The organism is Kluyvera intermedia, assembly GCF_021440345.1.
Taxonomy (GTDB): domain Bacteria; phylum Pseudomonadota; class Gammaproteobacteria; order Enterobacterales; family Enterobacteriaceae; genus Kluyvera; species Kluyvera intermedia_A.
The window spans coordinates 1-42,356 of record NZ_JAKCNS010000072.1 but is presented as its reverse complement, the minus strand read 5'-3'; the positions used below and the strand labels follow the sequence as shown (position 1 = coordinate 42,356).

Here is a 42,356-nt window from a genome sequence, read left to right as displayed (position 1 = left end):
GTTGGCAGCATCACCCATTTATAGAATAAATAATTCAATCTAAATAAATATAAAATAATTATCTCAAACATGTTTTTTATTTATTTGAAATCCTTTTTCTTTTTGGTTGTCTATCACAGAAAGTTTTTGTTGGTTTGCATAACGTTATGTGCGGAAGAATAGGCTGGCATACCAATAACTCATATCTGATAAATATAATTGATAGGTGAACCATGAAAAAAATAAATGTTATTTCAGGGATTATTTCGCTTTCTCTATTAATGGCATCATCAATGTCGATGGCGAAAACGGTTTTTATTGCTTCCGATGTGCATCCGGCTGATTACCCGACAACGGCAGCGGTTATCCATATGGGGGAAAAGCTCAGTACCCAAACCGATGGCCGCCTTTCAATCAAGATGTTTCCAAATGGACAAATGGGCGATGAGGGTGCCACGCTTGAAAAAACGCGTGCCGGCGCGATTGATATTCTTCGTGTTTCCATGGCTCCCGTAGGTGGTATTCTTCCGGAAGTCAGCGTCTTCAACATGCCGTTTGTGTTTCGTGATACTGACCACCTGCACCACGTTCTCGACGGCGATGTGGGTACGCAGTTGGGGCAGAAAATTACCGCCAGCAACCTTGGGCTGGTGTTTCTTGGCTGGATGGATGCCGGATCGCGCAGTCTGATTACCAAAAAACCGGTGAAAACGCTGGCTGATCTAAAAGGGGTGAAAATTCGTCTGCAGAATAATCCGATTGGTCTCGATTCCTTCAAAGCCATGGGTGCTAACCCTGTCGTGCTGGCGGTAGGCGATGTTTTTGCCAGTCTGCAAACGGGGGTTATAGATGCCGCTGAAAATAATGAACCGACGTTTGACACAGAAAACTATGTCGTATCAGGGACCAAATATTTCGACAGAACCGAACATTTTATGATTCCAGAAGTTTTTGTGTTCTCGAAAAAGAAATGGGCAAAGTTGTCGTCTGATGATCAGGCATTAATTGTCAAACTGGCGAAAGAGGCTCAGGCGGAAGAACGCGTGCTGTGGGCACAATATGTGGATAAATCTACCAAAAAACTTCAGGAACAGGGCGTTCAGTTTATTGAGGTTGATAAACAGCCGTTTATTGATGCAACGGCTCCCGTCCGCGAAAAATATAGCCAGCAGTTCAGCTCACTGATGCAAGAAATTCAAAACACCAAGTGATTATTTAGCAGGCTCTTTTTATTGACCTGCCCTTTTTGCGGAGAACATATGAAGAATTTATACATTCTACTTATGGATGGGGTTTACCGCGTCTGTATCTGGCTATCGGGAATCAGCCTGCTATTTATGACGTTTATTTATCTGGTGGGTATTTATGCCCGCTTTCGCCCAGACTTTCCCGGCTGGCTCGATTTTTTACCGCATGCTTCAACCAGTTGGCCGGAACCGTTGTCGCAAATATGTATGATCACTTTCTCCTTCGTTGGTGCAGCGGCTGCCTATCGTGCGGGCGGACATATTGCGATCACCATGCTGGTGGATAATATTCCAGCAAGTGCCAAAAAAGGGTTACGGATTGTTGTCGATTTAGCGATGTTAGTGACCTGCTTATATATTATCCGATGGGGAATTTTAGGCTGCATGGATGCCTGGGAAGATATCGTGCCATCGCTGCCGTTACTGACCTCCGGTATTACTCATTTACCGATTCCGCTAGGGTCGTTCTTTACGCTGTTGTTCGTCATTGAAAAATTATTCTGTGGGCCGCAAACGCACCGAAAACTGGTGCAGTACGGCTCGCCGACGGTTGGCCATTAAGGAGCGATCATTATGGATATGACGTTGCTGGTTTTTGTCGTGACCTTTGTCGTGCTCATGGCGATAGGAATGCCGGTGGCTTATGCCGTTGGCCTTACCGCAGCGATAGTGACAGTGTATGCGGACTTCTCCCTTGATGGCCTGATTATTACCATTTTCCACAGCACGGATAACGTGAACCTGTTGACGGTCCCGTTCTTTGTTTTCGCTGGGGCAATTATGGCTGAAGGGGGGATGGCGCGAAGGCTGGTGGATTTTGCCGGGCTGTTCGTTGGTTGGATTCGAGGTGGCCTGGCACTGGTAAACATTCTGGCCTCCACGCTGTTTGGCGCGATCTCGGGGTCATCGGTCGCGGATACCGCATCGATTGGCTCGGTGCTGATCCCGGAAATGGAGCGCAAAGGCTACCCGCGAACGTTTGGTGCGGTGCTAACGGCGAGTGCCTCGGTACAGGCCATTCTGGTACCGCCGAGCCATAATTCGGTGTTGTTTGCCATCGTCGCGAATACCGCCGCCGTGACCATTCCCGCGATGTTCCTTGCCGGGATAATTCCCACGTTTGTGCTCTGCGGGACATTGATTGTGCTGTGCCTATTCTCAGCGCGTAAGAATAACTACCCGAAAGAGGCCAAAATTGAATTCCGTCGCAAGGTTAAAATTGCCCTGGATGCGATTTGGGGGCTTATCACCATTGTTATTATTTCCGGAGGGATTCTTTCGGGGTTCTTCACGCCGACGGAGTCAGGCGCTATTGCCTGTATTTGGGCAATGTTCGTCACCTTCTTTGTCTATCGTGAATATAAGTTCAGAGATTTTCCTAAGCTGATTCATCGCACCATCAAAACGGTCACCATGGTGATGGTCTTGATTGCCTTTGCTGCTGCCTTTGGTTCGGTGATGATGCTGGTTGATCTGCCGCAGCAGATATCAGCGGCACTGCTGACGTTGTCCGATAACAAATACGTCATCCTGCTGATTATCAATATTTTGCTGCTGCTGCTGGGCTGCCTGATGGATATGGCACCGCTGATTCTTATTTTGACGCCTATTTTACTGCCCGTCGCGGTACAGTTGGGAATTAACCCGGTGCACTTTGGCATTATTATGATGACTAATCTGGGCATTGGTCTGATTACGCCGCCCGTTGGCTCGGTATTGTTTGTTGCCAGCGCCGTCAGTGGCGTCAAAATTGAACAAGTCGTGAAATCAATGCTGCCGTTCTATCTGGCATTGTTTGCCGTGCTTGTCGTCATTACCTACGTGCCGATTATTTCGTTATGGTTACCGTCAGTTTTTCACTAACTTATTGACGCCAAGGTGATTTTTACGGTACTGCAAGGGGGTCTCACCGATCCCCTTTTTAAATGAACTGATAAAGTAGGTCACTTCGGAAAACCCCACCTGCCCGGCAATTTCGTTCACCGGCAGCGCGCTATGCCGCAGCAGTTCGCAAGCGCGGCGTAGGCGAAGAGTATTGAGATAATTGTGAATATGCTCGCCGGTTTCCGCATGGAAACGGCGCGACAGGTAGCTGCGTGATTTCCCCAATTCTGCCGCTAGTGCGTCGAGGCTGAATTTCTGCCGGTAATTCTCTTCAATCCAGAACATCACCGGGGTGGCAATACCCTGCGCCGACTCGGTCATTTTTTCCTGCACCGGCGGCAGCATACTGAAGAGCGTCATCAGCATATTGGCTATTTGCTCGGTGCTGAGCCCGGAGGTTGTTGCCGCGCTGGCGTAGAGGCTAAACAGATGGTCGATATGTGAATGGGCATCAGCTAAATCGGCAACAAATGCCGGACGACCGCGTGCGGAAAGTGCCTGCAAACGGCGGTGATTGTCGGGGAAATGCTGGAGAAGTTTGGCAATAGCGTGCTGATCGACATGAATAATGGTTCGGCGATAGCTATCTTCGGCTTTCTCATCGACCATAATTTTATGCAGCGTAAACGGTGGGAAGAAAAACAGCCTGCCGGGTCGCATGGTGTACTGGCGATTATCGACGATGACCACGCCGAAGCCCTCTTCAACGTAGAGAATTTCCAGACATTGATGCCAGTGGTGGTAGCGTACGCTATTGGCGAAAAGCCGGCTGAATGACGCCACGGTGTCATTGAGAGTGATCAGCTCCAGATGCTCGGCATTCAAGGATGAAGTCATGTGCAATAGATTTAAATTTTCCCGACATTAATCTTACTACTAAACCACTGTTTTAAATTTTATCAAGCAGCGGTTCAAGCATTGCCATCAGTTGTGACCTGGTTAACATTTCTCCAACCCCCGGACTCTCTATGCTTTAGCCACTTTCGAGGATGGTTAAATAAAGGGGCAGCACAGTGGCGAAAATATCAAAAATATTGTCATCACGAGAAGATGTGACGCAAACGCTGATGACGATGCTGAACGCTCTCGATAAACAATTCCCCGCAGGCGTAGCGCAGTTCTCGCTGGGTAAAACCTGTACGCACTACAGCACGGACATTGCGGAGATGGAGGGCTTATCGAGAGCGCTCTGGGGCCTGTTCCCGCTGTTGGCGGGTGGGGCAGAGGTGCCGTTGAGTGATAAATACATCACCGCGATTAAGCTTGGCACTGACCCGCAAAGCCCATCTTACTGGGGTGAAACCGGGCCGTATGACCAGCGATTGGTTGAGATGGCGGCCTACGGTCTGGGTCTGGCGCTGATGCAGGACACCTTAACCAACCATTTCAGTGAAACGGAGCTGAAGAACCTGCACCGTTGGCTGAATCAAATCACCGACGCGCAGATGCCTGACAGCAACTGGAACTATTTTGCCATCATCGTGCAGCTCGGTTTTAAACGCGCTGGAATGCCATACGACCAGGCGGCTATCGACCGTCGTTTCAATATGATGGAAGCGTATTACCTCGGCGACGGCTGGTACTCTGACGGCCCCGGTCGGCCAAAAGATTACTACATCTCGATGGCATTCCATTTCTACGGTCTGATTTACGCCACCCTGAGTGCGAATGACGATCCCGCTCGTGCGGCGACGCTGCGCGAACGGGCCAGCCTGTTCGCAAAAGACTTTATCTATCTCTCTGCCGCCGATGGTGCATCGGTACCGTTTGGCCGCAGCCTGACTTACCGTTTTGCGATGGTCGCATTCTGGAGCGGCGTGGCTTTTGCTGGGCTGGATGTTTTCTCGCCTGGCGTAGTGAAGGGCATTATCCTGCGCCACTTGCGCTGGTGGCTGGAACAGCCGATTTTCGACCGCGACGGAATCTTAACCCTGGGCTTTGCTTATCCGAATCTGGCGATGTGCGAAGACTATAACGCGCCGGGGTCGCCGTACTGGGCGCTGAAGGTGTTCCTGATTCTGGCACTGCCGGCGGATAGCGATTTTTGGCAGGCACAAGAGTTGCCGCTACCGGAACTGGCTGCGGTGCATCCGATTGTCCCGGCCCAGCAGATTTTGCAGCACCACGAAAACTCGCAGCACGTGGTGATGCTGACCTCCGGCCAGCTGGAGCTGAACAACTACGTTAACACCGAGGCGAAATATACCAAGTTTGCCTACTCCACCCGTTTCGGTTTCACCATTGAGCGGGGGCGCTACGGCATCAAACATGCGGCCTGTGACTCAATGCTGCTGCTATCGGACAACGACAACTACTGGCGCGGCCGCCGTGAGTGCGACAGCGTTGAGATGCTGGATGGCGCCATCTATTCCCGTTGGCTGCCGTGGCACGACGTTCAGATTGATACCTGGCTTATTCCGTGCGGTGAGTGGCATGTGCGCGTACACCGCGTGAATACCGCAAGACGACTACAGACGGTGGAAGGCGGTTTTGCGGTGATGAAAGCAGACGTCGAATCCCGTGCGCAGTTAAGTCGGGTGCGTGCCGACAACGGCGTCAGCGTGATTGCGGATATTACGCCGCAGGCTGGCGTCCGTCAGGGCGATAGCGTGGTGACGCCACCTAACAGCAGCGTGATGTTTGCTGAGTGTGCGGTTATCCCGACCTTAACCGGCGAAATTGAACCCGGTAAACATTGGCTGTGCTGCGCGGTGGCCGCCAGCGGCGATCGCACTGCGCCACAACCGGTATTGCCAACGTTGCTCATTGATAATAATACGCTGCGCGTGACGGATAACACCTGCGGGAAAACTCTTTCTCTGCATATTTAAAAGTAGTCATTAATAAAAAAACCTCTGGCGCGCTCTGAAATAAATATTTAGAGCGTGCACCCTACAACGTTTTGTCGAGGACTGTATGGAAAAGATATCGTCTCAAAACAGGCTGGAATATTACAAAATAAGTTCTTTTATCTTTTTATACTTTTTTACCTGGTCTGCCAGTATTGGTTTATTTGCCATTTGGTTAGGGCAGAAAGCCGAATTGAGCGGGGCGGTGATTGGTACCGTATTTGCCGTTAACGGGATATTCTCGGTGATCCTCAAGCCAATATATGGCTATATCCTCGATAAAATCGGTATGAGTAAATATTTGCTCTATTTTGTGGTGGTGATGTCGGCCCTGATGGCACCGTTCTTTATTTATGTCTACCAGCCGCTGCTGCTGTCCCACACCATGGTGGGGATTGTGGTCGGGGCGATTTATCTGAGCTTTGCCTGGTACGCGGGCGTTGCCGCCTGTGAATCCTATGCCGACCGTTATAGCCGCCTTAATAGCATGGAGTTTGGTCAGATTCGTATGTGGGGCTCACTGGGTTGGGCCGTCGCATCTTCATTCTCCGGCCTGTTATTTAATATCTCACCGGCCTATAACTTCATTATGGGCAGCGTGGCATCGCTGGTGATGCTGGCCGTGCTGATGAGCCTGAAGGTGGATACGCAAAACAGTAATGCCGACGCGGTAATCTCGAAAGATAAAATTGTCCTGAAGGATGTTTTTGACCTGCTGAAAAGCGGCAAGTTCTGGGCCTTCTGTCTTTACGTGGCGGGCGTCGCATGGATGATGTTTGTCGCCGAGCAGCAGTTCTCGCGCTACTTCGTAACCTTCTTTAACGATGTGCATGAAGGTAACACGGTATTTGGTCTGCTGGGAACGGTACAGTCCGGTACTGAATTCGTCATGTATATCTTTATGCCGATGTTCGTGAACTATATCGGCGCAAAACGCGGTCTGCTGATTGTTGGTGCTTTAGTCGGCGCACGGTTGATTATTTCCGGAATGTGCGATTCTCACCTGCTTATTTCAGTGATTAAGCCGATGTACGGTCTGGAAATTTGCCTGCTGCTGGTATCGGTCTTTAAATATATTGCCGAGCATTTCGATAAGCGCGTCAACGCCACCATGTATTTACTGGGCTATCAGGCCATGCTGTATATCGGTAACGTGGTCGTTTCCTCGCCAGCTGGATTATTGTACGACCGTATTGGTTTTGAGAAGACCTATATGATTATGGGCGGCATTGCACTGTTCTTCACGCTTGTCTCCGCCTTCACTTTATCCGCTTGTAAACGCCAGAATCATCGCCAGCCAGCGCTGGATGTGGCTGAAAACGGTATTTCTAAATAAGCTCTACTGAATGAAGGAACCGAAAATGTTAAACCATATCACTCTGGAAAAACTGCGCGAATATCCGGGTGCCCCCGTTAATCTCCAGACGTTTAACGATGAGCTCTGCTCGGCACGTAGCCATGTCCTTAAGCTGATTAGCCGCCATTTAACGGATTTCGGTGATAAATTCCCAGCAGAAGCCTGCGTCAATGGCTACTACCCGTTAACGGAAAACGTGGAATGGACCACCAGTTTCTGGACCGGTCAGCTGTGGCTGGCATGGGAGATGACCGGGGATGAAAAATACCGTGCGCTGGCTGAGAAGCATGTCCGCTCGTTTGGTCTGCGCATCGCCGGGCGGCACGATACCAATACTCACGATTTGGGCTTCCTGTATACGCTCTCTTGCGTATCGGCGTGGCGTCTGACCGGCAATCGTGATGCGCGAGGGTTTTCGCTGCAGGCGGCGGAAGCACTGTTAGAACGTTTCCACCGCAAAGCCGAAATTATCCAGGCCTGGGGTGTGCTGAGCGATCCGGAGCAGGCGGGACGTATGATTATCGACTGCACCATGAACCTGCCGCTGCTCTACTGGGCGACCGAGCAAACCGGCGACCCGCGCTTTGCTGATGCGGCGCGGGCGCATGTCCGCCAGTCGGCGAAATACCTGGTGCGCGACGATGCGTCGACCTATCACACCTACTATATGGATGTGCAGACCGGTGCACCGCGCTTTGGCAAAACGCAGCAGGGCTACGCGGATGATTCGTGCTGGTCGCGTGGGCAGGCGTGGGGAATTTATGGCTTTATGCTGAGCTTTATCTACACCGGCGATAAGGAGTTGATTAGCCTGTCGAAAAAGCTGGCAAATTACTTCCTCAACCGTCTGCCGGAAGATGCTATTTGCCATTGGGATCTGGCGCTGGTGGGGACCGACGCGCTGCGCGATTCGTCATCTGCGGCGATTGCGGTCTGCGGCCTGTTGGAGCTGGTGAAATATCTGCCGACAACCGATCCCGATCGCGATCGCTATCAGCAGTGGGCGATGGGCATGATGTCATCGCTGTCTAAACACTATCTGGTGGGCGTGGACGAGCCGAGTACCGGCGTGCTGAAACATTCGGTTTATCATTTCGCCAGCGATAAAGGCGTGGATGAGTGCTGTAGCTGGGGGGATTACTTCTATGTAGAAGCGCTGGTGCGCATGACGCAGAGCTGGAAACTGTACTGGTAACGGCAGTTAATTACCCGGACGAGGTGCGTGAGCGCCGACTCCGGGTATGTCATATCACCGGGTCAACGTAATGCAACCCGGTTAATCACCGTATGAAACGAACGCTTAAACGCCCGGTTCCAGGATACGAATAGTGGTATCCAGCACGTCGCCTTTCACCGCTTCGCCCCAGGCTTTCATGTGCGGGGTTTGCAGGTGTGCTTCAAGGTGGGCAACGCTTTCCCACACTTCTACCATCACGATAGAGTCCGGTGCAGTCGTCTGGAAACTTACGCCAGCGGCGTTATCAACCAGCGGCGCGTAGCCGTGGCAACCGTCTTCTTTGAGAACGGTAGGGATAATTTTCGTAAACTGTTCCAGCACCGCCTGACGGTGGTGTTGGCCTGGACGAGTACGGATTTCAGCAATAACGGTCAACATGATTAACTCCTTCTAATTCCAGCCTACCAGTTAAGCAAAAATCTTCCCAAGATGCTCGCGGTATTCTGCAACATAACGTGGAACGTCCGGCATTTTGATAACGTCATTGGTGATGAAGGTTGGCAGCGCTTCCATTCCCAGGAACTGGTTAGCTTTGTGGAATGGCAGATATACACCGTCAACGCCCACGCCGTGGAAGAACTGTTCTTTATCGGTGAAGGCTTCCATCGGTGCGTTCCAGGTCAGGGACAGCATATAGGTTTTGCCCTGAATCAGACCGCCGGAGCCATATTTTTTGCTGGCGTCGGAACGGGTGCGGCCATCGCTGGCGTACAGAGAACCATGACCTTCGGTGAACACGTCATCGATGTATTTTTTCACGGTCCACGGTGCGCCCATCCACCAGCCTGGCATCTGCCAGATAACGGTATCGGCCCACAGGAAATTCTGCACTTCTGCTTTCACGTCGTAGTCGCCATCGGCACGAACGACTTTAACATCATGCCCGAGGTCGCGCAGATAGGTCTCCGCGACTTCAGTCAGGGTGTCGTTGAGTTGGCCGTTAGAGTGACCGAATTTTTTTGCGCCGTTGACGATCAGGATGTTGCTCATTATTTGTCCTCAGGAAATTGCGTTTGTCAGCAATGATACTCGGCTCCGTTAAGCGGTTAAATGTACAAAATGTGCAAAGTCTTTTGCTGAAATCGCAATAATATGATTACCAGTGAATTTCGACCTGAAAACCGCCGCCCGGTGCATTGCTAAAGTTGACCGACATCTGATGCAGTGCTGCAATGCGCTGCACAATCGATAACCCCAACCCACTGCCCGTTTCATCTTGCCCCGGGGGACGATAGAAGCGTTCGCCGATACGGGCTAACGCCTCTGGGCTAATACCCGGCCCGTTATCGCGGACGCTGAAACCGCTGCGCTCAAGCGTGACGTCGACCACGCTGCCTGCCGGGCTGTAGCGCACGGCGTTATCCAGCAGGTTGCGGACCAGCAGGCTAAGCAGCAGCGGCTGGGCGGTGCGGCTGACCCGCTGGGCGTGCAGATGCAGGCGGATCTCAATCCCGGATTTTTGCGCCGAGTGGTAGATATCCATCACCGAAGATTGCAGTAAATCGTCGAGATTCACCGTCTGCACGTCGGCTAACTGCTCCAGCGAGTCGAGGCGGGAGAGGGTAAGAAGCTGTTCTACCAGGCGGGTGGCGCGATCGATCCCGGCGTGCAGCTGTACGAGCGCTTTGCTTTGGCTTTCCGGGTCGTCCTGCGACATTTGCGCCACTTCCGCCTGTACCCGCAGCGCGGTCAGCGGGCTGCGTAGCTCGTGGGCGGCGTCTGAGGTAAAGCGACGCTCGCGGGTCATCATGTCCTGAGTGCGGCGGAACAGGTGATTCAGAGCATCCAGCAGCGGCCGGACTTCACTTGGCACGCCTTTAGTATCGAGCGGGTCGCTGGCGTCAGGATCGCGCTGACGCAGGGTTCGGGTCAGCTTTTTCAGCGGTGCCAGCTCGCGGCTCAATAATAAAATCAACAGTAAAAACATCACCGGCAGGGCAATCAGCCACGGCGTGAGCTGGCCGGTAATGATGTCGAGCGCCATCTCGCGGCGGTAGTCCCACTCCTGGCCGACCACGATGCGGTATTTTTTATCGGCGGTAGTGAGCCACAGAAAACGCCAGCGATCGTCATCATTGCTCAGCCGGCCGTCATCAAAGCCTTCCCGACGATAATGGTACGGAATATACGGCCCGTTCTCGCCATCATGAAGCACCATTTGACCGTCGACGGTATAGATAGCAAACGCCAGCGCATCGTCATCCAGATGCCCGTGTTTGACCTTCTTGGGCGCACGAATCCACTGGCGGGAGGTCGGCAGGTCGGCAAAGTCCATGGCGCTGATGCGTTTGGCAAACAGCATCTGCTGGGTATCGAACAGCTTGTCGAGTTTATTCGTGGTCTGCTCCCAGGCGATGGCGCTGGCAAAACACCATGCCACGGCGGCGAGGAGCATAAATAGCAGCGTTAGGCGAAAGCGTAAACTCAGGCGGCGGAGCAGATTCATTGTTCACCCAGGGTGTAGCCGATACCGTGGACGGTACGGATAAAATGGCTGCCGAGCTTGCGGCGTAGATGGTGGACGTGGACTTCAATGGCGTTGCTGGTGACTTCTTCATCCCAGCTATAGAGTTTCTCTTCAATCAGCTTACGCGGCAGTACGCGCCCGGCGTTACGCAGCAATAGCTCCAGTAGCGCAAACTCTTTCGGCTTTAGCGCCAGCGGTTCACCGTCGAGGGTGGCAACCAGTTTTCCCGGACTGAGTTCGACGCCGCCGTGGCGCAGCACGCTGCTGGTTTGCCCATGCGCCCGACGAATCAATGCTTCCAGCCGCGCCGCGACTTCAATCAGGGCGAAAGGTTTGCACAGGTAGTCGTCGGCACCAAGACGGAGTCCTTCCACGCGCTGGCTCAGGGCATCGCGTGCGGTCAGGATCAGCACCGGCTCGCGGTGGGATTTTTCGCGCCACTCGCGCAGAATATCCAGCCCGTCGATACCGGGAAGCGTCAGGTCGAGGATCACCGCATCATACGGCGCGCTGTAGAGTGCAATTTTGCCCTCTTCACCACGGGTAAACCAGTCGATGCTAAAGCCCATTTTGCCGAGCCCGGTTTTGATGCCGTCGCCAATCAGCTTGTCATCTTCTACTAATAGAATTCGCATTTGCCACTCCTTGCCTGCTGCCCTATAAGCCAAGTAAACCGCGCCTTTACGGCTGCTGTACAGCAATAAAAAATCTTTTTTTTCCTTAAGAAGTTGTTAAGAATTGGCATGTGTAATAGGCGTCAGAAACCAATAAGGGAGAACATATTATGAAGAAACTTGCTGCTATCGCCGCCATTCTGGCACTGGCCTCTGCACCGGCTTTCGCTGCTAATCAGGGCGGTTTTTCCGGCCCAACCAGCACCACCATTTCACAAGCCGGCGGTTTCGTCGGTCCAAACGGTACCGTCACCACGGCGGCAAATGCCAAATCGATGCGTGACGATACCTGGGTCACTCTGCGCGGGAACATTATCGAGCGCGTCTCCGACGATCTGTATATTTTCAAAGATTCGAGCGGCACTGTGAACGTCGATATCGACCATAAACGCTGGAACGGTCAGACCATCACGCCACAGGATTTGGTTGAAATTCAGGGTGAAGTGGACAAAGACTGGAACTCAGTCGAAATTGATGTGAAGCAGATCCGTAAAGTCAGCAACTAACGCCCGCTGCAGCTCCTTGCTTTCGACTGCATTGCGCAAGATCGGTCAGGATTGTTGCCGACCGGGAAGGCAAAGTAGGTCATCAGGAGGATGCTATGAACGATGCAATCACAACGGCGTACCGCGAGCGCTTCTCAATGGTGTGCGACTATATCGCCCGCCATCTGGATGAAGTGCTAACGCTTGAGAAACTCAGCGCGCTGGCCTGCTGTTCATCTTATCATTTCCATCGCCAGTTTCTGGCCTTCAGCGGCCAGCCGCTGTATCGCTATATTCAGTGGCTGCGCCTGCGCCGGGCTTCCTGGCGGCTGGCGTTTAATCCGCAGGATAAGGTTATCGATATTGCGCTTGATGCCGGGTTTCAGAGCCCTGAATCGTTCAGCCGCGCCTTCAGAACCGCGTTCGGTAAAAGCCCAAGCCAGTTCCGCCAACGGCCGGACTGGCTGGACTGGCACCAGCGCGTCCCGAAAATAGCCTCACAGGAGCCGCAAACGATGGAAGTGAATATTGTCGATTTCCCACACACTCAGGTGGCGATGCTGCAACACCGTGGTAGTCCGGAACTCGTTAACGACAGCGCCGCGACCTTTATCGCGTGGCGTAAAAGCACCGGCTTATCACCCGTGCGTGACAGCAAAACATTGGGTATCGCCTGGGACGATCCGGCCACTACCTCTGCTGAAGCCTTCCGCTTCGATATCTGCGGCAGCGTTTCGGCAGCTATCCCGGAGAATGATTTTGGTGTGATCAACGGTGAAATTGCCGGTGGACGCTATGCCGTTGGGCGGCACAACGGTTCGCTGGACAATATTTCCCAGACGGTGTGGGCGATGTTCCGCAACTGGCTACCGGGCAGCGGCGAGACCCTGCGCGATGCCCCGGTGTTTTTCCACTACCTCAATTTCATTAACGATGTGCCGGAGCACGAGCTAGAAACCGATATTTATTTGCCGCTGCGTTAACCATCCTGCAACCTCTCTCACGGGCTGTGACTCAGAACGTGAGATAGGGTATTATCTGCGGCAATATTGCCGTCCGTACGGTCAGCATGCAGATTGAGGATCCCCAGTTAATGAGCGATATGGCAGAGCGCCTTGCGCTACATGAATTCACGGAAAACGCCTACTTAAACTATTCCATGTACGTCATCATGGACAGGGCGTTGCCGTTTATCGGTGATGGCTTAAAGCCGGTACAGCGTCGCATCGTCTATGCGATGTCGGAGCTGGGGCTTAACGCCAGTGCCAAATTTAAAAAATCCGCCCGTACCGTGGGTGACGTATTGGGTAAGTACCATCCGCACGGCGATAGCGCCTGTTACGAAGCGATGGTGTTGATGGCGCAGCCGTTCTCTTACCGTTATCCGTTGGTTGACGGGCAGGGTAACTGGGGGGCGCCGGACGATCCGAAATCGTTCGCGGCAATGCGTTACACCGAATCCCGTTTGTCTAAGTACGCCGATCTGCTGTTAAGCGAACTGGGTCAAGGCACGGCTGATTGGGCGCCGAACTTCGATGGTACGATGCAGGAGCCGAAGATGCTGCCTGCGCGTCTGCCGAATATTCTGCTGAACGGTACCACCGGTATTGCCGTCGGTATGGCGACGGATATTCCGCCGCACAACCTGCGTGAAGTGGCCAAAGCGGCAATCACCTTAATTGAAAAACCGCAGACGACGCTCGATGAAGTGCTGGATATCGTGCAGGGGCCGGATTACCCGACGGAAGCGGAAATTATTACCCCTCGCTCGGAAATCCGCAAAATCTACCAGAACGGCCGCGGCTCCGTGCGCATGCGTGCGGTGTGGCATAAGGAAGACGGTGCGGTGGTGATTACCGCGCTGCCGCATCAGGTTTCCGGCGCAAAAGTGCTGGAGCAGATTGCAGCCCAGATGCGCAATAAAAAGCTGCCGATGGTTGATGACCTGCGCGATGAGTCTGACCACGAAAACCCGACGCGTCTGGTGATTGTGCCGCGCTCCAACCGCGTGGATATGGAGCCGGTGATGAATCACCTGTTCGTCACCACCGACCTGGAAAAAAGCTACCGTATCAACCTCAATATGATTGGCCTCGATGGGCGTCCGGCGGTGAAAAATCTGCTGGAGATCCTCACCGAATGGCTGGCATTCCGTCGTGATACCGTACGTCGTCGCCTGAATTACCGTCTGGAAAAAGTGCTTAAGCGCCTGCATATCCTCGAAGGTTTGCTGGTGGCGTTCCTCAACATTGATGAAGTGATTGAGATAATCCGTACGGAAGATGAACCGAAGCCTGCGCTGATGTCGCGCTTTGGTATCAGCGAAACCCAGGCGGAAGCCATTCTTGAGCTGAAACTGCGTCATCTCGCCAAGCTGGAAGAGGTGAAAATCCGCGGTGAGCAGGATGATTTGGCGAAAGAGCGCGATCAGCTGCAGGCCATCCTCGCGTCTGAGCGCAAGATGAGCAACCTGCTGAAGAAAGAGCTGCAGGCCGACTCCGACGCCTTTGGCGATGACCGTCGTTCTCCGCTGCGCGAGCGCGAAGAAGCGAAGGCCATGAGCGACCATGACATGCTGCCATCTGAACCGGTCACTATCGTTCTGTCGCAGATGGGCTGGGTGCGTAGCGCCAAAGGCCACGATATTGATGCGCAGGGGCTCAGCTATAAATCCGGCGATAGCTGGAAAGCCTCGGTGAAAGGTAAGAGCAATCAACCGGTGGTGTTTGTCGATACCACCGGGCGTAGCTACGCCATCGATCCGATTACGCTACCGTCCGCGCGCGGGCAGGGCGAACCGTTAACCGGTAAGCTGACGCTGCCGCCGGGTGCCACGGTTGAGCATATGCTGATGGAAAACGACGATCGGAAACTGCTGATGGCTTCCGATGCTGGCTACGGTTTCCTGTGTACCTTCAACGATTTGGTGGCTCGTAACCGTGCAGGTAAGACGCTGATTTCGCTGCCGGAAAATGCGCAAGTTATGCCGCCGCTGGTGGTGGAAGATGAGTCGGATATGCTGCTGGCTATTACCAGCGCAGGTCGTATGCTGATGTTCCCGCTAAGCGATCTGCCGCAGCTGTCGAAAGGGAAAGGCAACAAGATTATCAACATCCCGTCGGCGGAAGCGGCGAGCGGTGTTGATAGCCTGGCGCATCTCTACGTTCTGCCGCCGCAAAGTACGCTGACCTTCCACGTGGGCAAGCGTAAGATCAAACTGCGTCCGGAAGAGCTGCAGAAAGTCACCGGTGAGCGCGGTCGTCGCGGTACGCTGATGCGCGGTCTGCAGAAAATTGACCGCGTAGAGATTGATTCGCCGCAGCGCGCTTCGGCGGGCGACAGCGAAGAGTAATCTTATTCCCCCGTCGTCAGGCGGGGGACATGACGGAATACATAAAATCGTTGTTAATTCAGCCGTTGCGATTAACAATACCCTTTTGCAGGGGTCTGCAAGTAACAAAGCCTTGTCCGATCTATACACATCATCATTCAAGAGGCATCACGCAACGCGTTCGCGTTTTGTGCCGCGCTAGCGCGGGTCCCAAAGGGGCAAGTGGCTTGAAAGATAACGTGTTTATATGCCCCGTGAGTTGTCTGTGGTGCTGGTGCGTATTGCGCACGCCATCATTCAATCTGACGGGTATAATTCTAAGCGGTTCAGGGTTCAGAGGACGCTATGCTATTAATTTTACGTGTCATTATTGTTGTTATTTATTGCATCTTGGTATGCATCTTTGGCTGTATCTACTGCCTGTTCAGCCCGCGCAACCCAAAACATGTTTCCACTTTTGGTCGCATGTTTGGTCGTATGGCGCCAGTTTTTGGCTTAAAGGTCGAGACCCGCAAGCCTGCTGATGCTGAGAGCTATGGCAACGCCATCTATATCGCCAACCACCAGAATAACTACGATATGGTGACGGCCGCGAACATCGTGCAGCCGCCAACCGTAACCGTTGGTAAAAAGAGTCTGGTGTGGATCCCGTTCTTTGGTCAGATTTACTGGCTGACGGGCAACCTGCTCATCGACCGTAATAACCGTGCCGCTGCGCACAGCACTATTGCGGAAGTGGTGAATTCGTTTAATAAACGCAAAATCTCTTTCTGGATGTTCCCGGAAGGGACCCGCAGCCGCGGTCGCGGTCTGTTACCGTTTAAAACCGGCGCGTTTCATGCGGCGCTTGCGGCGGGCGTGCCGATTATTCCGGTCTGCGTTTCAAATACGTCGAACAAGATTAATCTCAACCGCTGGAATAACGGTTTAGTGATCGTGGAAATGCTGCCGCCAATCGATACCAGTGCGTGGAATAAAGACCAGGTGCGTGATTTGGCGAAACATTGTCGTGAAGTGATGAAGGCAAAAATTGACGAGCTGGATCGTGAAGTCGCTCAGCGTGAGTCTGCCGGTAAAGTGTAATATTGCATAGTGATGCGGGTTATCGCCCGCATCCTGTGTCGTTTTGCTGTTGGGAAATTGATTTCCCATTTTTGATTTGTCAGTTTTGATGGAGCTTATATGTCACTCAGTCGGCGTCAGTTTATTCAGGCTTCGGGCGTTGCGCTTTGTGCGGGCGCCGTGCCGCTGAGAGCGCAGGCCGCAGGAAAGCAACTCCCATTGCCGGTTCCACCGCTGTTGGAGTCCCGCCGCGGACACCCCCTTTTCTTAACGATGCAGCGTACGCATTGGTCCTTTGCTGAAGGCACCCGCGCGAACGTCTGGGGCATCAATGGCCGTTATCTTGGGCCGACGATCCGCGTCTGGAAAGGCGATGATGTTAAGCTCATCTACAGCAACCGACTGACTGAAAATGTTGCCATGACCGTTCGTGGCCTGCAGGTTCCTGGCCCGCTGATTGGCGGTGCCGCGCGTATGATGACGCCAAACGCCGACTGGGCTCCAGTGCTGCCGATTCGTCAGAACGCGGCAACCCTGTGGTATCAGGCCAATACGCCGAACCATACGGCGCAGCAGGTTTACAACGGCCTGGCGGGCATGTGGCTGGTGGAAGATGAAGTTAGTAAGTCCTTACCTTTCCCCAACCACTACGGTGTAGATGATTTCCCGGTCATCATCCAGGATAAACGTCTGGATAACTTTGGTACGCCGGTGTACGACGAACCGGGCAGCGGCGGCTTCGTTGGCGATACGCTGCTGGTGAATGGCGTACAGAGTCCTTATGTCGAAGTCTCACGCGGCTGGGTCCGTCTGCGTCTGCTCAACGCCTCCAACTCGCGTCGTTATTTACTGCAGATGAGCGACGGTCGCCCGTTGCACGTGATCTCCAGCGATCAGGGCTTCTTGCCCGCACCGGTTTCAGCCAAGCAGATTTCGCTGGCGCCGGGCGAGCGTCGGGAAATCCTGGTGGATATGACCAACGGCGATGAAGTGTCGATTACCTGCGGCGAGTCAGCCAGCATCATGGAACGTATCCGTGGTTTCTTTGAACCATCGAGCATTCTGATCTCCACGCTGGTACTTACCCTACGTCCTACGGGCCTGTTACCGTTAGTGACCGATAACTTACCGATGCGCATACTGCCGACGGACGTGCTTAGCGGTACCCCGATTCGTAGCCGCGATATTCTCTTGGGTGACGATCCGGGGATTAATGGTCAGCGCTGGGATCCACAACGTATTGATATCACGGCCCAACAAGGGACGTGGGAGCGCTGGACCGTTCGCGCCGATGCACCGCAGTCATTCCATATTGAAGGGGTGACGTTCCAGGTTCGTAACGTCAACGGTGCGACGCCAATGCCGGAAGACCGGGGCTGGAAAGACACCGTGTGGGTTGATGGTCAGGTGGAGCTGCTGGTGTATTACGCGCAGCCGTCATGGCCGCACTTCCCGTTCCAGTATTCCAGCCAGACGCTGGAACTGGCGGACCGTGGCTCAATTGGTCAAATTCTGGTTAACCCCGCGCCATAATTAAATAAAATCCCGGCGGCGGCGTTCATGGCCTGCCGGTAAATCGCCCCATATCGATGCCCCCGGCAGCGCGCCGCAACGCCGGGGTGATAACTTCGTTATTAATCCCACTTCATTCATAGGCCATTCGGGCTTATAATCCCCGGCCTTTGATTATTTTTTTACCATTTTTTTGGAAGCATAATGAGCGCTATCTCCCTGATCCAACCGGATCGCGACCTTTTCTCCTGGCCGCAGTACTGGGCCGCCTGCTTTGGGTCGGCTCCATTTTTGCCGATGTCACGTGAAGAGATGGATCAACTTGGCTGGGATAGCTGCGACATTATTCTGGTAACCGGCGACGCCTACGTAGACCACCCAAGCTTTGGGATGGCAATTTGTGGCCGTATGCTGGAAGCCCAGGGCTTCCGCGTGGGGATCATCGCTCAGCCGGACTGGAACAGCAAAGACGACTTTATGCGTCTGGGCAAACCAAACCTGTTCTTCGGCGTGACCGCTGGCAACATGGACTCGATGATTAACCGCTACACCGCAGACCGCAAGCTGCGCCATGACGATGCCTACACGGCGGGTAACGTCGCCGGGAAACGCCCGGACCGCGCGACGCTGGTGTATACCCAACGCTGTAAAGAAGCGTGGAAAGATGTGCCGGTCATTCTTGGCGGCATTGAAGCAAGCCTGCGCCGCACCGCGCATTACGACTACTGGTCCGATACCGTTCGCCGCTCGGTGCTGGTCGACTCGAAAGCCGATATGCTGATGTTCGGCAACGGCGAGCGCCCGCTGGTGGAAGTTGCGCACCGTCTGGCCGCCGGCGAGCCTATCGCCCAAATTCGCGATGTGCGTAACACTGCTATCATGGTGAAAGAAGCGCTGCCGGGCTGGAGCGGTGTTGACTCCACGCGCCTCGACACGCCGGGCAAAATCGACCCGATTCCGCATCCGTACGGTGAAGACCTGCCGTGCGCGGATAACAAAACCGTGGCACCGCCAAAGCAAGAAGCCAAGCGTGTTACCGTACAGCCGCCGCGACCGAAGCCGTGGGAAAAGACCTACGTTCTGCTGCCGTCCTTCGAGAAGGTAAAAGGCGACAAAGTTCTCTATGCGCACGCTTCGCGTATTCTGCATCATGAAACCAACCCGGGCTGCGCCCGTGCGCTGATGCAAAAACACGGCGAGCGCTATATCTGGGTTAACCCCCCGGCTATCCCGCTGTCGACCGAAGAGATGGACAGCGTATTCGCGCTGCCGTATCAGCGTATTCCGCATCCGTCATACGGCGACGCCCGTATCCCGGCGTACGATATGATTCGTTTCTCGATTAACATCATGCGCGGTTGCTTCGGCGGATGTTCGTTCTGTTCTATCACCGAGCACGAAGGACGTATTATTCAGAGCCGTTCGGAAGATTCGATTGTTAATGAAATCGAAGCGATTCGCGACACGGTTCCCGGTTTTACCGGGATTATCTCCGACCTCGGAGGCCCTACCGCCAACATGTATATGTTGCGCTGCAAGTCACCGCGCGCGGAGCAGACCTGTCGTCGCCTGTCGTGCGTGTATCCAGACATCTGCCCACATATGGATACCAACCACGAGCCGACGATCAATCTCTATCGCCGCGCTCGTGAGCTCAAAGGCATCAAGAAAATCCTCATCGCCTCCGGCGTTCGTTATGATATTGCGGTTGAAGATCCACGCTATATCAAAGAGCTGGCGACCCACCACGTGGGCGGCTACCTGAAGATAGCGCCGGAGCATACCGAAGAAGGGCCGCTGTCGAAGATGATGAAGCCGGGCATGGGCACCTATGACCGCTTTAAAGAGCTGTTTGATACCTACTCAAAACAGGCGGGTAAAGAACAGTATCTGATCCCGTACTTTATCTCCGCGCACCCGGGTACGCGTGATGAAGACATGGTGAATCTGGCGCTGTGGCTGAAGCAGCGTCGTTTCCGCCTCGATCAGGTGCAGAACTTCTATCCATCTCCGCTGGCCAACTCGACCACCATGTATTACACCGGCAAGAACCCGCTGGGCAAGATTGGCTATAAGAGTGAAGACGTGGTGATCCCGAAAGGTGACAAACAACGTCGTCTGCATAAAGCGTTGCTGCGCTATCACGATCCGGCTAACTGGCCGTTGATTCGTCAGGCGCTGGAAACGATGGGTAAAAAGCACCTGATCGGCAGCCGTCGAGACTGTCTGGTACCGGCGCCGACTATTGATGAAATGCGCGAAGCGCGTCGTCAAAACCGCAATACTCGTCCGGCGCTGACCAAGCACACGCCGGTGGCGCATCAACGCCAGACGCCTGCGGATAACAAAGGGAAAAAACGCCCTAAACCGGCATCGCGTTAAGCTGCTACAGGCCCCGGAGTTGGCGTTTGGCCGCTCCGGGGTGAATAAGAAATGCTCCGCCATAAACTGACGGAGCAGGAAGGATTACCCGCCGAACTGATCCGGGTCTGGGCCCAAACGCTTGTTCTGGTCCAGCTTGGTGATTGCACTCAATTCCTCTTTATCCAGACGGAAATCCCAAACGTTGAAGTTCTCGGTGATACGCGATGGCGTCACCGATTTCGGGATCACCACCAGACCGCTGTCCAGGTGCCAGCGAATGACGATCTGCGCCGGGGTTTTGCCGTATTTATCCGCCAACTGATGGATAATTTTCTGATCGAACACGCCTGCGCCGCCCTGAGCCAGCGGGCTCCAGGATTCGGTCTGGATTTTATGCATTGCATTCCAGGTATTGAGCTGGCGCTGCTGTAGCAGGGGATGAAGCTCAATCTGGTTAATCATCGGTGCGATACCGGTCTCATCAATCAGCCGTTGCAGGTGCGGAACCTGGAAGTTACAGACGCCGATGCTCTTCACCAGCCCCTGTTTTTGCAGCTCAATCAGTCCCTTCCAGGCCTCGACGTAATGGTCAATCGCCGGAACCGGCCAGTGGATCAGATACAGATCGAGATAGTCGAGCTGAAGGTGTTCCAGACTTTCCTGTAGCGCTTCTGCGGGCCGCTGATGGGCGTCATTCCAAAGCTTAGAGGTGATGAACAGATCTTCGCGAGGCACACCTGCGCTGCTGATAGCTTTACCGACTCCCGACTCGTTTTTGTACGCGGCGGCGGTATCAATAGACCGGTAGCCGACCTCGATAGCCTTATGGATCGCGGTGACGACCTCTTCGTTGCTAGCCTGCCAAACGCCCAGGCCCAACTGCGGCATTACATTGCCATCGTGCAGTTTAATCACGGTTGGATGTGTCATGCATTTCTCCTTTTTTACAGCTTATCAGGGCATGCCCTGGTAAGGTTTGTAGGATCAAGTCTGGTCTATAAACGCAAAAACGACAGCTAAAGTTGTCGTATTTCAAATTGCAGATGCGTTATCTGCGTTGAGTTTTCCCCGCCACGTTCTTACGTCGGTGGCGGGGAAAAGCGGCGTAGGCGCCGCGATTGATTGGGCGAAAATTAGCGTGCGGCTTCGTAAATACGACGGCTCACGTCCAGGGTAATATCCTGATTTTCTCCCAGTTTGGTCATGCCGTGCTCTTCAAGTTTTTTCAACAGCGCTGGGATGGAGCTACCGTCCAGACCGTAGTCGGAGAAGCGGGTTGGTACGCCCATCTGCTCGAAGAAGCTGCGGGTCGCGGCGATGGCGGCATCGATACGCACATCGTCAGAGCCTTCGGTAATGTTCCACACACGTTCGGCGTACTGCAGCAGTTTGGCGCGTTTGGTGTCGCGTTTTTCATTCCACAGGGATGGCAGAACGATAGCCAGCGTTTGCGCGTGATCCAGACCGTGCATGGCCGTCAGTTCATGACCCAGCATATGGGTCGCCCAGTCCTGCGGAACGCCCGCACCAATCAGACCGTTCAATGCCTGAGTGGCTGCCCACATGATGTTGGCACGCACGGCGTAGTTTTCTGGTTCTTTCAGCGCTTTCGGGCCGTCTTCAATGAGCGTCAGCAGAATACCTTCCGCGAAGCGATCCTGAATTTTACCGTCAACCGGGTAGGTGACGTACTGTTCTACGGTATGCACGAAGGCGTCAACGACGCCGTTAGCGACCTGGCGCGGTGGCAGAGTGTAGGTGTAAACCGGGTCGAGAATGGCGAACACCGGCTGCACGTGCGGCGACATAAAGGCACGTTTATCACCGGTCGTTTTACGTGATACGACGGCACCTTTGTTGGATTCAGAACCGGTTGCCGGCAGCGTCAGCACGGAGCCCATCGGGATCGCGCTGGTGACGTTGCTGCCGTAGGTTTCCAGAATTTCCCAAGGATCGACGTTGATATCGTAGTGGGCTGCTGCCGCGATAAATTTAGTGCCATCCAGCACCGAACCGCCGCCAACCGCCAGCAGGAAAGTCACTTTCTGCTCACGGGCAATTTTCACCGCGTTCATCAGCGTTTCGTAGGATGGGTTTGGCTCGATACCGCCGAATTCCATTACGTCGAGGCCTTTCAGCGCATCCAGAACCTGATCCAGAACGCCGGTTTTTTTCACGCTACCGCCGCCGTAGGTCACCAGAACGCGAGCGTCTGCGGGGATCTGAGCGCGCAGATTTTCAATTGCGCCTTTACCGAACAGAATGCGGGTCGGGGTGTGAAGATCGAAATTAAACATTGCTCGTTCCCTTCTTTATGGGTGGAAAAACAGGGCGGCGAAGGTCGCTGCCGAATGACATCATTGTGGTCTTCACCGACAAAGCGCTCAATGCACATTTCTGCGATTGTCTTGCCCATTTCTCCATAAGGCTGGAGAAATGCATCAATCATGTCCACAATGATTGCGTCGGAAAAGGTACCTGGAGCGTTCGTTGATGAACCGTGAAGAGATCTGTGCGCTGCTGACAGAAAAGACTAAGCAGCTGAAAAGTAAAGAACAAAGCTTAAGGGCCGTACTGCCTGATATTCAACTGATCTACGGCACTCAGCCAAGCGGCCGCACGCCGGTGATGTACCGGCCGGGCATCGTGTTTCTCTTTTCCGGTTATAAAATCGGTTACATCAACGAGCGCACCTTTCGTTACGATGCCAACGAATATCTGTTGCTCACCGTACCTTTACCCTTCGAATGTGAAACTTTTGCGACCGAAGAGGCACCGCTGGCGGGATTTCGCCTCGACGTCGATGTTTTACAGCTGCAGGAGCTGCTGATGGACATTGGCGAGGATGCGCTGTTTCGCCCGGCGATGGCGGAAAGCGGAATTAACTCCGCCACCTTGTCGGATGAAATCCTCTGCGCCGCAGAACGCCTGCTGGACGTGATGGAGCGACCGTTGGATGCGCGTATCCTGGGGAAACAGATTATCCGCGAAATGCTTTACCACGTGCTGTTGGGGCCGCGCGGCGGTGCGCTGATGGCGCTGGTTAGCCGCCAGACTCACTTCAGCCAGATTAGCCGGGTGCTCAAACGTATTGAGAGTCAGTACACCGAAACCCTGAGCGTGGACCAACTGGCGGCGGAGGCGAATATGAGCCTGTCCGCGTTCCATCATAACTTTAAGTCGGTCACCAGCACCTCACCGCTGCAGTACCTGAAAGCCTATCGCCTGCATAAAGCCAGAATGATGATGGTACATGATGGTCTGAAGGCCAGCGCGGCGGCAATGCAGGTGGGATACGAGAGCGCGTCGCAGTTTAGCCGGGAGTTTAAGCGTTATTTCGGCATCACGCCGGGAGAGGATGCGGCGCGTTTGCGCGGAATGTAAAAACAGAAAACCCGGCAAATACCTAACACTGTTCACTTAAGCAAAGCGATTAGGGGAAACGCCGGGATTTGGTTCCCGGAGGGACGCCAAACCCGGCGGTCGCCCCGGGTATCTCAATCTTAAACTAACGATGTTAGGTATTTGCCGGGTTTCAGATAATTCACAAGATGCGCGCGATAAAAGCGCGCAGGTGAATACGCCAATCAGGCGTCGCAGTACTTCTTCTTAATCACCACAATGACCGTACCCAAAAGGCCGGCAACCAGCAGGAATATTGGCAGAATCATCAGGAAGGTCATGACCTGATCTTCATGGCGTTTAACGAAGGGGATCATGCTCAGGGCATAGCCGAGGCTAGTCACCACGCCAACCCAAAGCAGCGCGCTCAGCCAGTTAAACAGCTGGAAGCGGCGATTTGGCAAACCGGAAATACCCGCCATTGTTGGCAGCAGGGTACGCACAAACGCCAGGAAGCGCCCGGCCAGCAGGGCCAGCAGACCGTGGCGGTCAAACATGCAGGTTGCACGTTGATGATATTTATCCGGCAGCTGCGACAGCCAGCCTTTCACCACGCGAGTGTTGCCAAGCCAGCGACCTTGAATGTAGCTCAGCCAACAGCCAAGGCTTGCAGCGGTGGTGAGGATCACAAGAGTCGGGACGTAGCCCATCACGCCCTTAGCAATGAGCGCCCCCGCCAATAGCAGCAGGCTATCACCGGGTAAGAATGAGGCAGGAAGCAGGCCATTTTCCAGAAACAGAGTGGCAAACATGACCAGGTAAACGATCCCCACGACGTGCGGATTCGCCAGAGCAGCAAAATCGTGCTGCCAAAGCGCGGCGACAATCTCTTGAATAACGACCATGAACATTCCTGTGGAACAGCGTTTTCACACATTGTACGCCCGAATGATTAAGAACACCTTGATCGCATACGCAACAAATGAAGCGGCGTTGTTCTGATTTTCTGACAACAACGCGTAATTTGTTTACGCCCGATGTGGGTGTATCGATTCGGGAGACGACTGCTCTCAACATCGTTGAGGCGCCACTCGGAGCGCCCAAAAAATAAGTTAACCTGCCCGACCCCTTACGCCGCCGGGCAGTGGCTATGTTACACGATGCGGGAAAATCCTGCCGCTAAATCCTCAATCAGATCGTCAATGTTTTCTAAACCGATATGGACGCGAATTAACGTGCCGCTGAAATCGATTTTACCGTCAGGGCGAATGCTGGCAAGTTCCTCCGGCTGGTTCGCCAGAATCAACGACTCAAAACCGCCCCACGAGTACGCCATGCTGAATAGCGAGAAGTTATCGAGGTAGGTTGCCAGTTCGTCCGGGGTCAGATGCTTTTTCAGCACGAAGGAGAACAGGCCGCTGCTGCCGGTAAAATCACGCTTCCAGAATTCATGGCCTTTACTACCTGGCAACGCGGGGTGGTTGACGCGCTCGACCTGCGGTTGCTGCGCCAGCCATTCGGCGATTTTCAGGCTACTTTCATGGTGCTGACGTAAACGCACGCCTAACGTACGCAGGCCGCGGCTGGTCATATAGGCGGTATCGGCGTCGAGCATTTGGCCCATCAGATAGGCGTTCTCGCGCAGCTGCGGCCAGCAGCGTTCGTTAGAGACCGCCGTGCCGACCATCGCGTCAGAGTGGCCAATCAGGTATTTGGTGCCCGCCTGAATGGAAATATCGATACCGAAATCCAGCGCTTTAAACAAAATACCGGCGGCCCAGGTGTTATCGATCATGATGATGGCGTCAGGCGCAACGCGACGAACGGCGGCAACAATGGCCGGGACGTCGTGGACTTCCATGGTGATGGAGCCCGGAGATTCAAGGAACACCACTTTGGTATTGGGCTGAATCAGCGTGGCAATCTCTTCGCCAATCAGCGGATCGAACCAGCTGGTGGTGACGCCGAGCTTGGCCAGAATTTTAGTGCAGAAGTCCTGGCTTGGCTCATAGGCGGTGTTGGTCATCAGCACGTGATCGCCCTGTTCGACGAACGCCAGAATGGTATTGGCGACAGCCGCCGCACCGCACGGGAAAAGGGCGCAGCCCGCGCCGCCTTCCAGTTCGCACATTGCTTCCTGCAATGAGAAGTGGGTCAGCGTTCCGCGACGCCCGTAAAACAACTCGCCGTTGGCGCGGTTATGGGTCGCGTGTTTCTTGGCGGCTACCGTTTCAAAGACCAGCGAAGAAGCCCGCTGAATCACGCTATTGACCGAACCCTGGGTATATTTTTTGCTGCGTCCGGCGTTAACCAGCGCGGTATCGAGGTGCTTCTCTGCCATGTCTGTCATACCTGTTTTTATACGTCTGGACGTCTAAACTATCACGATTGTCAGCTGGGTATAGCGTTTCCTGCGCATACAGCAGAAAATTTTGCCTTATCCGCCGGAGAAAACTTTTTTACTGCGTAAGCGCAAGGAAAATAAGTGTGATTTAGGTCAATATGCAAATACTAATGAGAACTACTATCAATTCGACGTTTTTTTGATATTATTGTGCTCAGATTTTGTGATTTATGTCCTGGAGATACACAGTGGGTAATAATTTGATGCAGGCGGATCTCTCCGTTTGGGGTATGTATCATCATGCCGACATCGTGGTTAAAGTGGTCATGATCGGCCTGATTTTGGCATCCGTCGTCACCTGGGCCATCTTCTTCAGCAAGGGTGCAGAGCTTCTCTCCCATAAGCGCCGCCTCAAGCGCGAACAAAAACTGTTAGGGGACGTTCGTTCTCTTAACCAGGCGAGTGAAGTGGCAACGGCATTTGATGCCCGCAGCCTCAGCAGCCAATTAATCAACGAAGCGCAGAACGAGCTGGAGCTCTCTGCGGGTTCGGAAGATAACGAAGGCATTAAAGAGCGTACCGGTTTCCGTCTTGAGCGTCGCGTGGCGGCGGTTGGACGTCACATGGGCCGTGGTAATGGCTTCCTCGCGACCATCGGTGCAATCTCCCCGTTCGTCGGTCTGTTTGGTACCGTATGGGGCATCATGAACAGCTTCATCGGTATTGCCCAGACGCAAACCACCAACCTGGCGGTCGTGGCCCCGGGTATTGCAGAAGCGCTGCTGGCGACCGCGATTGGTCTGTTCGCTGCGATCCCTGCGGTGGTTATCTATAACGTCTTCGCACGTCTTATCGGCGGTTTTAAAGCGAGTCTCAGCGACGTTGCAGCGCAGGTGCTGCTGCTGCAGAGCCGTGACCTGGATCTCAGCGCCAGCGGCGTGCATCCGGTTCGTACCGCCCAGAAATTACGAGTAGGTTAATGCCCCATGGCAATGCGTCTTAATGAAAATCTGGACGATACCGGCGAAATGCATGACATCAACGTAACGCCGTTTATCGACGTTATGTTGGTACTGCTGATTATCTTCATGGTGGCGGCACCGCTGGCAACCGTTGATGTTAAAGTCAACCTGCCGGCTTCTTCAAGCCAGCCACAGCCGCGTCCGGAAAAACCGATTTATCTGTCGGTGAAAGCGGATAAATCCATGTTCCTCGGCAATGACCCCATTACCGAAGACAACATGGTTTCCGCACTGGAAACGCTGACGGAAGGTAAGAAAGATACCACCGTCTTCTTCCGTGCTGATAAGACGGTCGATTACGAAACGATGATGAAGGTGATGGACACCCTACATCAGGCAGGCTATCTGAAGATTGGCCTGGTCGGCGAAGAGACCGTCGCCAAAAAATAATCATCCCGAATGGCGCACTCTGCGCCATTCGTTTTTATGCTCTCCTGCCGCGCTGAATATTTCCCTTAAGTCCTATTTTGAATCTCTAAATACAATCAAAAATTAAGTGTTATTTAGTACGATTTAATTCGCGGAATATAGTATTAACCTTTCTGCGATTAATTCTGAATGCTAACAATAATATAAGCACCCGCATCGGTTCAGGCATTAGCATGCCGGGGAACCGTAGCCGGGTGTTTCAGCATTTAGCCCGGTGTAAAGTCACAAAAATGAAAGCTGTATGATAAATGATCAAGATGTGTGACAGCTTCCGCAGTTGCTATAAAACGTAATACCAGTACGAAAAAAGACAATAGGATTGTTTTTTTCATCCTCCTACATTGAAGCCTCTTCAATTAAAGGGGATTACCTCGTGGCAAACGATTCAAAATTGTCTATTTCAGAAAAGCTGGGATACGGCATGGGCGACGCCGCTTGCGGCATCGTCTACTCTTCGGTAACGATGTTTTTGACCTGGTTTTACACCGATATTTACGGCCTCTCGGCAGCCGCTGTGGGGGTCATGTTCCTGGTGACTCGTGTACTTGATGCGATAACCGACCCGCTCACCGGCATCGTTGCCGACCGGGTAAAAACCCGCTGGGGCCACTTCCGCCCGTGGCTTATCTGGTTTGCCGTTCCTTACGCCGTGCTGGCGGTAATGACCTTCACTACGCCAGCCTTTAGTGAATCCGGTAAGTTGGTATATGCCTACCTGACATACACCTTGCTAATGCTGTGTTACACCTTTATCAATATTCCCTACTGTGCGCTTGGCGGTGTCATTACCCGTGATGAAAAAGACCGCCTGTCGGCGCAATCCTACCGGTTTACTATCTCTTCCGTTGCCGGGCTGATGGTCTCTGTGGCGACCTTGTTCCTCGTCGATTATCTGGGTAAGGACGATAAGCAGTTCGGTTTTCAGGCCACCATGGGGATCATGGGGGTGATAGCCATTGTGATGCTCCTGTTCTGTTTCTTCTCGACCAAAGAGCGTGTTGCGCCAGCGGTGGAACAGCAAAGTAGTATTCGGGAGGATCTGCGTTCGCTGTTGGCAAACGATCAGTGGCGGATCGTGGCGATCATCACCTTTTTCTCCAGTATGGCGGGAGTCATGCGCGGTGCGGCGACCTTGTACTACGCCACCTACCTGATGATGGGCGGCGTCGAGTCCGCAGCCGGGACGGCGATGAAGTCGGCGTTTATTTCAACCAGCGTGGTGGGCACTATTATCGGCAGTATCGCCGCAGGCTGGCTGGCAAAGCGCTATCGCGCAGTGTCGCTGTTTAAAAACATTAACCTGCTGTTGGTTGTGGTCGGCGTGGTGATGTTCTTCGTGCCGCCGACCTGGCTGCCGGTAGTGTTCCCGCTGTATTTCCTCGTTGGCTTCTTCCACCAGATGTATCAACCGTTTAAATGGAACATGATGGCTAATGCCGCTGACTACGGCGAGTGGAAATTTGGTCGTCGCATTACCGGGCTGTCTTACTCTGGCAATCTGTTTGCGCTGAAAATGGGGATGGCGGTTGCCGGTGCGGTCGTGGGCTTCTCGCTGGGATTGTTTGGTTATCAGGCGGGCGTATCGGTACAAACGCCGATGGCGACAATGGGGATTGTTGGGCTGCTGACCCTGGGGCCATCGCTCTCCTATCTGGTGCTGTGGTGGTTGTCGCGCTTTTATAAACTTGATGATCAGGCGATGGCAACGATTCAACGTGATTTGTCGGCCCGCCAGCAGGCAAATTTAGCGCTAAACGATGCCAAACCAGAAGCCGTGACAGGCTTACTGCACAAGGCCTAAGGAGGGCGAGATGACATCAAATGACTATCAGAATCCGATCCTCTGCGCTGACTATTCAGACCCGGATATCGTGCGGGTGGGCGATGATTTCTTTATGGTTTCCTCCAGCTTTAACCATATGCCAGCATTGCCGATTCTACATTCGACTGACCTGGTGAACTGGAAAATCATCAATCATGTTTTTAACGCTTTACCGCTGGCAGGGTTTGATGAATACCAGCCGGGCAAAGGCGTCTGGGCGCCGTCGATTCGCTGGCATGATAATAAGCTGTGGGTGTTTTTCAGTACCCCGGATGAAGGGATTTTCATGTGTCACACTGACTCCCCATGGGGGGAGTGGAGCCCACCGCACTGTGTGCAAGCGGCTAAAGGATGGATCGACCCATGTCCGTTTTGGGATGACAACGGTGAAACATGGCTGGTACACGCGTTCGCCCACAGCCGCAGTGGGATTAAACACCAACTGCAGCTATTCGCTATGTCACCTGACGGTAAACAGCTTTTGGGGGAAGGGCGCATTATCTATGACGGTAGCTGCGATCAGCCCACGCTAGAAGGGCCAAAAGTCTATAAACGCGGCGAGTGGTATTACATCTTTGCCCCAGCGGGCAGTGTGGAAACCGGGTGGGAAACGGTGCTACGTGCCAAAAAGATGACGGGCCCGTGGGTAGCGAAAAACGTTCTGTTCCAGGGGAATACGCCGGTCAATGGTCCGCACCAGGGCGGGTGGGTTGAGTTGGACGATGGCGAATGTTGGTTTGTCCATTTCCAGGATGCGCATTTGTACGGGCGCATTGTGCACCTACAGCCGATGCGCTGGGAGGCCGACGACTGGCCACGCATTGGGGAACCGCTGGGTGAGGATGGTGAAGGGCAACCTATAATGCGTGGGCCGCGCCCGGCAAGCCTGCCGCTATCCCCACGTGTGTTACCGCAAACGAGCGATGATTTTTCTGATGGTAAGCCCGGCCTGCAATGGCAGTGGCAGGCCAACCCCAATCCCGCGTGGCTGCTAGCGGGAAAGCATCAGTTGAACCTTCGCTGTTGCGCGCTACCGCAGATAGAAAATAAGCATAATTTCTACTGGCTACCTAATCTGCTGTTGCAAAAATTTCCGGCCTGGCAATTCTCCGCTCAGACTTCGTTGGCGCTAAATGCGGCGACGTCCGGTGACGCCGGTGGGCTGATTGTCTACGGTGAACGTTATGCTGCACTGCTGCTGGAAAACGTCGGTGATAGGCAGCGGCTGCTGTGGGTGACGGGCTGGATGAGCGATGCGGGAGTCGTACGTGAAACTCGCGAGGCGATAGCGCATGTGGATGCCGCAACCTGCGAGATGAAGGTAGACGTTTCCTTAGGGGGCATCTGCCGCTTTGCCTGGCGTCAGGAGGGCGGTGATTGGCGGTCTATCCCGCAATCCTTTGCCGCAGGGAAAGGGAAATGGGTTGGGGCAAAAGTAGGGCTGCTGGCGCTATCACTGGAATCAACGATAGCGGGCGGCTCCTGCGCGTTCGATCATTTTGCTCTGGATATTATCGGCTGATCCGGTTTTTTTTCGTCATCCTTTTCTATTTTCAGGATGACATTAGACGTCCGATAATCCCCGTCGGCCAGGCCGCGACTGATCTCGAGAGTCGCGGTCTCCCGGCTGAGGACGTGCTGATAGCAGGCTTCCGTATGCGCCAGGATTTTGTCCCGCAGGTGGGGATAACGCGCCATCACTTCACAGAGCGCGGAGCCAAAGATTTCCTCTTTGACCTGATAAGCATAGATTTCACGGCGGTTTTGCCACTTCATTTTGACTAACGCCGCGGGAATGGGCGCAGAAGGGCTAGAGATGCGACGACCTTCGGCGTTTTTTTCATCGCGTAACGCCTGAAGATTTCTCTGGAGAAGAGTTTCATCACTTATCTGCGGGCTTAACGTTATATTAGCCTCAGTAACATCGACAAGTTTCATACTACTTTTCCGTCAGATTATAAAACAGCGGAGCAGCTCTTTCCTGGGTCATTAAATTAAGCCAGATTTTATTACCGTCTTCATTAATGTCCTGGGTTTTTAACTCTATAATTTGACTTAACTCCAGCGCGGAGATCTCCCCCTGTACGACCAGGTTATTTAGCATAAGGGCAAAGGCTTCAATTTTAGCCACCCGATATAATCTATCTTTAATATGACGATCGCGCTCTTCGAGTAATGGGTTACGGGACTGACCGCCGCTTATCAATATCTCATCTTGCCAATCGGCGAGCGAAGCTTTCTCCGGCTCGACGAGCTGAAGCGGCTTCACATCACTGCTCTCAGCGTCTACGGCTGAGATACAAAAGCGAGCTGGGATAAGGGTTTCAGCTATCATATAGGCATCATCATTCGATTGGCAGGAGCGTAGTTTTTATTATAGTGAGGTTCGTTGACATTATCATGGAGCACTTTTAAAATCAAAAAAAGTGGAGAAAACCATGAGCGGTATTATTTATTTTGTGATGGTGTTGCTGTTACTCACCGTCATTATTTTATTTTTCATGTACGGTCAAAATAACGAAACATCTGATACTGATAATGAAAAGGCGGCACCTACAGAAGCTGCACCGCTGAACAAAGATGAAGGTGAAAACCATTTCGCCGGGCTGATGAGTACCATTACCCCGCCATGGTACTGGCGTATTAATCATGAGTATATCGATTTTCTCCAGTCCACGATTAAGCGCATGTCGATTGATGAATTAAAAGAAACGCCCGGCCTTTTTGAAGCGCAGGAGCGCTGTCGTGACCTCAATGGTGCCGTCTATGAGTATTACGACGAGATCAAACGACGCTGCCTCAAGGGCGAACAGGTCACGCTGGGCGATCCGGTGGTGACAAGTCTTCAGCAGTGCTACCGGGAATTTGCTCAGGAAGCCTATCCCGAGCTGGTTGCGTTGGTATGGCCAGACTATCAACGGCCGTTTATTCGCCCCCATGATGTGTGATTTTAGCTGTTGATATTATGTTGCGTAGTTGCGATATACTCTCAGCCGAATTTGACTTATCAACAGGACACTATGGAACGCTTTCTTGAGAATATGATGTATGCATCGCGCTGGATTCTGGCCCCGGTTTATTTTGGTCTTTCGCTGGGGCTGCTGGCTTTAGCCATCAAGTTCTTTCAGGAGATCTTTCATGTTCTGCCCAATATCTTCAGCCTGGCTGAGGCGGATCTGATACTGACCCTGCTGTCGCTGGTGGACATGACGCTGGTCGGCGGACTGCTGGTGATGGTGATGTTTTCCGGCTATGAGAACTTCGTCTCGCAGCTGGATATCAGCGCCCACAAAGAGAAACTGAACTGGCTGGGTAAAATGGATGCCACCTCGCTGAAAAATAAAGTGGCGGCATCAATTGTGGCTATCTCGTCTATTCACCTGCTGCGAGTGTTTATGGATGCTAAAAACGTCCCGGATAACAAGCTGATGTGGTATGTGATTATCCACCTGACCTTTGTTCTCTCTGCATTTGTGATGGGCTACCTCGATAGCGTGACCCGCGCGAAAAAAGGCTGACTTTAGCGTATTCCCCGTGAATATATTGCAGGCCGGATAAGGTGTTATCCGGCCTGCTGATACGCAGACCCTCTATTTATCAGACGACGCCTGCCAGAGATTTAGCTGCCCATCCGCCACGTGTTTATCTATCTGCGCCAGCTCTTCAGGCGAGAAATGCAGATTATCCAACGCTTTCACGTTCTCTTCTATCTGCTCAGGACGGCTTGCGCCAATCAGGACCGACGTCACGCGTTGGTCTTTAAGCAGCCAGCTCAGCGCCATTTGTGCCATCGACTGTCCACGCTGCTGCGCCATCTCATTGAGCAAGCGTAGGCTGCTCAGGTTGCTTTCGCTCAGCATGTTTTCCGTTAGGCCTCGTGCCTTTTTACCTTCTGTTTGCATGCGTGAACCGTCGGGAATACCGTTGAGGTATTTACCGGTCAGCAGCCCTTGCGCCAGTGGGGTAAAGGCAATACAGCCGACGCCGTTGTGTTCAAGGGCATCGAGCAGACCGCTCTTATCGACCCAGCGGTTTAGCAGGTTATAAGACGGCTGGTGGATGAGTAACGGGATTTTCCATTCGCGCAGCAGTTCAACCATTGCCTGGGTGCGCTCGGTCGAATAGGAAGAGATGCCCACATACAGCGCTTTGCCGCTCTGTACCGCCTGCGCCAGCGCGGCGGCGGTCTCTTCCATCGGCGTTTTTTCATCAACCCGGTGAGAGTAGAAGATATCGACATACTCCAGCCCCATACGCTTGAGGCTCTGATCGAGGCTGGCCAGTAGATATTTACGCGAACCGCCGGAACCGTAAGGCCCTGACCACATGTCATAGCCCGCTTTGGTGGAGATGATCAGTTCGTCGCGGTAGCTGGCAAAATCGTCACGTAACAGACGGCCGAAATTCTCTTCAGCGCTGCCCGGTGGTGGACCGTAGTTATTGGCGAGGTCGAAGTGGGTGATACCGCAGTCAAAGGCTTTGCGCAGCAGCGCGCGCTGTTCATCGAGCGCGTGGATGTGGCCAAAGCTGTGCCATAGGCCGAGGGATAGTGCAGGAAGCTGGAGGCCGCTGCGGCCACAGTAGCGATACTGCATACTTTCATAACGGGCTGGGTTTGCTTGCCAGGCCATAACTTCTCCTTTCTTTTTTTTGAAACGCTGTTTCCACAATACGTTGTTTCGATATGAATGCCCGTTGGCTCGATCACATGCGCAGAAAAAGCCAGCGTTGTGCCTCTTTATGGGTAGCGGGTAAATAGCGCTAGCCATCGCTCAAAATATCGCTATATAATTTTATATATAACGATTGGGGAGGGGAACGATGGACAACCATTTTGGTAAGGGGCTGATTGCGGGAATGAAGGCGCCTTATGCCGATAGTGCGCAGAAAGTGGTCGGATTTTGCGCGGACTACAAGCGCGGCTTCGTGCTGGGTTTTTCGCACCGCATGTTTGAGAAAACCGGCGATCGCCAGCTCAGCGCCTGGGAAGCGGGTATTCTGACGCGCCGCTACGGGCTGGATAAAGAGATGGTGATGGATTTCTTTAAAGAGCACGACTCCAGCACCACCGTACGCTACTTTATGGCGGGCTACCGTCTGGAAGGGCAGTAAAACCGGGTGCCAGGCACCCGGCGATATAGGCTTACTTCTGACGTTTATCTTCGGTATTGGTGTCAAAATCGCGGGCGTCATGACGCTCATGCAGCTGCTCATTCAACGGGCCATTGGTGCGGTTGACGATACGACCGCGCTTCACGCCTGGACGGCTGGCAATATCCTGCGCCCAGCGCATCACGTTTTTATAGCTCTGCGCGTCGAGGAACTCGTCCGCGCCATACACATTCCCCAGCACCACGTTGCCGTACCACGGCCAGATAGCCATATCGGCGATGGTGTACTCTTCTCCTGCCACATAGCGGCCGCGTGCCAGCTGCTTGTCCAGCACGTCGAGCTGACGCTTAGCTTCCATGGTGAAGCGGTTGATTGCGTACTCGATTTTGACCGGCGCATAGTTATAAAAGTGGCCGAAACCGCCGCCGAGGAACGGGGCGGAGCCCTGTAGCCAGAACAGCCAGTTCAGGGTTTCGGTACGTCCTGCCGGGTCTTTTGGCAGGAAGTGACCGAATTTTTCCGCCAGATAAAGCAGAATGTTACCGGACTCGAACACGCGGGTTGGCGGCGTGGTGGAGTGGTCGCTCAATGCGGGGATTTTTGAGTTTGGATTCACTTCGACAAAACCGCTGGAGAACTGATCGCCCTCGCCAATGCGGATTAACCACGCATCATACTCTGCCTCCGTGACGCCTACCGCCAGCAGCTCTTCCAGCATGATGGTAACTTTCTGGCCGTTAGGTGTGCCCAGCGAATAGAGCTGGAGCGGGTGATGGCCCACCGGCAGCGCCTGCTCGTGGGTGGCGCCGGAAATTGGGCGGTTGATATTGGCGAATGCGCCGCCGCTGCTTTGCGTCCACTCCCAGACTTTGGGTGGCTGATAGGTGTTCTCTGACATAATCGCTCGCCTTATTTTGATGATGTGTTGAGGGGGAAAGTGTAGCAGCCTCAGGCAAAAAGCCGTGCTGCCCAGACGCTGACGTCATCGCCGCTGCCTAAATCCGGCTGCACCAGACCGTTAACCATAAAGGTTGGCGAGACGTGAACACCGTTCTGCCGGGCATAGCGGGCGTGCCATTTGATCTCTTTTTGCAGCTCGGGCAGGGCAAACGCCTCTGCCAACGGCACGCCGCTGTAGCGTTCCAGGCGCTCAATAATCTCCTGCGGCGTGGCCTGCATATTGGGGCCGCTGCAGTGATCGGTAAATTCAAATTCCTCGCGATGGTCGGCGACCGCTTGCATCACCTTATGCGCGGCGGCTTTGCCGTCCGCCAGGGTTGATGCGGCAAGAATGCAGCGAACAATAACACCGGAAAACAGATGCCACGGCTGCGACTGCAAACGAATTTTTACGCTGATCTTATCTTCACCGGCCAGCGCCAACAGCGCGTCCAGCTTATTGAAAGTCTTTACGGAAAATGGGCAGGTGGGTTCCAGAAACACCTCGAACGTGCGCGCTCCATGGCCCCAAACCAGCGGCTGTGCCTGTAAACTCATGCGGACTCCTGATGTCATTGATGTCGATTTTTCGGAGGATTATTTTTCCCTGCGATAGGTCATCCTCGCATACTCGGGTGTATGATTAATCCACTTTTGTCGGATAAATTTCAACGTTCAGGCGAGTAAATCGCACGGTATGTTTGAGGAAGGTTCATGAATACGGGAAGTACCAATAGTGACGCCCCATTTGGCACGTTGTTGGGGTATGCGCCGGGTGGCGTAGCCATTTACTCTTCGAATTACAGCAGTTTAAAGCCAGGCGACATGCCTGACGACGCATCGTTTCGCAGCTACATCGACAACGAATACATGGGCTACAAGTGGCAATGCGTGGAGTTTGCCCGCCGCTTCCTGTTTATCACCTACGGATTTGTCTTCACCGACGTCGGCATGGCCTACGAGATCTTTTCCCTGCGCTACCTGCGCCAGGTGGTGAATGACGCCATTCTACCTTTACAGGCTTTCGCCAACGGTTCCCGTCGTCCGCCGCTCGTCGGCTCGCTGCTTATCTGGCAGAAGGGCGGTGAGTTTAACGAAACCGGCCACGTTGCGGTGATCACTCAGCTGCTTGGCAACAAGGTGCGCATCGCCGAACAGAACGTGCTGCACTCGCCGCTGCCGGCAGGCCAACAGTGGACCCGCGAACTGACGCTTGAAGTCAAAGACGGCCACTACATTCTGCATGATACCTTTGACGACACCACGATTCTTGGCTGGATGATCCAGACCGACGACGCGCGCTTTAGCCTGCCGCAGCCCGCCATTGCCGGTGAGGCGCTGAAACTGGGCGGAGCACGTCTCGACAATCACGGCCAGTTCGATGGCGATTGGCTCGACGAGCGCGACTCGCTGCAAAAAGCGTACGTCGCCGCAAACGGCCACGTGATTAACCGCGACCCGTATCAGTACTTCACCATGACGGAAAGCGCAGAGCAGGAGCTGATTAAAGCAACCAACGAGATGCACCTGATGTATCTCCACGCCACCGACAAAGTGATGCGTGACGACAATCTGCTGGCGCTGTTCGATATTCCAAAAATCCTCTGGCCGCGTCTGCGTCTGTCATGGCAGCGCCGTCGCCATGACATGATCACCGGGCGGATGGATTTCTGCATGGATGAGCGCGGGCTGAAGGTTTATGAATACAACGCCGACTCCGCGTCCTGCCATACTGAAGGTGGTCTGATCCTCGAACAGTGGCTGAAAACCGGCTATCAGGGCAGCGGCCATAACCCGGCGGAAGAGCTGCTCAGCGAGCTGGTGGGGGCGTGGAAACACAGCCTGGCCAGACCGTTCGTGCACATCATGCAGGACAAAGATCTCGAAGAGAACTATCACTCCCAGTTTATGCAGCGTGCGCTGACCCAGGCGGGCTTTGAGTGCAAAATTCTCTACGGCCTTGACGAGCTGCGCTGGGATGCCGCAGGCCAGTTGATTGATGGCGATGGCCGCCTGGTCAACTGCGTGTGGAAAACCTGGGCGTGGGAAACTGCCATTGAGCAGGTGCGTGAAGTCAGCGAAAGCGAGTACGCGGCGGTGCCTATCCGTACCGGTCATCCGGATAATGAAGTGCGCCTGATTGACGTGCTGCTGCGCCCGGAAGTGATGGTCTTTGAACCGCTGTGGACGGTGATCCCTGGCAACAAAGCGATTCTGCCGGTGCTGTGGTCGCTGTTCCCGAACCACCCGTATCTGCTGGATACCGATTTTGAAGTCAGTGAGCATCTGGCGAAAACCGGCTACGCCGTGAAGCCGATTTCCGGCCGCTGCGGCAGCAACATCGATCTGGTTAGCGGCCATGATCAACTGCTGGATCAAACCAGCGGTAAGTTTGTCGACCGGAAAAATATTTACCAGCAACTTTGGTGCTTGCCAAACGTGGCGGGAAAATATATTCAGGTATGTACTTTTACCGTTGGCGGTAACTATGGCGGCACCTGCCTGCGGGGCGATGACTCTCTGGTGATTAAAAAAGAGAGCGATATCGAACCGCTGATCGTCATAAAAGATAACGAGTAAAGGCGGATGAGTAGCCCGACGTCGCTGCGTTCGACCGGGCTACTTTTAAAAATCCGCTGGCAATAAACACAACAACAAGACAGAAAAGGAAAATACTATGCACGATCGGCGCCTTGCCGTCCGCGCGGGTGAACTCAAACCCTCCGCCGTCCGCGAACTCTTAAAGCACAGTAAATTACCCGGTGTGATTTCTCTTGGCGGCGGTATTCCGGCCCCGGAGCTTTTTGATACCGAAGGGCTTGAGCTGGCGGTGCAGAAGGTGATGAGCGAGCGCTTCAACGACGCGTTCCAGTATGGTTTGACCGAGGGCTATCCGCCGCTGCGTCAGGCGGTCAGCGAGCTGTGCCAGGCGCGCGGCGTGGCCTGCCAGGCAAGTCATGTGTACATCACTTCCGGTTCACAGCAGTCGCTGGATATCGTGGCGCGCACGTTGCTCGATCCGGGCGATGCGATTGTAGTTGAGCGTCCAACCTATCTGGCGGCGCTGCAGGTTTTCCAGCTGGCACAGGCTAATATTCTCAGCGTTGATACCGATGACCACGGCATGCTGGTGGAACAGCTCGCCGAGCTGCTGACTACCACCACCGTCAAAGCGGTCTATCTGGTACCGACTTTCGGTAATCCGGGCGGAAAAACCCTGAGCGACGATCGTCGTCGTCGGCTGGTCGAGCTGGCAAAACAGCATGACTTTGTGATCATCGAAGACGATCCGTACGGCGAAATCAGCTTTACCGATGAAGTACAGCGCCCGCTGTATCAGCACGCTGTTGAATTGGGCTGTGAAGATCAGGTGGTTTACACCTCGACCTTCTCCAAGATCCTCGCGCCGGGGATGCGTATTGGCTGGATCGTCATGCCGGACTGGCTGGCGCAGCAGACGGTGATCGTCAAACAGGCCGCCGATCTGCATACCAATATGTTGTCGCAGGTGATTACTACTGAGTATCTGGGTATGAATCGCCTGGAAAACCAGATTGCGCTTATCCGTGAAGACTATCGTAAGAAGTGTGATGCGCTGGCTAACGCGCTGGAAACCCGTCTGGGCGAGCATCTGGAATTTAGCCGACCGAAAGGCGGGATGTTCCTGTGGGCGCGCTTCCGCTATCCGTTCGATACCATGCAGTGGCTGAATAAGACGCTGGAAAATGGCGTGGTGTACGTGCCGGGCGAAGCGTTCTATAACGATAATCCGGATACCCGCACCCTGCGTTTATCCTACTCGACCGTCTCTGAAGAAGGGCTGGTGACTGCCGTAGAACGTCTGGCGAAGTCGCTGTAATACTCTATGTTCCGCGCCATCCACTGGCGCGGAACCTTATCCGTTTTTATTCCGGATCGGCAATTCTGTCGTCAAGCCAAACCAGCATCAGCGTTGCCAGAATGGCGACAGCCGCAGTACCAATAAATAACCACATAACAAATTCCTCAGCTTATTGTTCTTATTATTCTGCTGTTCACTACCGCGTGCGCTTTACTCATCGTCGACATCGTAGGGCCCAGGTGAAAAATCAGCGATGAAAATAAGAGGTTGTTCGTATCAGATCAACCCCTTTTTTCGTGTGGGAGCGCCTGTGTCTCGCGTGCTTTGGGTGATGAGATATGCCACCTGCAGGGAGCGGTTCTCTAACCCGTACAGCGTAGAGCCCGCGTACTCCGTGAAGAGGAAATCTTTAGCCCAACGAAATTGCTACCGTATTCATCATTGAAATAGCCTACAGAATAAGCGGTAAAAATGAGTCAGGGTGTTCAGGGTGTAAACGGCTATCAAGGGCCGGCAGGTGGATGGGGTGCGGTCAAAGCAGTGACGGCGTCGGTATTTTCACAAAAGGCCGTTGCGCGCGATATTATCGCCATGTTCAGGATGAACCAGGTAAAAGGTTTTGACTGCCCAGGCTGCGCGTGGCCTGACCCTGAGCATCGTTCGTCGATGGAGCTTTGCGAAAACGGTGTTAAGGCGGTCTCCTGGGAGACCACCAGTAAGAAAGCATCGCCAGCGTTTTTCCGCCAGCATTCGGTGGCCGAACTCTGGAATTACAGCGACTATGAGCTGGAAAATATCGGCCGCCTGACGCATCCAATGAAGTATGACCGCGCGACCGACCGCTGGCAGGCGGTGGAGTGGCAGCAGGCGTTTGCGGAAATCGGCGAGCGTCTGCGCAGCTATGATTCCCCGGAACAGGTAGAGTTTTATACCTCCGGACGTACCTCCAACGAAGCGGCATTCCTCTATCAGCTGTTTGCCCGCGAATACGGCAGCAACAACTTTCCCGACTGCTCCAACATGTGTCACGGGCCAACCAGCGCTGGGCTGACTCAGTCCATCGGGATGGGTAAAGGTACCGTTGAACTCGAGGATTTTGAGCACTGCGATCTGGTGATTTGTATCGGCCATAATCCGGGTACCAACCACCCGCGTATGCTCACGACGCTTCGGGAAGTGGCGCAGCGCGGCGCGCGTATTATTTCCATCAATCCGCTGGCGGAGCGTGGGCTTGAGCGCTTTAGCTTCCCGCAAAGCCCCACCGATATGCTCAAAGGGCAGTCCACCGTTCTGAGCAACGATTACTACCAGCTCAAAATGGGCGGCGATAGCTCGCTGCTCAAAGGGGTGATGAAAGCGCTGATTGAGATGGATGAGGCCAGAATTTTGCTGGGAGAGGAGCCGTGCCTCGACCGCGCATTTCTGGCTGAGCACACCCAAGGATATCAAGCGCTGTACGACGATCTGCACCAGTGCCGCTGGCCGGATCTGGAGAATGATTCCGGGCTGACGCGCAGTCAGATGGAAGATTTGGCGTACCGCTACGATAAATCGAAGGCGACGATCGTCTGCTATGGTCTGGGGATCACCCAGCATAAAAACGGCACCGAGAATGTTCAGCAGCTGGTTAACCTGCTGCTGCTGAAAGGCAATATGGGCAAGCGCGGTGCCGGTATTTGTCCGCTGCGCGGCCACTCCAACGTGCAGGGCGATCGCTCGGTGGGGATTAATGAAGCCGCTTCGGAAGAGTTTCTGCTGCGTCTCGAAGCCCGCTTTAATATCAACGTACCGCGCAAACACGGGCGCTCAAGCGTTGAAAGTATTCGCGCTATCGAACGGGAAGAGGCGAAAGCGCTTATCTGTATGGGCGGCAATCTGGCGGTGGCGATGCCGCAGCCGCAGCGTACCTTTGAAGCGATGAAAAAGCTCGATTTACAGGTTCATGTTGCCACCAAGCTTAATCGTTCGCACCTGCTACTGGCGAAGCACAACTATCTACTGCCGGCGCTGGGACGTACCGAACGCGACATGCAGACCAGCGGGATCCAGTCGGTCACCGTTGAGGATTCCATGTCGATGGTGCATGCCTCCTGCGGGGCGTTGAAACCCGCGTCAGCGTGGCTGAAATCAGAACCGGCGATTGTGGCCGAAATGGCTCGCGCCACGTTGCCGAATTCCCCCGTTAACTGGGAGGTGATGAGCGGTAACTACGCTTTGATTCGCGAGGCCATCGCCGATGTGATTCCGGCATTCGCGAACTACAATGCGCGGATTGATAAACCGGGTGGTTTTCGTATGGATATCCCAGCTTCACGCCGCGAGTGGCATACCGCTACCGGTAAAGCCAATTTCGTGGTGAGTCGCCAGCATGCCGTTGAACGCGATAAACAGCCTGCCGATGCGCTGGTGCTGGCTACGCTGCGTAGCCACGATCAGTACAACACCACGATTTACGGGATGAACGATCGCTATCGCGGGATCACCGGTCGTCGCGACGTGGTGTTTTTAAGCCGGGCGGAAACCGATGCACGGGGTCTGGTTGAAGGGGATGTGATTAATCTTCTGGCGCTGGATGATAACGGCCAGCCGGATTCCAGGCGCGCCATGTACGGGCTGACGGTGGTGGTTTACAGCATGGCCGCCGGGTCAATCGGTGCCTACCTGCCGGAGGCTAACGTATTACTGTCGCTGGATGCCGTGGATACGCAAAGCCTGACGCCTGCCTATAAGAGCGTACCGGTTATCATCAGCAAGGCGTAACCGTGCGTTATCACCTGCGAGGCTTGAGTTGTTAACAACTGACTCGCGGGGCCAGACAAATGGGCTTTTCTTTATCACTAGAAGAGGCAGTATCGCAGACATGCATGCTGTCTCTTTTTTCGTTCTGAACTTACCTTCCAACCTATTTTCCTGCCGCCAGGTGCTTCCCATACTCTCTGTAGGGTATCTATCAGAATAGGTTATTACCTATAAATGGCTATGTTATTTATGATAACTCGCATCAGATCAATCTAAGTGTTTTTTCGATATAACTCATTAATTGATTTAAATCAATTA

36 protein-coding genes and 1 pseudogene are annotated in these 42,356 nt (G+C 53.7%); 23 read left to right on the top strand and 14 right to left on the bottom strand.

The window, feature by feature from the left end; all coding sequences use genetic code 11:
- Nucleotides 1–212: 212 nt before the first annotated feature.
- From LZ634_RS18070 to LZ634_RS18060, 3 genes are read left to right on the top strand one after another with little or no spacing between them, the layout of a single operon-like run.
- Nucleotides 213–1,190: a TRAP transporter substrate-binding protein gene (locus LZ634_RS18070; protein ID WP_234507674.1), complete on the top strand. Its 978-nt coding sequence runs from the start codon at nucleotides 213–215 to the stop codon at nucleotides 1,188–1,190.
- A gap of 48 nt (nucleotides 1,191–1,238) precedes the next feature.
- On the top strand, nucleotides 1,239–1,787 hold the full coding sequence (locus LZ634_RS18065) for a TRAP transporter small permease (RefSeq protein ID WP_234507672.1): 549 nt from the start codon (nucleotides 1,239–1,241) through the stop codon (nucleotides 1,785–1,787).
- Between the two features lie 12 nt (nucleotides 1,788–1,799).
- The gene (locus LZ634_RS18060) at nucleotides 1,800–3,089 is read left to right on the top strand and encodes a TRAP transporter large permease (protein WP_234507670.1); all 1,290 of its coding nucleotides are present in this window, start codon (nucleotides 1,800–1,802) and stop codon (nucleotides 3,087–3,089) included.
- Here the strand turns inward: LZ634_RS18060 and LZ634_RS18055 are convergent.
- Nucleotides 3,075–3,947, bottom strand: coding sequence for a helix-turn-helix transcriptional regulator (locus tag LZ634_RS18055; protein ID WP_234507668.1), 873 nt, complete (start codon nucleotides 3,945–3,947; stop codon nucleotides 3,075–3,077). The two genes, LZ634_RS18060 and LZ634_RS18055, sit on opposite strands and share 15 nt — an antisense overlap.
- Before the next feature lie 230 nt (nucleotides 3,948–4,177).
- Between LZ634_RS18055 and LZ634_RS18050 the strand changes: the two genes are divergently transcribed.
- From LZ634_RS18050 to LZ634_RS18040, 3 genes are all read left to right on the top strand, one after another.
- Nucleotides 4,178–5,941 (top strand): DUF2264 domain-containing protein, encoded by a 1,764-nt coding sequence (locus LZ634_RS18050; protein ID WP_234507676.1) that lies wholly within the window; start codon nucleotides 4,178–4,180, stop codon nucleotides 5,939–5,941.
- Between the two features lie 85 nt (nucleotides 5,942–6,026).
- Nucleotides 6,027–7,295, top strand: coding sequence for an oligosaccharide MFS transporter (locus LZ634_RS18045; protein WP_234507666.1), 1,269 nt, complete (start codon nucleotides 6,027–6,029; stop codon nucleotides 7,293–7,295).
- A gap of 25 nt (nucleotides 7,296–7,320) precedes the next feature.
- The gene (locus LZ634_RS18040; protein WP_234507663.1) at nucleotides 7,321–8,511 is read left to right on the top strand and encodes a glycoside hydrolase family 88 protein; all 1,191 of its coding nucleotides are present in this window, start codon (nucleotides 7,321–7,323) and stop codon (nucleotides 8,509–8,511) included.
- Nucleotides 8,512–8,616: 105 nt separating this feature from the next.
- Here LZ634_RS18040 and LZ634_RS18035 read toward each other — a convergent pair whose 3' ends face one another.
- From LZ634_RS18035 to qseB, 4 genes are all read right to left on the bottom strand, one after another.
- The gene (locus tag LZ634_RS18035) at nucleotides 8,617–8,931 is read right to left on the bottom strand and encodes a putative quinol monooxygenase (RefSeq protein WP_234507661.1); all 315 of its coding nucleotides are present in this window, start codon (nucleotides 8,929–8,931) and stop codon (nucleotides 8,617–8,619) included.
- A 30-nt stretch (nucleotides 8,932–8,961) separates the two neighbouring features.
- Nucleotides 8,962–9,543 carry an NAD(P)H-dependent oxidoreductase gene (locus tag LZ634_RS18030; protein ID WP_234507658.1) on the bottom strand — a complete coding sequence of 194 codons (582 nt, stop codon included), beginning with the start codon at nucleotides 9,541–9,543 and terminating at the stop codon, nucleotides 8,962–8,964.
- A 106-nt stretch (nucleotides 9,544–9,649) separates the two neighbouring features.
- The gene (gene qseC / locus LZ634_RS18025) at nucleotides 9,650–10,999 is read right to left on the bottom strand and encodes a quorum sensing histidine kinase QseC (RefSeq protein ID WP_234507656.1); all 1,350 of its coding nucleotides are present in this window, start codon (nucleotides 10,997–10,999) and stop codon (nucleotides 9,650–9,652) included.
- Nucleotides 10,996–11,655, bottom strand: a complete 660-nt coding sequence (qseB, locus tag LZ634_RS18020) for a quorum sensing response regulator transcription factor QseB (protein WP_234507655.1) — start codon at nucleotides 11,653–11,655, stop codon at nucleotides 10,996–10,998. The genes qseC and qseB overlap by 4 nt, the downstream gene beginning before the upstream one ends.
- Before the next feature lie 149 nt (nucleotides 11,656–11,804).
- Here qseB and LZ634_RS18015 point away from each other — a divergent pair, with 149 nt between their 5' ends.
- From LZ634_RS18015 to LZ634_RS17990, 6 genes and pseudogenes are all read left to right on the top strand, one after another.
- Entirely contained in the window at nucleotides 11,805–12,200 is a 396-nt protein-coding gene (locus LZ634_RS18015) for a YgiW/YdeI family stress tolerance OB fold protein (RefSeq protein WP_234507653.1), read from the top strand.
- 95 nt (nucleotides 12,201–12,295) lie between these two features.
- On the top strand, nucleotides 12,296–13,162 hold the full coding sequence (locus tag LZ634_RS18010) for an AraC family transcriptional regulator (RefSeq protein WP_234507651.1): 867 nt from the start codon (nucleotides 12,296–12,298) through the stop codon (nucleotides 13,160–13,162).
- A gap of 110 nt (nucleotides 13,163–13,272) precedes the next feature.
- On the top strand, nucleotides 13,273–15,531 hold the full coding sequence (parC, locus tag LZ634_RS18005; RefSeq protein ID WP_234507649.1) for a DNA topoisomerase IV subunit A: 2,259 nt from the start codon (nucleotides 13,273–13,275) through the stop codon (nucleotides 15,529–15,531).
- Between the two features lie 324 nt (nucleotides 15,532–15,855).
- Nucleotides 15,856–16,593: a 1-acylglycerol-3-phosphate O-acyltransferase gene (gene plsC, locus LZ634_RS18000; RefSeq protein ID WP_234507647.1), complete on the top strand. Its 738-nt coding sequence runs from the start codon at nucleotides 15,856–15,858 to the stop codon at nucleotides 16,591–16,593.
- A gap of 99 nt (nucleotides 16,594–16,692) precedes the next feature.
- On the top strand, nucleotides 16,693–18,105 hold the full coding sequence (gene ftsP / locus LZ634_RS17995; RefSeq protein WP_234507645.1) for a cell division protein FtsP: 1,413 nt from the start codon (nucleotides 16,693–16,695) through the stop codon (nucleotides 18,103–18,105).
- 125 nt (nucleotides 18,106–18,230) lie between these two features.
- Nucleotides 18,231–20,466, top strand: a pseudogene (locus LZ634_RS17990) (YgiQ family radical SAM protein).
- 84 nt (nucleotides 20,467–20,550) lie between these two features.
- Here LZ634_RS17990 and dkgA read toward each other — a convergent pair.
- Nucleotides 20,551–21,378: a 2,5-didehydrogluconate reductase DkgA gene (gene dkgA, locus LZ634_RS17985; RefSeq protein WP_234507643.1), complete on the bottom strand. Its 828-nt coding sequence runs from the start codon at nucleotides 21,376–21,378 to the stop codon at nucleotides 20,551–20,553.
- Between the two features lie 203 nt (nucleotides 21,379–21,581).
- Nucleotides 21,582–22,745, bottom strand: a complete 1,164-nt coding sequence (yqhD, locus tag LZ634_RS17980; RefSeq protein WP_234507641.1) for an alcohol dehydrogenase — start codon at nucleotides 22,743–22,745, stop codon at nucleotides 21,582–21,584.
- A gap of 196 nt (nucleotides 22,746–22,941) precedes the next feature.
- Here yqhD and LZ634_RS17975 point away from each other — a divergent pair, with 196 nt between their 5' ends.
- Nucleotides 22,942–23,832, top strand: a complete 891-nt coding sequence (locus LZ634_RS17975; protein ID WP_234507639.1) for an AraC family transcriptional regulator — start codon at nucleotides 22,942–22,944, stop codon at nucleotides 23,830–23,832.
- A 203-nt stretch (nucleotides 23,833–24,035) separates the two neighbouring features.
- Here the strand turns inward: LZ634_RS17975 and yghB are convergent, their stop codons facing one another.
- Both yghB and metC read right to left on the bottom strand, forming a co-directional pair.
- Nucleotides 24,036–24,695: a DedA family general envelope maintenance protein YghB gene (gene yghB / locus LZ634_RS17970; RefSeq protein WP_052281891.1), complete on the bottom strand. Its 660-nt coding sequence runs from the start codon at nucleotides 24,693–24,695 to the stop codon at nucleotides 24,036–24,038.
- A 248-nt stretch (nucleotides 24,696–24,943) separates the two neighbouring features.
- Nucleotides 24,944–26,131: a cystathionine beta-lyase gene (metC, locus tag LZ634_RS17965; RefSeq protein WP_234507637.1), complete on the bottom strand. Its 1,188-nt coding sequence runs from the start codon at nucleotides 26,129–26,131 to the stop codon at nucleotides 24,944–24,946.
- Between the two features lie 251 nt (nucleotides 26,132–26,382).
- Between metC and exbB the strand changes: the two genes are divergently transcribed.
- The 4 genes from exbB to LZ634_RS17945 all read left to right on the top strand — a co-directional run bounded on the left by exbB (nucleotide 26,383) and on the right by LZ634_RS17945 (nucleotide 30,929).
- Nucleotides 26,383–27,114 (top strand): tol-pal system-associated acyl-CoA thioesterase, encoded by a 732-nt coding sequence (gene exbB, locus LZ634_RS17960; protein ID WP_234507635.1) that lies wholly within the window; start codon nucleotides 26,383–26,385, stop codon nucleotides 27,112–27,114.
- A 6-nt stretch (nucleotides 27,115–27,120) separates the two neighbouring features.
- Nucleotides 27,121–27,546, top strand: a complete 426-nt coding sequence (exbD, locus tag LZ634_RS17955) for a TonB system transport protein ExbD (RefSeq protein WP_234507633.1) — start codon at nucleotides 27,121–27,123, stop codon at nucleotides 27,544–27,546.
- A 412-nt stretch (nucleotides 27,547–27,958) separates the two neighbouring features.
- A complete protein-coding gene (locus LZ634_RS17950) occupies nucleotides 27,959–29,386 on the top strand; it encodes a glycoside-pentoside-hexuronide (GPH):cation symporter (protein WP_234507631.1) in 1,428 nt (475 codons plus the stop codon).
- Between the two features lie 10 nt (nucleotides 29,387–29,396).
- Nucleotides 29,397–30,929, top strand: a complete 1,533-nt coding sequence (locus LZ634_RS17945; RefSeq protein WP_234507629.1) for a glycoside hydrolase 43 family protein — start codon at nucleotides 29,397–29,399, stop codon at nucleotides 30,927–30,929.
- Here LZ634_RS17945 and LZ634_RS17940 read toward each other — a convergent pair.
- Nucleotides 30,902–31,345 (bottom strand): cytoplasmic protein, encoded by a 444-nt coding sequence (locus tag LZ634_RS17940; protein ID WP_234507627.1) that lies wholly within the window; start codon nucleotides 31,343–31,345, stop codon nucleotides 30,902–30,904. The two genes, LZ634_RS17945 and LZ634_RS17940, sit on opposite strands and share 28 nt — an antisense overlap.
- 1 nt (nucleotide 31,346) lies before the next feature.
- On the bottom strand, nucleotides 31,347–31,742 hold the full coding sequence (locus tag LZ634_RS17935; protein ID WP_234507626.1) for a hypothetical protein: 396 nt from the start codon (nucleotides 31,740–31,742) through the stop codon (nucleotides 31,347–31,349).
- Nucleotides 31,743–31,845: 103 nt separating this feature from the next.
- Between LZ634_RS17935 and LZ634_RS17930 the strand changes: the two genes are divergently transcribed.
- Both LZ634_RS17930 and LZ634_RS17925 read left to right on the top strand, forming a co-directional pair.
- Entirely contained in the window at nucleotides 31,846–32,355 is a 510-nt protein-coding gene (locus LZ634_RS17930; protein ID WP_234507624.1) for an ESA_00282 family adhesion-associated protein, read from the top strand.
- 72 nt (nucleotides 32,356–32,427) lie between these two features.
- Nucleotides 32,428–32,925, top strand: a complete 498-nt coding sequence (locus LZ634_RS17925; RefSeq protein WP_234507621.1) for a TIGR00645 family protein — start codon at nucleotides 32,428–32,430, stop codon at nucleotides 32,923–32,925.
- A gap of 72 nt (nucleotides 32,926–32,997) precedes the next feature.
- On the opposite strand, the gene LZ634_RS17920 is transcribed toward LZ634_RS17925, so the two are convergent.
- Nucleotides 32,998–34,038, bottom strand: coding sequence for an aldo/keto reductase (locus tag LZ634_RS17920; protein ID WP_234507619.1), 1,041 nt, complete (start codon nucleotides 34,036–34,038; stop codon nucleotides 32,998–33,000).
- Nucleotides 34,039–34,228: 190 nt separating this feature from the next.
- Here LZ634_RS17920 and LZ634_RS17915 point away from each other — a divergent pair, with 190 nt between their 5' ends.
- Nucleotides 34,229–34,519, top strand: a complete 291-nt coding sequence (locus tag LZ634_RS17915) for a DUF2623 family protein (RefSeq protein WP_061284311.1) — start codon at nucleotides 34,229–34,231, stop codon at nucleotides 34,517–34,519.
- A 31-nt stretch (nucleotides 34,520–34,550) separates the two neighbouring features.
- Here LZ634_RS17915 and yghU read toward each other — a convergent pair whose 3' ends face one another.
- Together yghU and LZ634_RS17905 are read right to left on the bottom strand one after the other, a co-directional pair.
- On the bottom strand, nucleotides 34,551–35,417 hold the full coding sequence (gene yghU / locus LZ634_RS17910) for a glutathione-dependent disulfide-bond oxidoreductase (RefSeq protein WP_234507618.1): 867 nt from the start codon (nucleotides 35,415–35,417) through the stop codon (nucleotides 34,551–34,553).
- A 50-nt stretch (nucleotides 35,418–35,467) separates the two neighbouring features.
- Entirely contained in the window at nucleotides 35,468–36,016 is a 549-nt protein-coding gene (locus tag LZ634_RS17905; protein WP_234507616.1) for a DsbA family protein, read from the bottom strand.
- Between the two features lie 156 nt (nucleotides 36,017–36,172).
- On the opposite strand from LZ634_RS17905, the gene gss reads away from it, so the two are divergent.
- The 3 genes from gss (at nucleotide 36,173) to LZ634_RS17890 (ending at nucleotide 42,059) form a co-directional block, all read left to right on the top strand.
- Entirely contained in the window at nucleotides 36,173–38,038 is a 1,866-nt protein-coding gene (gss, locus tag LZ634_RS17900; RefSeq protein WP_234507614.1) for a bifunctional glutathionylspermidine amidase/synthase, read from the top strand.
- 97 nt (nucleotides 38,039–38,135) lie between these two features.
- Nucleotides 38,136–39,317, top strand: a complete 1,182-nt coding sequence (locus LZ634_RS17895; RefSeq protein ID WP_234507612.1) for a PLP-dependent aminotransferase family protein — start codon at nucleotides 38,136–38,138, stop codon at nucleotides 39,315–39,317.
- A gap of 453 nt (nucleotides 39,318–39,770) precedes the next feature.
- Nucleotides 39,771–42,059 (top strand): FdhF/YdeP family oxidoreductase, encoded by a 2,289-nt coding sequence (locus LZ634_RS17890; RefSeq protein WP_234507609.1) that lies wholly within the window; start codon nucleotides 39,771–39,773, stop codon nucleotides 42,057–42,059.
- Nucleotides 42,060–42,356 lie beyond the last annotated feature (297 nt).

Excerpts from the sequence above, each read along its gene's own strand:
- plsC (WP_234507647.1), top strand. The coding sequence starts at position 15,856 with ATGCTATTAATTTTACGTGTCATTATTGTTGTTATTTATTGCATCTTG.
- LZ634_RS18010 (WP_234507651.1), top strand. The coding sequence starts at position 12,296 with ATGAACGATGCAATCACAACGGCGTACCGCGAGCGCTTCTCAATGGTG.
- LZ634_RS17940 (WP_234507627.1), bottom strand. The coding sequence starts at position 31,345 with ATGAAACTTGTCGATGTTACTGAGGCTAATATAACGTTAAGCCCGCAG.
- dkgA (WP_234507643.1), bottom strand. The coding sequence starts at position 21,378 with ATGACACATCCAACCGTGATTAAACTGCACGATGGCAATGTAATGCCG.
- metC (WP_234507637.1), bottom strand. The coding sequence starts at position 26,131 with ATGGCAGAGAAGCACCTCGATACCGCGCTGGTTAACGCCGGACGCAGC.
- LZ634_RS18045 (WP_234507666.1), top strand. The coding sequence starts at position 6,027 with ATGGAAAAGATATCGTCTCAAAACAGGCTGGAATATTACAAAATAAGT.
- qseB (WP_234507655.1), bottom strand. The coding sequence starts at position 11,655 with ATGCGAATTCTATTAGTAGAAGATGACAAGCTGATTGGCGACGGCATC.
- LZ634_RS18035 (WP_234507661.1), bottom strand. The coding sequence starts at position 8,931 with ATGTTGACCGTTATTGCTGAAATCCGTACTCGTCCAGGCCAACACCAC.
- LZ634_RS17905 (WP_234507616.1), bottom strand. The coding sequence starts at position 36,016 with ATGAGTTTACAGGCACAGCCGCTGGTTTGGGGCCATGGAGCGCGCACG.
- LZ634_RS17895 (WP_234507612.1), top strand. The coding sequence starts at position 38,136 with ATGCACGATCGGCGCCTTGCCGTCCGCGCGGGTGAACTCAAACCCTCC.
- LZ634_RS18065 (WP_234507672.1), top strand. The coding sequence starts at position 1,239 with ATGAAGAATTTATACATTCTACTTATGGATGGGGTTTACCGCGTCTGT.
- yqhD (WP_234507641.1), bottom strand. The coding sequence starts at position 22,745 with ATGTTTAATTTCGATCTTCACACCCCGACCCGCATTCTGTTCGGTAAA.
- LZ634_RS17890 (WP_234507609.1), top strand. The coding sequence starts at position 39,771 with ATGAGTCAGGGTGTTCAGGGTGTAAACGGCTATCAAGGGCCGGCAGGT.
- LZ634_RS18055 (WP_234507668.1), bottom strand. The coding sequence starts at position 3,947 with ATGACTTCATCCTTGAATGCCGAGCATCTGGAGCTGATCACTCTCAAT.
- parC (WP_234507649.1), top strand. The coding sequence starts at position 13,273 with ATGAGCGATATGGCAGAGCGCCTTGCGCTACATGAATTCACGGAAAAC.
- LZ634_RS17935 (WP_234507626.1), bottom strand. The coding sequence starts at position 31,742 with ATGATAGCTGAAACCCTTATCCCAGCTCGCTTTTGTATCTCAGCCGTA.
- gss (WP_234507614.1), top strand. The coding sequence starts at position 36,173 with ATGAATACGGGAAGTACCAATAGTGACGCCCCATTTGGCACGTTGTTG.
- LZ634_RS18030 (WP_234507658.1), bottom strand. The coding sequence starts at position 9,543 with ATGAGCAACATCCTGATCGTCAACGGCGCAAAAAAATTCGGTCACTCT.
- LZ634_RS18050 (WP_234507676.1), top strand. The coding sequence starts at position 4,178 with ATGACGATGCTGAACGCTCTCGATAAACAATTCCCCGCAGGCGTAGCG.
- LZ634_RS18070 (WP_234507674.1), top strand. The coding sequence starts at position 213 with ATGAAAAAAATAAATGTTATTTCAGGGATTATTTCGCTTTCTCTATTA.
- LZ634_RS17975 (WP_234507639.1), top strand. The coding sequence starts at position 22,942 with ATGAACCGTGAAGAGATCTGTGCGCTGCTGACAGAAAAGACTAAGCAG.
- yghB (WP_052281891.1), bottom strand. The coding sequence starts at position 24,695 with ATGGTCGTTATTCAAGAGATTGTCGCCGCGCTTTGGCAGCACGATTTT.
- exbD (WP_234507633.1), top strand. The coding sequence starts at position 27,121 with ATGGCAATGCGTCTTAATGAAAATCTGGACGATACCGGCGAAATGCAT.
- yghU (WP_234507618.1), bottom strand. The coding sequence starts at position 35,417 with ATGTCAGAGAACACCTATCAGCCACCCAAAGTCTGGGAGTGGACGCAA.
- LZ634_RS18040 (WP_234507663.1), top strand. The coding sequence starts at position 7,321 with ATGTTAAACCATATCACTCTGGAAAAACTGCGCGAATATCCGGGTGCC.
- LZ634_RS18060 (WP_234507670.1), top strand. The coding sequence starts at position 1,800 with ATGGATATGACGTTGCTGGTTTTTGTCGTGACCTTTGTCGTGCTCATG.
- LZ634_RS17930 (WP_234507624.1), top strand. The coding sequence starts at position 31,846 with ATGAGCGGTATTATTTATTTTGTGATGGTGTTGCTGTTACTCACCGTC.
- LZ634_RS18015 (WP_234507653.1), top strand. The coding sequence starts at position 11,805 with ATGAAGAAACTTGCTGCTATCGCCGCCATTCTGGCACTGGCCTCTGCA.
- LZ634_RS17945 (WP_234507629.1), top strand. The coding sequence starts at position 29,397 with ATGACATCAAATGACTATCAGAATCCGATCCTCTGCGCTGACTATTCA.
- LZ634_RS17915 (WP_061284311.1), top strand. The coding sequence starts at position 34,229 with ATGGACAACCATTTTGGTAAGGGGCTGATTGCGGGAATGAAGGCGCCT.
- ftsP (WP_234507645.1), top strand. The coding sequence starts at position 16,693 with ATGTCACTCAGTCGGCGTCAGTTTATTCAGGCTTCGGGCGTTGCGCTT.
- qseC (WP_234507656.1), bottom strand. The coding sequence starts at position 10,999 with ATGAATCTGCTCCGCCGCCTGAGTTTACGCTTTCGCCTAACGCTGCTA.
- LZ634_RS17925 (WP_234507621.1), top strand. The coding sequence starts at position 32,428 with ATGGAACGCTTTCTTGAGAATATGATGTATGCATCGCGCTGGATTCTG.
- LZ634_RS17920 (WP_234507619.1), bottom strand. The coding sequence starts at position 34,038 with ATGGCCTGGCAAGCAAACCCAGCCCGTTATGAAAGTATGCAGTATCGC.